The 56344-nt window shown below is 59.0% G+C and carries 56 protein-coding genes and 1 tRNA gene (2 of these 57 cut by a window edge); 26 read left to right on the forward strand and 31 right to left on the reverse strand.

Annotation, left to right across the window (positions count from 1 at the left end):
* The 16 genes from QRN31_RS02975 to QRN31_RS03050 form a co-directional block, all read left to right on the forward strand.
* Positions 1 to 726, forward strand: the 3' portion of a protein-coding gene (locus tag QRN31_RS02975) for an ABC transporter ATP-binding protein (RefSeq protein ID WP_285430106.1). It extends 63 nt beyond the left edge of the window; the window shows 726 of its 789 coding nt (coding positions 64-789); the start codon falls outside the window, past its left edge; it ends in the stop codon at positions 724 to 726.
* 13 nt (positions 727 to 739) lie between these two features.
* Positions 740 to 1465, forward strand: a complete 726-nt coding sequence (locus tag QRN31_RS02980; protein WP_285430107.1) for an urea amidolyase associated protein UAAP1 — start codon at positions 740 to 742, stop codon at positions 1463 to 1465.
* 11 nt (positions 1466 to 1476) lie between these two features.
* Positions 1477 to 2118, forward strand: coding sequence for an urea amidolyase associated protein UAAP2 (locus QRN31_RS02985; protein WP_285430108.1), 642 nt, complete (start codon positions 1477 to 1479; stop codon positions 2116 to 2118).
* Positions 2119 to 2400: 282 nt separating this feature from the next.
* Positions 2401 to 6030, forward strand: coding sequence for an urea carboxylase (gene uca / locus QRN31_RS02990; protein WP_285430109.1), 3630 nt, complete (start codon positions 2401 to 2403; stop codon positions 6028 to 6030).
* 24 nt (positions 6031 to 6054) lie between these two features.
* A complete protein-coding gene (atzF, locus tag QRN31_RS02995; RefSeq protein WP_285430110.1) occupies positions 6055 to 7827 on the forward strand; it encodes an allophanate hydrolase in 1773 nt (590 codons plus the stop codon).
* A 231-nt stretch (positions 7828 to 8058) separates the two neighbouring features.
* Positions 8059 to 9558 carry a sensor domain-containing diguanylate cyclase gene (locus QRN31_RS03000; protein WP_285430111.1) on the forward strand — a complete coding sequence of 500 codons (1500 nt, stop codon included), beginning with the start codon at positions 8059 to 8061 and terminating at the stop codon, positions 9556 to 9558.
* Entirely contained in the window at positions 9555 to 9749 is a 195-nt protein-coding gene (locus tag QRN31_RS03005) for a cysteine-rich CWC family protein (protein WP_285430112.1), read from the forward strand. Before QRN31_RS03000 ends, QRN31_RS03005 begins: the two co-directional genes overlap by 4 nt.
* A 56-nt stretch (positions 9750 to 9805) precedes the next feature.
* Positions 9806 to 10498: a pseudouridine synthase gene (locus QRN31_RS03010; RefSeq protein WP_285430113.1), complete on the forward strand. Its 693-nt coding sequence runs from the start codon at positions 9806 to 9808 to the stop codon at positions 10496 to 10498.
* 311 nt (positions 10499 to 10809) lie between these two features.
* A complete protein-coding gene (locus QRN31_RS03015) occupies positions 10810 to 11694 on the forward strand; it encodes an alpha/beta fold hydrolase (RefSeq protein ID WP_285430114.1) in 885 nt (294 codons plus the stop codon).
* A gap of 161 nt (positions 11695 to 11855) precedes the next feature.
* Positions 11856 to 11929, forward strand: a tRNA-Gly gene (locus tag QRN31_RS03020).
* A gap of 365 nt (positions 11930 to 12294) precedes the next feature.
* Positions 12295 to 13839: a Fic family protein gene (locus tag QRN31_RS03025; RefSeq protein WP_285430115.1), complete on the forward strand. Its 1545-nt coding sequence runs from the start codon at positions 12295 to 12297 to the stop codon at positions 13837 to 13839.
* A gap of 555 nt (positions 13840 to 14394) precedes the next feature.
* Positions 14395 to 16248, forward strand: coding sequence for a PAAR domain-containing protein (locus QRN31_RS03030; RefSeq protein WP_285430116.1), 1854 nt, complete (start codon positions 14395 to 14397; stop codon positions 16246 to 16248).
* An 11-nt stretch (positions 16249 to 16259) separates the two neighbouring features.
* The gene (locus QRN31_RS03035) at positions 16260 to 16916 is read left to right on the forward strand and encodes a DUF2931 family protein (RefSeq protein WP_285430117.1); all 657 of its coding nucleotides are present in this window, start codon (positions 16260 to 16262) and stop codon (positions 16914 to 16916) included.
* Between the two features lie 374 nt (positions 16917 to 17290).
* Positions 17291 to 17656: a DUF7079 family protein gene (locus tag QRN31_RS03040; RefSeq protein WP_285430118.1), complete on the forward strand. Its 366-nt coding sequence runs from the start codon at positions 17291 to 17293 to the stop codon at positions 17654 to 17656.
* A gap of 452 nt (positions 17657 to 18108) precedes the next feature.
* Positions 18109 to 18372, forward strand: a complete 264-nt coding sequence (locus QRN31_RS03045) for a short-chain dehydrogenase (protein ID WP_222590127.1) — start codon at positions 18109 to 18111, stop codon at positions 18370 to 18372.
* Positions 18373 to 18620: 248 nt separating this feature from the next.
* Positions 18621 to 19175, forward strand: a complete 555-nt coding sequence (locus tag QRN31_RS03050) for a magnesium transporter (protein ID WP_285430119.1) — start codon at positions 18621 to 18623, stop codon at positions 19173 to 19175.
* A gap of 51 nt (positions 19176 to 19226) precedes the next feature.
* Here the strand turns inward: QRN31_RS03050 and QRN31_RS03055 are convergent, their stop codons facing one another.
* The 5 genes from QRN31_RS03055 to QRN31_RS03075 are packed head-to-tail and all read right to left on the reverse strand — an operon-like array spanning position 19227 to position 24261.
* Positions 19227 to 19544 (reverse strand): cytochrome C oxidase subunit IV family protein, encoded by a 318-nt coding sequence (locus QRN31_RS03055; RefSeq protein WP_259151527.1) that lies wholly within the window; start codon positions 19542 to 19544, stop codon positions 19227 to 19229.
* A gap of 13 nt (positions 19545 to 19557) precedes the next feature.
* Entirely contained in the window at positions 19558 to 20268 is a 711-nt protein-coding gene (locus QRN31_RS03060; RefSeq protein WP_285430120.1) for a heme-copper oxidase subunit III family protein, read from the reverse strand.
* Positions 20269 to 20274: 6 nt separating this feature from the next.
* Positions 20275 to 20967 (reverse strand): cytochrome c oxidase subunit 3, encoded by a 693-nt coding sequence (locus tag QRN31_RS03065; RefSeq protein WP_285430121.1) that lies wholly within the window; start codon positions 20965 to 20967, stop codon positions 20275 to 20277.
* Positions 20964 to 22739, reverse strand: coding sequence for a cytochrome c oxidase subunit I (gene ctaD, locus QRN31_RS03070; RefSeq protein ID WP_285430386.1), 1776 nt, complete (start codon positions 22737 to 22739; stop codon positions 20964 to 20966). Before ctaD ends, QRN31_RS03065 begins: the two co-directional genes overlap by 4 nt.
* A gap of 43 nt (positions 22740 to 22782) precedes the next feature.
* Positions 22783 to 24261 carry a cytochrome c oxidase subunit II gene (locus tag QRN31_RS03075; protein ID WP_285430122.1) on the reverse strand — a complete coding sequence of 493 codons (1479 nt, stop codon included), beginning with the start codon at positions 24259 to 24261 and terminating at the stop codon, positions 22783 to 22785.
* 466 nt (positions 24262 to 24727) lie between these two features.
* Here QRN31_RS03075 and QRN31_RS03080 point away from each other — a divergent pair, with 466 nt between their 5' ends.
* Positions 24728 to 25066: a hypothetical protein gene (locus QRN31_RS03080; protein ID WP_222590121.1), complete on the forward strand. Its 339-nt coding sequence runs from the start codon at positions 24728 to 24730 to the stop codon at positions 25064 to 25066.
* Positions 25067 to 25136: 70 nt separating this feature from the next.
* On the opposite strand, the gene tam is transcribed toward QRN31_RS03080, so the two are convergent.
* Entirely contained in the window at positions 25137 to 25907 is a 771-nt protein-coding gene (gene tam / locus QRN31_RS03085; protein ID WP_285430123.1) for a trans-aconitate 2-methyltransferase, read from the reverse strand.
* A gap of 104 nt (positions 25908 to 26011) precedes the next feature.
* Positions 26012 to 26341 carry a YXWGXW repeat-containing protein gene (locus QRN31_RS03090; protein WP_222590119.1) on the reverse strand — a complete coding sequence of 110 codons (330 nt, stop codon included), beginning with the start codon at positions 26339 to 26341 and terminating at the stop codon, positions 26012 to 26014.
* A gap of 445 nt (positions 26342 to 26786) precedes the next feature.
* Here QRN31_RS03090 and QRN31_RS03095 point away from each other — a divergent pair, with 445 nt between their 5' ends.
* The 3 genes from QRN31_RS03095 (at position 26787) to QRN31_RS03105 (ending at position 28493) form a co-directional block, all read left to right on the forward strand.
* Positions 26787 to 27290 (forward strand): inclusion body family protein, encoded by a 504-nt coding sequence (locus tag QRN31_RS03095; protein WP_285430124.1) that lies wholly within the window; start codon positions 26787 to 26789, stop codon positions 27288 to 27290.
* Positions 27291 to 27414: 124 nt separating this feature from the next.
* Positions 27415 to 27954 carry an AidA/PixA family protein gene (locus QRN31_RS03100; RefSeq protein ID WP_285430387.1) on the forward strand — a complete coding sequence of 180 codons (540 nt, stop codon included), beginning with the start codon at positions 27415 to 27417 and terminating at the stop codon, positions 27952 to 27954.
* Positions 27955 to 28082: 128 nt separating this feature from the next.
* On the forward strand, positions 28083 to 28493 hold the full coding sequence (locus QRN31_RS03105) for a low affinity iron permease family protein (protein WP_285430126.1): 411 nt from the start codon (positions 28083 to 28085) through the stop codon (positions 28491 to 28493).
* Positions 28494 to 28563: 70 nt separating this feature from the next.
* Here QRN31_RS03105 and QRN31_RS03110 read toward each other — a convergent pair whose 3' ends face one another.
* The 6 genes from QRN31_RS03110 to QRN31_RS03135 all read right to left on the reverse strand — a co-directional run bounded on the left by QRN31_RS03110 (position 28564) and on the right by QRN31_RS03135 (position 32957).
* A complete protein-coding gene (locus tag QRN31_RS03110; protein WP_285430128.1) occupies positions 28564 to 29067 on the reverse strand; it encodes a DUF4142 domain-containing protein in 504 nt (167 codons plus the stop codon).
* 76 nt (positions 29068 to 29143) lie between these two features.
* A complete protein-coding gene (locus QRN31_RS03115) occupies positions 29144 to 29302 on the reverse strand; it encodes a KGG domain-containing protein (protein ID WP_285430130.1) in 159 nt (52 codons plus the stop codon).
* Between the two features lie 117 nt (positions 29303 to 29419).
* Complete coding sequence (locus tag QRN31_RS03120; RefSeq protein ID WP_285430131.1) at positions 29420 to 30769, reverse strand: sensor domain-containing protein; 1350 nt, start codon at positions 30767 to 30769, stop codon at positions 29420 to 29422.
* Positions 30770 to 30854: 85 nt separating this feature from the next.
* Entirely contained in the window at positions 30855 to 31493 is a 639-nt protein-coding gene (locus QRN31_RS03125) for a LysE family translocator (RefSeq protein WP_285430133.1), read from the reverse strand.
* 44 nt (positions 31494 to 31537) lie between these two features.
* Complete coding sequence (gene fos, locus QRN31_RS03130) at positions 31538 to 31975, reverse strand: fosfomycin resistance glutathione transferase (RefSeq protein ID WP_285430135.1); 438 nt, start codon at positions 31973 to 31975, stop codon at positions 31538 to 31540.
* 61 nt (positions 31976 to 32036) lie between these two features.
* A complete protein-coding gene (locus QRN31_RS03135) occupies positions 32037 to 32957 on the reverse strand; it encodes a LysR substrate-binding domain-containing protein (protein WP_285430136.1) in 921 nt (306 codons plus the stop codon).
* A gap of 77 nt (positions 32958 to 33034) precedes the next feature.
* Between QRN31_RS03135 and QRN31_RS03140 the strand changes: the two genes are divergently transcribed.
* Positions 33035 to 33523, forward strand: a complete 489-nt coding sequence (locus tag QRN31_RS03140) for a DMT family transporter (RefSeq protein WP_285430137.1) — start codon at positions 33035 to 33037, stop codon at positions 33521 to 33523.
* A 120-nt stretch (positions 33524 to 33643) separates the two neighbouring features.
* On the opposite strand, the gene QRN31_RS03145 is transcribed toward QRN31_RS03140, so the two are convergent.
* The 5 genes from QRN31_RS03145 to yiaY form a co-directional block, all read right to left on the reverse strand.
* A complete protein-coding gene (locus QRN31_RS03145) occupies positions 33644 to 34975 on the reverse strand; it encodes an MFS transporter (RefSeq protein WP_285430138.1) in 1332 nt (443 codons plus the stop codon).
* A 185-nt stretch (positions 34976 to 35160) separates the two neighbouring features.
* Positions 35161 to 36087 carry a hydroxymethylglutaryl-CoA lyase gene (locus QRN31_RS03150; RefSeq protein ID WP_285430139.1) on the reverse strand — a complete coding sequence of 309 codons (927 nt, stop codon included), beginning with the start codon at positions 36085 to 36087 and terminating at the stop codon, positions 35161 to 35163.
* Entirely contained in the window at positions 36084 to 37277 is a 1194-nt protein-coding gene (locus tag QRN31_RS03155) for a CaiB/BaiF CoA transferase family protein (protein WP_285430140.1), read from the reverse strand. Before QRN31_RS03155 ends, QRN31_RS03150 begins: the two co-directional genes overlap by 4 nt.
* Positions 37278 to 37514: 237 nt before the next feature.
* On the reverse strand, positions 37515 to 38423 hold the full coding sequence (locus QRN31_RS03160) for a LysR family transcriptional regulator (RefSeq protein WP_285430142.1): 909 nt from the start codon (positions 38421 to 38423) through the stop codon (positions 37515 to 37517).
* A 70-nt stretch (positions 38424 to 38493) separates the two neighbouring features.
* On the reverse strand, positions 38494 to 39642 hold the full coding sequence (yiaY, locus tag QRN31_RS03165; RefSeq protein WP_285430144.1) for an L-threonine dehydrogenase: 1149 nt from the start codon (positions 39640 to 39642) through the stop codon (positions 38494 to 38496).
* 155 nt (positions 39643 to 39797) lie between these two features.
* Here yiaY and QRN31_RS03170 point away from each other — a divergent pair, with 155 nt between their 5' ends.
* The gene (locus QRN31_RS03170) at positions 39798 to 40817 is read left to right on the forward strand and encodes a DUF4917 family protein (RefSeq protein ID WP_285430146.1); all 1020 of its coding nucleotides are present in this window, start codon (positions 39798 to 39800) and stop codon (positions 40815 to 40817) included.
* A 116-nt stretch (positions 40818 to 40933) separates the two neighbouring features.
* Here the strand turns inward: QRN31_RS03170 and QRN31_RS03175 are convergent, their stop codons facing one another.
* The 3 genes from QRN31_RS03175 to QRN31_RS03185 all read right to left on the reverse strand — a co-directional run bounded on the left by QRN31_RS03175 (position 40934) and on the right by QRN31_RS03185 (position 42353).
* Positions 40934 to 41278: a YegP family protein gene (locus QRN31_RS03175; protein ID WP_285430147.1), complete on the reverse strand. Its 345-nt coding sequence runs from the start codon at positions 41276 to 41278 to the stop codon at positions 40934 to 40936.
* Between the two features lie 173 nt (positions 41279 to 41451).
* The gene (locus tag QRN31_RS03180; RefSeq protein WP_285430148.1) at positions 41452 to 41757 is read right to left on the reverse strand and encodes a ribbon-helix-helix domain-containing protein; all 306 of its coding nucleotides are present in this window, start codon (positions 41755 to 41757) and stop codon (positions 41452 to 41454) included.
* Positions 41758 to 41771: 14 nt separating this feature from the next.
* A complete protein-coding gene (locus tag QRN31_RS03185) occupies positions 41772 to 42353 on the reverse strand; it encodes a DJ-1/PfpI family protein (protein WP_208671650.1) in 582 nt (193 codons plus the stop codon).
* Between the two features lie 267 nt (positions 42354 to 42620).
* On the opposite strand from QRN31_RS03185, the gene QRN31_RS03190 reads away from it, so the two are divergent.
* Positions 42621 to 43526, forward strand: coding sequence for a DMT family transporter (locus tag QRN31_RS03190; RefSeq protein WP_285430150.1), 906 nt, complete (start codon positions 42621 to 42623; stop codon positions 43524 to 43526).
* 69 nt (positions 43527 to 43595) lie between these two features.
* Here QRN31_RS03190 and QRN31_RS03195 read toward each other — a convergent pair whose 3' ends face one another.
* From QRN31_RS03195 to QRN31_RS03210, 4 genes are all read right to left on the reverse strand, one after another.
* Positions 43596 to 44810, reverse strand: a complete 1215-nt coding sequence (locus QRN31_RS03195; RefSeq protein ID WP_285430151.1) for a class I SAM-dependent methyltransferase — start codon at positions 44808 to 44810, stop codon at positions 43596 to 43598.
* 213 nt (positions 44811 to 45023) lie between these two features.
* Entirely contained in the window at positions 45024 to 45641 is a 618-nt protein-coding gene (locus QRN31_RS03200) for a TPM domain-containing protein (RefSeq protein WP_285430152.1), read from the reverse strand.
* Between the two features lie 31 nt (positions 45642 to 45672).
* A complete protein-coding gene (locus tag QRN31_RS03205; protein ID WP_285430153.1) occupies positions 45673 to 46428 on the reverse strand; it encodes a TPM domain-containing protein in 756 nt (251 codons plus the stop codon).
* Between the two features lie 40 nt (positions 46429 to 46468).
* Entirely contained in the window at positions 46469 to 47077 is a 609-nt protein-coding gene (locus QRN31_RS03210) for a LemA family protein (protein WP_285430154.1), read from the reverse strand.
* A gap of 238 nt (positions 47078 to 47315) precedes the next feature.
* Here QRN31_RS03210 and bglX point away from each other — a divergent pair, with 238 nt between their 5' ends.
* Positions 47316 to 49607: a beta-glucosidase BglX gene (gene bglX, locus QRN31_RS03215; protein ID WP_285430155.1), complete on the forward strand. Its 2292-nt coding sequence runs from the start codon at positions 47316 to 47318 to the stop codon at positions 49605 to 49607.
* Positions 49608 to 49738: 131 nt separating this feature from the next.
* On the opposite strand, the gene QRN31_RS03220 is transcribed toward bglX, so the two are convergent.
* The 5 genes from QRN31_RS03220 to QRN31_RS03240 all read right to left on the reverse strand — a co-directional run bounded on the left by QRN31_RS03220 (position 49739) and on the right by QRN31_RS03240 (position 54113).
* Entirely contained in the window at positions 49739 to 50896 is a 1158-nt protein-coding gene (locus QRN31_RS03220; protein ID WP_285430156.1) for a phospholipase D-like domain-containing protein, read from the reverse strand.
* Between the two features lies 1 nt (position 50897).
* Positions 50898 to 51488: a YceI family protein gene (locus QRN31_RS03225; protein WP_285430157.1), complete on the reverse strand. Its 591-nt coding sequence runs from the start codon at positions 51486 to 51488 to the stop codon at positions 50898 to 50900.
* Between the two features lie 175 nt (positions 51489 to 51663).
* Positions 51664 to 51987: an amidase gene (locus tag QRN31_RS03230; RefSeq protein WP_285430158.1), complete on the reverse strand. Its 324-nt coding sequence runs from the start codon at positions 51985 to 51987 to the stop codon at positions 51664 to 51666.
* The gene (locus QRN31_RS03235; RefSeq protein WP_285430159.1) at positions 51984 to 53078 is read right to left on the reverse strand and encodes a serine hydrolase domain-containing protein; all 1095 of its coding nucleotides are present in this window, start codon (positions 53076 to 53078) and stop codon (positions 51984 to 51986) included. The genes QRN31_RS03230 and QRN31_RS03235 overlap by 4 nt, the downstream gene beginning before the upstream one ends.
* 156 nt (positions 53079 to 53234) lie before the next feature.
* Positions 53235 to 54113: an acyl-CoA dehydrogenase family protein gene (locus QRN31_RS03240; RefSeq protein ID WP_285430161.1), complete on the reverse strand. Its 879-nt coding sequence runs from the start codon at positions 54111 to 54113 to the stop codon at positions 53235 to 53237.
* A 154-nt stretch (positions 54114 to 54267) separates the two neighbouring features.
* Here QRN31_RS03240 and olsB point away from each other — a divergent pair, with 154 nt between their 5' ends.
* Together olsB and QRN31_RS03250 are read left to right on the forward strand one after the other, a co-directional pair.
* Positions 54268 to 55023, forward strand: a complete 756-nt coding sequence (olsB, locus tag QRN31_RS03245) for an L-ornithine N(alpha)-acyltransferase (RefSeq protein ID WP_285430162.1) — start codon at positions 54268 to 54270, stop codon at positions 55021 to 55023.
* Positions 55023 to 55814 (forward strand): lysophospholipid acyltransferase family protein, encoded by a 792-nt coding sequence (locus QRN31_RS03250; protein ID WP_285430164.1) that lies wholly within the window; start codon positions 55023 to 55025, stop codon positions 55812 to 55814. Before olsB ends, QRN31_RS03250 begins: the two co-directional genes overlap by 1 nt.
* A gap of 109 nt (positions 55815 to 55923) precedes the next feature.
* Here the strand turns inward: QRN31_RS03250 and QRN31_RS03255 are convergent, their stop codons facing one another.
* Positions 55924 to 56344, reverse strand: the 3' portion of a protein-coding gene (locus tag QRN31_RS03255) for an acyl carrier protein phosphodiesterase (protein WP_285430165.1). The gene runs 158 nt beyond the window's last position; the window shows 421 of its 579 coding nt (coding positions 159-579); its start codon lies off the right edge, out of view; its stop codon occupies positions 55924 to 55926.

Consider the following 56344-nt stretch of genomic DNA (forward strand, 5'->3'; position numbering starts at 1 on the left):
CTGAACCTGACCGTCAACGAGGGTGAATTCTGCACGTTGGTCGGCGCGTCGGGTTGCGGCAAGTCGACCTTCCTGCGGCTGTTGCTCGGCCAGGAACGCGCCAGTCGCGGTGAGATTCTACTGGACGGCCACGCCTTGGCCGGCGAGCCGGATTCGAGCCGTGGCGTGGTGTTCCAGCGCTACTCGGTGTTCCCGCATTTGACGGTGCTCGACAACGTCGCCCTCGGCCTAGAACTGCCGCGCTCGCCGCTGCTCGGGCGCTTGTTCGGCAGCGCCAAACGCGAAGCGCGGGAGCAGGCCTCGGTGCTGCTGCACAAAGTCGGCCTCGGCCATTCGCTGGATAAATACCCCGCGCAGCTCTCCGGCGGTATGCAGCAACGATTGGCCATCGCTCAGGCGCTGATCATGAAACCCCGGGTGTTGCTGCTCGACGAACCGTTTGGCGCCCTCGATCCGGGCATCCGCAAAGACATGCACGGCCTGCTGCTGGAGCTGTGGCGCGAGACGCAACTGACCGTGTTCATGGTCACCCACGACCTGTCCGAAGGTTTCAGCCTCGGCACGCGCTTGCTGGTGTTCGACAAGGTCCGCGTCGACCCGCACGCCCCCGGCGCCTATGGCGCGCGCATCACCTACGACATCCCTTTGAACAGCGACCGCCGCGTCAACCGCGCCGCCGTCGACGCCCTGCCGCAAGCCCTGGCAGGCACGCTTCGCATCGCTTAAGAGGCATTTTGAAATGACTGATTCGACTCAACTGTTCCCACCCTTTGCCGAAGAAATGCTCCCCGGCGGCGGCCATCGTTCCTTCGTGTTGAAGCGCGGCCAATTGCTGCGCCTGACCGACCTGCGCGGCGGCGCCAATGTCAGCCTGACATTGCTCAACGCCTGTGAGAAAACCGAACGCCTGAACCTGCCCGACAGCCTCAAATGCCAACACACCGCCAAACTCACTAGCGGCCATTGCCTGTACTCGGACATGGGCCGCGTACTGGCTGCCATCACCGCCGATACCTGCGGCTGGAGCGACAGCCTCGGCGGTGTGCTCTGCGCCGAAGAAGTCGCTGAAAAGTATGGCGCCGGCCGCTACCAGGAACTGCGCAATGGCTTCTTCCGCAACGGCACCGACAACCTGTTGGTGGAACTGGGCAAGTGGGGCCTGGGCCTGTCCGACCTGCTGATGACCCTCAACTTGTTCAGCCGCGTCAACGTCGATGAAGCCGGGCGTTTCCATTTCGTCGAAGGCAACTCCAAGGCCGGCGACTACATCGAGTTGTACGCGCCAATGGACACGCTGGTGGTGCTCACCGCGCTGCAACACCCGATGGACCCGTCGCCGGAGTACGCACCGAAACCATTGAAGCTGAGCTGGATGAACGCCGACGCCAGCGTCGCCGAACACTGCCGCACCTCGCGCCCGGAAAACGAGCGCGGCTTCATCAATACCGACCGTCTGTTCGCCTGAGGATCGCTGCCATGTCACTTGCCATCGCTACCACGCACAAGCATCCAGAAACGGCGGTCTACCGCGCCACCATCCCCGCCGGCGAACCCTGGCTCATGGAAGTCAAGGCTGGCCAGACGCTGCGCATCCTCGATCTGGAAGGCAACCAGGCCGTCGACACTTTGTTCTACAGCGTCGCCAACCCGAAGGAACGCTACGACGTGCAGCGGACCTTGCGCCGGCAGAACAGCGTCTATTTGAGCACCGGCAGCGTGCTGTATTCCAACCTCGGCAAACCGATGCTGACCATCGTCGCCGACACCTGCGGACGTCACGACACCCTCGGCGGTGCCTGCGCGCAGGAGAGCAACACCGTGCGTTACGCACTGGAAAAACGCTACATGCACAGCTGCCGCGACAACTACTTGCGTGCCTGTGTCCACGACGGACGACTGGGCAAGGGCGACATCGGACCGAACATCAATTTCTTCATGAACGTGCCGGTCACCGCTGACGGCGGGCTGACGTTTGAAGACGGCATTTCGGCGCAGGGCAAATACGTCGACCTGCGGGCCGAGATGGACGTGATCGTGCTGATCTCCAACTGCCCGCAGTTGAACAACCCGTGCAACGCCTACAACCCGACCCCTGCGGAGTTGTTGGTATGGAATTGAAACTCGTACGTTTGCGCCGCTGGTTATTTGCCCTGTGCCAGGCGCGTTCGGGCCAGTGCCTCAAGAAGTAAAACACCCTGAATCCAATGTGGGAGCGAGCTTGCTCGCGATAGCGTCAGCACATTCACTATCTATGTCGACTGACACACCGCTATCGCGAGCAAGCTCGCTCCCACAGGGGTTTGATGGTGTCTTCAAGAATGCTGATTTTTCCGTCGGGGACGACCCCGGCGCTCATCGAAAAACTGCGGGACGGCCCGCATCCCCTTCAGGGGTTATGCCATGTTCGAAAAAGTCCTGATTGCCAACCGTGGCGCCATCGCCTGCCGCATCCTGCGCACGCTGCGTGAATTGCAGGTCAAAGGCGTCGCCGTTTACTCCGAAGCCGATGCCGCCAGTTTGCACATCCTGCAAGCCGACGAAGCCCACAGCCTCGGTGAAGGCGCCGCCGCCGGCACCTACCTGGCGGTCGATAAAATTCTTGCCATCGCCACCTCTACCGGCGCCACCGCGATCCACCCCGGCTACGGCTTCCTCTCGGAAAACGCCGCGTTCGCCGAAGCCTGCGAAGCCGCTGGCGTCGCGTTTATTGGCCCGACCCCGGAGCAGCTGCGGGTGTTCGGCCTCAAGCACACCGCCCGCGCCCTGGCCAAACAACACGGCGTGCCGATGCTCGAAGGCACCGAGCTGCTCGACAGCCTCGACGCGGCCTTGATCGCCGGTGAACAGGTCGGCTACCCGGTGATGCTCAAGAGCACCGCCGGCGGTGGCGGCATCGGCATGCGCGTGTGCCGCAGCGCGGCCGAGCTGAGCGAATCCTTTGAGGCGGTGAAGCGCCTCGGCCAGAACAATTTCAGCGACGCCGGTGTGTTCATCGAGAAATACATCCAGCGCGCCCGGCACCTGGAAGTCCAGGTGTTCGGCGACGGTCGCGGCGAAGTAATTGCCCTCGGCGTGCGCGATTGTTCGGTGCAACGGCGCAACCAGAAAGTCCTCGAAGAAACCCCGGCGCCGAACCTGCCAGAGGGGATGGCCGATGAGTTGTGTGCGGCGGCGATCAAGCTGGCAAAAGCAGTCAACTACCGCAGCGCCGGCACCGTGGAATTTGTCTTCGACAGCGAAGACCAGCGCTTCTATTTCCTGGAAGTGAACACCCGCCTGCAAGTGGAACACGGCGTCACCGAGCAAGTGTGGAACGTCGACCTGGTGCGCTGGATGGTGCAACTGGCGGCGGAGGACTTACCGCCATTGAGCGAGTTGAGCCGGGGCTTGAAGGCCGACGGTCATGCGATTCAGGCACGGCTCTACGCCGAAGACCCGGGCCGCGATTTTCAGCCGAGCCCGGGATTGCTGACCGCTGTGAATTTCCCGGCCGCCGATGGCAAACAGCTGCGCATCGACACGTGGGTCGAGGCCGGTTGCGAGATTCCACCGTACTTCGATCCGATGATCGCCAAGGTCATCAGCTGGGCGCCGACCCGTGAAGAAGCCCGCGCCGATTTGCATCAGGCGTTGGGTGACAGCCAGCTCTATGGCGTGGAAACCAATCGCGATTACCTGCGGCAGATTCTGCGGGATGTGCCGTTCGCCAGCGGTCAGCCGTGGACCCGTTGCCTCGAAGGCCTGGTGTATCAGGCCAACACCTTTGAGGTGCTTAGCGCCGGCACCCAGACCAGCGTCCAGGACTATCCCGGCCGTCTCGGCTACTGGGCCGTGGGCGTGCCGCCGTCAGGGCCGATGGACAGTCGCGCGCTGCGTCTGGGCAACCTTTTGTTGGGCAACGACGAAGGCGCCGCCGCGCTCGAAATCACCATGAGCGGGCCGCTGCTGCGCTTCAATTGCGATGCGGTGGTGGCGGTGACCGGAGCGGTGATTCCACTGACGTTGAACGGTGAAGCTGTCGAGATGAACACGGCGCTGCTGATTCCGGCCGGTGCCACGTTAAGCCTCGGCACGATTGCCGGTGCCGGCGCACGCAGCTACTTGTGCCTGCGCGGCGGCCTGCAAGTGCCGGATTATCTGGGGAGCAAAAGCACGTTCACGCTGGGACAGTTTGGCGGGCACGGCGGTCGTGCGCTGCGCGCGGGTGACGTGTTGCACGTGCCTGCGTTGATCGACCGAGGTGTCGGTCAGCAACTGCAACACGTCACCGAATTACCTGCCGTGCGGCAGATCCGGGTGATCTACGGTCCGCATGGCGCGCCGGAATACTTCACCGAAAACTACATCGGCACGTTTTTCGCGACCCAGTGGGAAGTGCATTTCAATTCCAGCCGTACCGGTGTGCGCTTGATCGGGCCAAAACCTGAATGGGTGCGTGCCGACGGTGGCGAAGCCGGGCTGCATCCGTCGAACATCCATGACAATCCGTATGCCATTGGCGCCGTGGACTTCACCGGGGACATGCCCGTGATCCTGGGGCCGGATGGCCCGAGCCTCGGCGGGTTTGTGTGCCCGGTGACGGTGATCGAGGCGGACCTTTGGCAGCTGGGTCAACTCAAGGCTGGGGACAAAGTGCAATTTCTCCCGGTCGATCTAAAGACCGCCCGCAACCTCGCCTTGAAATGGAATACCCCTTGTGGGAGCTGGCCTGCCAGCGATGGGGACCGACCAGACACCGCATCAGCTTCATCGCTGGCAGGCCAGCTCCCACAGGGGATTGTGTCGCCTGTGGTGTTGGATTTGGGTCAGGGGGATACGCGGCTGGTTGCCAGGTTGTCGGGTGATACTCACCTGCTGTTGGAAATTGGCGCACCAGAACTGGACCTGGTCCTGCGCTTCCGCGCCCACGCCCTGATGCAAGCGCTGGAAAGCAAACACCTGCACGGCGTCATCGACCTCACGCCCGGCATTCGCTCGCTGCAAGTGCACTACCAACCCGAGCAACTGCCGCTGGCCGATCTGCTCGGCATCGTCGCCGGAGAATGGGACGCCGTGTGCGCCGCCAAAGACCTGCAAGTGCCGTCGCGCATCGTGCATTTGCCGCTGTCCTGGGATGATCCGGCCTGTCAGTTAGCCATCGAAAAATACATGACCACCGTGCGCAAGGACGCACCGTGGTGCCCGAGCAACCTGGAATTCATCCGCCGCATCAACGACCTGCCGAACCTCGACGAAGTGCAGCGCACGGTGTTCGACGCCAGCTATCTGGTGATGGGCCTGGGCGACGTTTACCTCGGCGCGCCGGTCGCCACCCCACTCGATCCACGCCATCGGCTGGTCACCACCAAGTACAACCCGGCTCGCACCTGGACCGCCGAAAACTCGGTGGGCATCGGCGGCGCCTACATGTGCGTCTACGGCATGGAAGGCCCCGGTGGTTATCAGTTCGTCGGTCGCACGTTGCAGATGTGGAACCGCTACCGCGAAGTCGCGGCGTTCGATGGCAAACCGTGGCTGCTACGCTTTTTTGACCAGATCCGTTTCTACCCGGTCAGTGCCGATGAGCTGCTGCGCATCCGTCGCGATTTCCCCCTTGGGCGCTTCGATCTGAACATCGAGCACAGCCAGTTGAACCTGGCGGACTACCAGGCCTTCCTGGCGAAAGAAGCCGAGACCATCGCCACCTTCCGCGATCAGCAACAAGGCGCGTTCAACGCCGAACGCGAACGCTGGATCGCCAGCGGCCAGGCGCATTTCGACAGTGAAGAACTGATCGCGCAAGTGACCGAAGACGCGCCGCTGGCCAGCGGTGAAATGAGCGTCGACAGCCACATCGCCGGCAATCTCTGGCAGGTGCAGGTAGAGAACGGCAGCCGCGTGGAAGCCGGCGATGTGCTGGTGATTCTGGAGTCGATGAAGATGGAAATTCCGCTGCTCGCGCCCCTCGCCGGCGTAGTGCGCGAGATTCGTGTGCAACCGGGTTCGGCGGTGCGTGCCGGACAGCGCGTCGTGGTGCTGGAACTCGACTGAAGCCATTTTAAAAAGGATCAAGCCATGAACATCAATCTGCAACTGGACGCCCTGCGCAGCGCTTACCGCGAAGGCAGCACCACGCCTCGGCAACTGCTGCTGAGCCTGCGAGACAAAGCCGCGGCGCTGAACCCGGACTATCACCTGTTCATCCACTTGCTCAGTGTTGAAGAACTGGAACCGTACCTCGCGGCCCTCGACGGCCGCGAACTCGACAGTCTGCCGCTGTACGGCGTGCCGTTCGCGATCAAGGACAACATCGACCTGGCGGGCATTCCCACCACCGCAGCGTGCCCTGAATTTACTTACGTGCCAGAACGCTCAGCGACCATCGTCGAGCAACTGCTGGCACTGGGCGCGATCCCTTTGGGCAAGACCAATCTTGACCAGTTCGCCACCGGGCTGAACGGCAGCCGCTCGCCGTATGGCGCGTGCCGCAACAGTGTGTTGCCGGAGTATCCGTCGGGCGGTTCGAGTGCCGGCTCGTCGCTGGCGGTCGCGCTGGGCGTGGCGAGTTTTTCGCTGGGCACGGACACGGCAGGGTCCGGGCGAGTCCCGGCGGCGCTGAACAATCTGGTCGGCCTTAAAGCGACCAAAGGGTTGATCTCAACGGCGGGCGTGGTGCCGGCCTGTCGCACCCTCGATTGCGTGACGACGTTTACCGCGACGGCGCGGGAAGCCAGCCAGTTGCTCGCGCTCACCGCGCACCTCGATCCGCGTGATGAATACAGCCGCCGCAATCCGCTGTGGAATGACGGCTCGGCGTTCGGCGCACCGCCCCCCTTCCGCTTCGGCGTGCCCCGTGCGCAGGACCTGGAATTTTTCGGCTGCCCTGAAGGGCCACTGCTGTTCGGTGATGCCATCGATCAGCTCAAGGCGTTGGGCGGTGACGCGGTGGAGCTCGATCTGTCGCCGTTCCTTGAGGCTGCGCGCCTGCTCTATGAAGGTCCATGGGTGGCCGAGCGTTACAGCGTGGCTGGCGAGTTGATGGAGCAAAATCCACAAGCTGTGTTGCCCGTGATCCGCGCCGTGCTGGCCAAGGCACCGGCGGTGACGGGCGTGCAGACCTTCCGCGCCCAGTATCGGCTGCAAGCCTTGAAAGCCCTGTGCGACAAGGCCCTGGAAGGACTCGATTGCGTCGTCACGCCGACCATCGGCCGCCCGGTTACGCTGGCGGAACTGGACGCCGAACCGGTTCTGCGCAATTCGGAACTGGGTTACTACACCAACTTCATGAACCTGCTCGATTACGCCGCCATTGCGGTGCCGAGCGGCTTCATGGGCAATGGCTTGCCGTGGGGCGTGACGCTGTTTGGCCGGGCGTTCACCGATCAGTATCTGTTGAGCGTGGCAGATGCGTTCCAGCGGGGTTCGGCCGAGCCTGCACCGACGACGGTCGCCCGCAATGACCGCGCACGTCTGGTGGTGTGCGGCGCGCATCTGGACGGGCTGGCGTTGAACTGGCAACTGAAGCGGCGCGGGGCTCGGTTGATCGAGACCACGTTCAGCTCACCGGACTATCAACTGTATGCATTGGCCGGTGGGCCGCCGTTTCGTCCGGGGATGGTTCGGGTGAAAGAGGGCGGCGTGGCCATTGCGGTGGAAGTTTGGGAGTTGCCGAGCAGTGAACTGGGCTCGTTCCTGACCGGGATTCCGGCGCCACTGGGATTGGGCAAGGTACAACTGGCGGATAGGCGCTGGGAGAGCGGGTTTATCTGTGAGGCGTATGGGTTGGAGGGGGCCGCCAATATCAGTCATCTCGGCGGATGGCGTGCGTATCTGCGATCCCTTTCATAGCGCGAAAGAACGACCAGACACCTGTGGGAGCGAGCTTGCTCGCGATAGCGGATTGTCAGGCAACATTTATTTTGCCTGTAAGACCGCCATCGCGAGCAAGCTCGCTCCCACAGGGTACGGGTGCCTCTTGCATGGCGTGCGTGGACAATCATTCGCGCTGAACATGGAGCAGTTATTTTCCGGCAGTGCCATTAGAATGCCAGCCACCGGGTCACTGCCAACGGAATCGTCATGCCGCTTCGCTCGCCGCTGTACTCACAACGCTCGTTGGTCCTCACGCTCATCGCGTTGCTGGGCGCAGGTTTCCTGGCCACGTCCTTCCTGAGCTACTACGCCTCGCGAGCGTCGATCCGCGACAGCATCGTCAACACCGAACTGCCGCTGACGTCCGACACGGTCTACTCGGAAATCCAGAAAGACCTCGTCAGACCGATCCTGATTTCCTCGATGATGTCCCGCGACACCTTCATGCGTGACTGGGTGGTAAACGGCGAGCAAGACCCCGATAAAATGACCCGTTATCTCAACGAGGTCATGACGCACTACGGCGCCTACACCGCCTTTTTCGTTTCCAACACCAGCCTCACTTACTACCACGCCAAAGGCGTACTCAAGCAGGTCAAATCCACTGAACCCCGCGACGCGTGGTATTTCCGCGTACGCGACATGGCCGATCCCTATGAGATCAATGTCGACCCGGACCTCGCCAACAAGGACAACCTGACCTTCTTCATCAACTACAAGGTCTACGACTACAACAACCGTTTCATTGGCGCGGCGGGCGTCGGCCTGACAGTCGATGCGGTCATCAAGCTGATCGACAAATACCAGCAGCGTTACCAGCGCAGTGTGTACTTCGTCGACAACTTCGGACGCCTGGTGCTCACCGGCGCCGGGGGCGGCCCACAAGGCGCGCATATCGGCCAGAAACTCGACGAACTGGACAGCATGAAGGGGCTGGTCAGTCAGCTACCCAAACCCCACAGCGGCAGCTATGAATACTCCGTCCACGGCCAGGGCCATTTCCTCAATGTGCGGTTCATTCCGGAGTTGAACTGGTACCTGTTTGTCGATAAACGCGAAGACGGCGCGCTCGACGAAATCCGTCAGTCTCTCTACCTCAACCTGCTGATCTGCCTGCTCGTCACGCTGATCGTGCTGGCCCTGCTCAACCGGGTGATCAAGCGCTACCAGGGCAAGATCCAGGCGCAAGCGACACTCGACAGCCTGACTGAATTGCCGAACCGGCGCGGCTTCGACCTTCTGGCCGCGCAAGCCATGCACGAAGCCCAACGCGAGCCCAAGCCGCTGACCGCGTTATTGCTGGATCTGGATCACTTCAAGACCTTGAACGACACCTACGGTCACCTGGCCGGCGATCAGGTGCTGATCGGCTTCGCCCGGGACCTGGAGAGTTGCCTGCGCCACTCCGACATTGTCTGCCGCTGGGGTGGCGAAGAGTTCATCGTGCTGCTCAAGGACACCGACGGTGAGACGGGTCTGATGATCGCCGAGAAAATTCGCCAGCACGTCGAACAGCAGCGTTATGCCTACGACGCAAAGGAACTGCAGCTGACAGTCAGCATCGGCCTCACCACCTTGCAAGTCGATGAAACCTTGCACACCCTGCTCTCTCGGGCCGATCATGCGATGTACCGGGCCAAGCAAGCCGGCCGCAACCGAACGTGCGTGGAAATGCCTCACTCCAGTTATGAATACAGTCCTACATGAATAATCCTGACCTGTGCCCGGCCTGCGGCGCCTCCAACGCCTGCACCCTGGCTGACCCGCGAACCGTCGATCAAACGTGCTGGTGCTTTGGCGTCAGCATCGACCCGGCAGTGCTTGAAGCGCTGCCAGTCGAACTGCGCAATAAATCCTGCCTGTGCCCACGCTGTGCCGAGGTCGAGGCGCAGTTGTAAGCAGCCGCTCGGCTGATCACGTAAGATACGCGCCCTTTTACCACTGATCCTTCGTCATGCGCGTTGACCGTTTTCTCAGCAATCTGCCGCGTTTCAACCGTCAACAGGTTCGCCTGTTGCTGGTGGAAAAGCGCGTGCGGATCGACGGAAAAGTCGTCAGCGACCCGCACGCTCAGGTGCTGGAGTTCAGCCGCGTCGAGGTCGATGGGGATGTGCTGCAAGTCGGCAAGCCCGCACGCTATTTCATGCTGCACAAACCACCCGGCTGCGTCAGCGCCACCCGCGACCCGCAACACCCGACGGTCCTCGACCTGATCCAGGAGCCGGACAAGGAAGACCTGCACATCGCCGGTCGCCTGGATTTCAACACCACCGGGCTGATGCTGATCACCAATGACGGCAGCTGGTCGCGACGCCTGACCCAGCCGCAGACCAAACTGCCCAAGGTTTATTACGTCGAGACCGAGCAAGCGATCGGCCCGGAATATGCGTTGAAATTCGCTGAGGGGCTGTACTTCGCCTTCGAGGATCTGACCACGCAACCGGCCGGGCTGGACGTGCTCGGCCCCACGTCCGCTCGACTGAGCATCGTCGAAGGTCGTTACCACCAGGTGAAGCGGATGTTCGGCCACTTCGACAACAAAGTGCTGCGCCTGCACCGTGAAAGCATGGGCCCGCTGGTGCTCGATAACGCGCTAAAACCGGGCGAGTACCGCGCCTTGCGCACCGAAGAGATCCAATTGATCTAAGCAGCCTACCGCTCAGCAGAAGTTGTCGAACAATTTACGAAAGGCACTTGCGTGATGCCGTCTCCCCTGCTTGAATCAGGTCGTCAGCCGAAATGTGACTGACGAGTCACAACATACTTCTAAGAAACTTTTTGCCGGTTAGAGAACCCTCAGGTTCCGCCTCAGACCGGCAGACTGCCCGCCAATAATAATACCCGTCGACCTGCAGTACGGATCGACATGGGCCTCCAAATTCCAGGCGTATGCCTACCTGTCACAAAGCTCGTGCAATCTCATTTGCGCGCATACCCGCTTGCCAGGAGTCTTATGACATGAGGCCAGAAATCGCTGTGCTGGATATACAGGGTCAGTATCGGGTTTACACGGAGTTCTATCGCGCAGACGCCGCAGAGAAGACCATTATCTTGGTCAACGGCTCGATGGCCACGACTGCGTCGTTTGCACAAACCGTGAAAAACCTTCACCCGCAGTTCAATGTGGTCTGCTACGACCAGCCCTACGCGGGCAAGTCAAAAGCCCACAACCTGCATGAAAAATTGCTGACCAAGGAAGTCGAAGGGCAGATCCTTCTGGAGCTGATCGACCACTTCGCCGCCGAACACGTGCTGTCGTTTTCCTGGGGCGGCGCCGCGACCCTGGTCGCCCTCGCCCACCAGCCACGACGCATCGAAAAAGCCGTGATCAGCTCGTTCTCTCCGGAGATCAACGCGCACATGCTCGACTACCTCGAGCGTGGCATCGACTACCTCGGCAGCCGGGACGGCGACCGGGTCGGCAACCTGGTGAACAGCACCATCGGCAAACACCTGCCGACGCTGTTCAAGCGTTTCAACTATCGCCACGTCAGCAGCCTGGCCGAACATGAATACGGGCAGATGCACTTCCACATCAGCGACCTGTTGCAAAGCGATCGCCAGTGCTTTCTCAAGGCTGCCGAGAAAATCAACGTGCCCGTGCTGTTCATGAACGGCGAATGGGACGAATACACCGCCGCCGATGGCGCCCGGTTATTCGCCAACCACGTGCAACACGCCACCTTCAGCACCTTGCAGGCCACCGGGCACTTTCTCGACATGGAACACAAAGCCGCTTGCCGAGACAGCCGCGAAGCATTGCTGGGCTTCCTGAAACCGGCGCAGCACGCCAGCCGACCGCGTTACCACTACGTCCAGGACCAACATGCATTGGCCATCTGAAACAGCGTCATCGCGAGCAAGCTTCGCCCCACAGTGTTGAACGCATTCCTGTAGGCACGAGGCTTGCCCGCGATAGACCGTTTCACCTGCACCCAACGCATCGCGCGCAAAGAAAAACTTCATTTCCACGCGCACATCTGGTACAAAGTCAGCCGCTCTGAGCGGGTGTCGTATAATGGCATTACTCCAGCTTCCCAAGCTGATAACGAGGGTTCGATTCCCTTCACCCGCTCCAATCGAATTTAGGTCTCGCGTTGTTTTTTGACGGGGGATGCAGGTAAAGAAAAAACCGGCCTTGATGGCCGGTTTTTTTATGTCTGGGGTTTGGTGGGATTGGGCTCCTAGGTAATGCCGTCATTCTATTGATAGATAAACCATCCCCATTTTGTCCGTCCCTCACCTATTTCCCGCTGTTCGATGGTTGAATCCTCCTTGGCAATGGCAACTATCCTAGAATCTGTTAGCGTTTTTCTTCTAAATCACCGTTTCAGTATCAAATTTCAACCAGCATTAGCATTTTGACGCCTACGAAAATTATCGTTTTCGCATAAGATCGACGTTCTGGTAGCGTTTTTCTCGTCCCAATAAAGGATTTCGTCAATGCAAGTCGGTTTCAAAACCCTCGCGACCCGCTACGACATTGCATTGGCACAACCTCTACGGGTCGAGTCGATGATTGGCACTGTTCGTGTCAGCCGTGAAAGTGGCGCGAACGTGGAGAACCGGTATCCACCAAGGTACCGGCCCGCAGACGATTTCTCAGGACATTTCGAATTCGGCCTCAAGCATGAAGAAATTCATCTTGAGTTCTTCGCTCGTCTGTTTGCGGCGACAGGCCCGCAGCCTGTCGAAGACTGGTGTCGACGGGAGCCTTTCGGCCAATACGCCCGTCGCACAGGGTTCCTCTACGAATGGCTGACAGGGGAACGTCTGGATGTGCCTGACGTGACCAATGGCGCCTATGTCGATGCACTTTCGCCCGAAAAATACCTGACTCGTTGCGAGTCACTGCGAACGCGACGCTGGCGAATCAATAACAACCTGCCGGGGACGGCTGAGTTCTGCCCTTTGGTTCGTCGTACTCCGTCAGTGCAGGAAGCTTTACAGTTCGATTTACGCGCAGCTTTGGATGAGTTGGATCAGGCCTTCGGTGCCGACATCCTGATGCGTACGGCGAGTTGGCTGACATTCAAGGAATCGCGCGCAAGTTTTCTCATCGAAAAGGAAGCCGATCAGACCGATCGCATACAGCGGTTCGCTCATGTTATTGCCCAACACTGCGGGCATATCGAAAACCCGTTGAGCAACGCCAGCCTGCACGCTCTGCAAGCCGACATTCTGGGGCGTGACGCCATCGGACTGGGTCTACGTCGCTCTCCCGTGTTTGTGGGCCAAGCCACAATGCGCGAGGACATCGTGCATTACATTGCCCCCCACTCCGCAGATCTTGCGCAACTATTGGCAGGGCTCAACGAGTTTGAGGTCGCAACGCGTGGCGCGGAGTCACTGGCACGAGCCGCTGTGTTGGCATTTGGCTTCGTGTACATCCATCCCATGCGCGATGGCAACGGCCGAATTCATCGCTTCCTGATCAACGACACTTTGATTCGGGATAAAGCAGTGCCCGACGGCGTGATCCTGCCAGTGTCAGCCACCATCACCAGTTCGATCGACTTCCGGGCTGGCTACGATCGAACGCTCGAAGTCTTCTCACGACCGTTCATGCGACGTTACGCGACGGCCTACCGCTTCGGCGAACTCGTGACCTACGAAGACGGCACTCTCAGTAACTTCACCTTCGATGAATACGAGGACGCGTGCTTTGCCTGGCGGTATCCCGACCTGACCGAGCACGTCCTGTACACCGCCCGCGTCGTCAAGCACACGATCCAAAAGGAAATGGCAGATGAGGCCAAAGTACTGGTGATCTTTCAACGAGCTCAGGAGCAACTGAAAGAGGTGCTGGAGATGCCAGACCAGGACGCGAACCGCATCATCCGCTCCCTCAAGGAGAATGGCTGGACGGTGTCCGGCAAGTTGAAGAAAGGGTATCCGCAGCTTGAGGATGAAGGCATGGCGGAACGTGTCGTGGAGGCGGTGCGTTCTGCGTTTGAGGATCGGGAGATGGGGGCCGGCGGGGAGTGATTTTCGGCGGATTAGATAAGGCCTTGGGGTGGGTCAGAGAAATGGCGTTTATGACTCTTTTTTTGCCGAGGACATGAGTCGAATCCTGATCGAGGTAGCTATTCGTTGATAAATATATCCGTCACCGTTTTTCCGTTGAAAATCCACCGAAACCCACGTTTCAAAGTTTTCGCCCAATGAAACAAAGCATTTGAGCGTTCCCCCTTCTCTGACCGCATCCTGCGCCGCTGCGCAACCACGCTGTATTTCCTTTCAAAACTTTGCACTCTGTGAAATTTCCGATCGACTGCAGAACACCACGCCCCGCCTGAACTGCAGCTTCGTTTGCACTACATTGGGACTCGCACAAAAAAAAGACACAAAGCCCATCGCCGGAAGGGGGATACGTGCTTTTTCCGATGTTTTTTTGTGCACTGGGGAATTTTTCAGAGTCAGGCGTTCCAACACTTGGACACGAGCTATTTACATAGTCGAGTTTGGGAAAGGTCTGATTGTTTTCTGTTTATGAACGTGGGCAAGGTACTGCCTGTATGAAATCTGATATGGAAGTCAAAAATGAGTGGGAAGCCTGCTGCACGCAAGTCCGATACCGTGAGTTGTCCCCGCTGTGGCGGAACAGCCATCGATTCCGGATCACCAAATGTATTTTTCGATGGTTTACTCGCTGCACGGGTAACTGACTGCACCACCTGCGGCAGTATCTTGACCATGGCCGCCATGTCCTCGGTACAGATCAATGGCCAGGCCGCGCTGGTCACCGGCTCGCAAGGAACACATGGCGACACCATTACGGGCGGGTCATCGAGCATCATCATCGGCAACAGCTTCACTCCTGCGCCTGTTTCGCCGGTTGCTCCGATGTCTGCGCATCTGGTTGAGCCTTCCAACTACCAATCTCCGGTCACTGCATCTGCTCCTAGCTCATCGCCGATCGTATCTGCTGATGACTCGGTTTTAGAGGAGGAAGAAGAGGAAGAAGAGCTCGATAAAGAGAAACCGGTGGGTATCACCTTACGCATTGGCGTGTTCTTCGATGGCACATTAAACAATGCGAATAACAGCATGATGGGGCAGTTGTGTGGCGCAACCCACGCCATCAAGTCTGAGGATCTGGACGCCAGTTGCAGACCGTATATGGCTGATCCGGAAAGCAGCTACGCGAACGACACGTCGAACATAAAAAAACTCAGCGAGTTGTATTTTTCCTCCCGCGAAGTTTTGGATGAGGGGAAATTACATCTGAAATTTGAAACGGTGTATGTGGATGGGATAGGCACATCGTCCGGTCAACCCGATAGTATGCTTGGAGCCTCGATGGGGCGCGGCGAAATGGGCGTCACTGGGAAAGTAGATGAGGCATTTAAAAAAATCGGGCGAGCTATCTATGACTTTTCTCAAACCTACCCCGATTCAAAGATCATTCATTTAACGTTCGATACATTTGGCTTCAGCCGAGGTGCAGCGGCTGCGCGACATTTCTCCAATGAAGTCGCGCTGGGGCAGAGTGGTCCGCTGGGCAACATCTCCAAAATATTTCGCGGGGCTTTCCACCAAGCCTATAGCGTCGAATATCAGCACGATGTCCAAATGGGTTTTATCGGTTTGTTTGATACCGTGCCATCAGTAGGCGGCTTGGCCAACCTCGGCTATATACGCAGCCAAACACAACCAGGCCTCAAGCTGTACCTACCTCGCCGCTTGTTTCCGAATGTCGTCCAATTGGCTGCCCGTGATGAAATCCGCGCAAACTTCGCCTTGAACCGAGTAAAACCCGATCATTTGGAAATCACATTACCTGGTGTGCACTCGGACCTTGGCGGCGGCTACTTTCCTCAATCCGAGGAGAACCTGCTAATCAGTCCCATGCAGGTGCTGGTTGTCACCGGTACGACAGACGTGAAGTACACCTCGATCTACCGCGACGCGCAACGGGTGAAGGCCCAGTGGGAAGCTAAAGGTTGGCCGTCGGAAATGCTGGAGATCGTGACACCTTACGTTCGGGGTTTACCTCCGTCTCAGCAAAATAGCTTTAACCCTGACAAGCTGGTCTATGCGGCATTACAGCTCAAACGACCTGTACGAGGTGAGTTGTCGCGGGTTTACCTACGGGTCATGTACGCGCTAGCCAAAGAACGGGGTGTGAGGTTTAAGCAGCTAGATGAACAGTACCCGTCCTACACCATCCCGGCGGAGCTACAGGCTCTAAGTGAGCGTTTTGTCGCCGGCGATTACAGTACAACGCCCGCCGAAGAGCAACTGCTCAGGTTGAAGTACATTCACACTTCGGCCAGCTGGAACCCACCGACAATCCTGCAAGGTTCGACACCTCGAACTAGCGCAGAGTTACTCTACTTTAATGCCCCCACAACAGATGGGATCCGCGTACAACATCCCCACGTACCTGACTAGGAGTCACGAATATGCGAACACTATGGATCTTGTTGGGGGTTCTACTGGTGAGCGGCTGCCAAGCCTCAGGCCAGTCCAGGGGACGCTCAGACCCCGATGCCGGGCCGTGGGCGTTGGGTTTTGTCACGCCTTATGCCATGGACGCCTGGGTTGAGGAGGCAGCCACAATTGACACCCGTGGGACTCTTTACCGCCAAATCGGCAGTGGCGTGGCATCTGGCGGGCGGAAAAACGGCCTGCCAGGAGCCAACGGTTGGCTGGTAACCGGTGGCGGAACCGAAAGGGATGTAAGGGACGCCAAGCTTCCGGTTCGCATCTATGTTCGCTGGCAGTCACTGGCCGAGCCGCAAACGTATCAGGGTTGGTTTGAAATTCCGGAAGATGCGAGGCAGGTCATGCGTAATGCGTTGACCAAGGAGTGCACAAGCGTTCCTGAAGCGGCTTTTTTAGACCCGCTCGCGTCTGTACAGATAGGAATTGCCCCGGGCGGCGTGGTGCAAGTGTGGGCATTGGACGAGTGCCGACGAGCAATCAAGGTTGCACACTACCAAGCCGAGATTGAAACCAAGGGGCCTGGTTTAGGACTCTCCCATGGAAGCTATTTCCCTTTGGAAGAGGACTCTAAACGCTATATCGAAAAGTACGGTATCCCCTACGGAAGCTGGTGAATCACCGGATGTTCAGCCCGCCCATTAGCAGGCTTTTTTCTATCCAATGTTTTTACATCAGACCGTAGGCTCAATGCAGATCAACTGAAGCGGCCCCAATATCAAAGTTGTTCAGCGCTCGGTCGTATGCTCGGAGAAAGGCGTAGCCACCCACCAGTGCCGCTGTGGCCAGCGCCGATCCTTGCCCACCCAAAATATTCCGTCCGCTTTCGCGCCATATTGGCTTTTTATTAGCGTTTTCATTGCTCTGTTAAGGAATTCGTCAATGCCAAGTCGGTTTCAAGGCCCTCGCCGGTCACTACGAGATCGCACTTGCACATTGCCGGTGGTGTCGCGGCTGACACCTTCGACGCAGAGCTAGAGGAGCTGGCCCATTGGGACATATTCTGACTCCTGCGGAACGGGCGATCATTCAGATCGCGCTTGCAGAGGCCTTTGTAGACAGCGATGTCGACTACGCCTCTATCGCAGAACGAATCCGGGGCTATGACCCAAAGGTTGTTGAAGAGATCTTGTATTCAGAGGTCGCGCCAGTGTGCTTCAGCAACCTTGAAACGCCCGTCCCTCCTGTTTGGACTGGTTTTCAGGATGAATGGTTACTGGATGAAATAGACAAAGAACTCAAAGCGCGAAACAACAGCTGGCTTCGACGTAGTTTCGATCGCTTAAAAGTTACATGGCTACGCTACAGCTACGGTTACATCTGGAAAGAGCTCATGAAATTTCATCACGCTCAGTAAATGAAGCCGTTCAAACAGGCGCAATTGAGCTTTTGAGATAGAAGTCGCCCCCCTTCTTGCATTCCCGTAGACCTGCCATTACCTGTCGAGAACCCACTCGCTAGTGGCACAAAAGTGGCCAATTTTCGAAAAGGCAAGGTCCTACACTACGGTGGGAATTGTCCGTAGACTTGCGCATTGCTGCACTGTTGTCACGAGGCCTATAGTCCGTTCCGCGCCCAAATGGCGTATTGGGTTTGGCGACTCGATGACAACGATTCAGAAGCACTCCGAGCTTTTTCGGAGCTTTTTCTGACTGCACTTTGCTGCGCTTTTTTTGGTAGCTGTGCGTGGGAGACCTTCGGGTCTGCCGGTTTTACCGTTGTCCGGTTCGCCAACCTGCGTACAGCTGCCACCCCATTGTTTGGCGACGATTGAGTGGTAGGTCTTCCACCTACTAACGGTAATTACTCATGAACGAATACATGGCTTTAACCAGCAACGCCGACGACCTTCCCTCGCTCTACGTCAACACCACCCAACCGCTGCATTCGCTGCTCAGCACCGCCAGCTACAGAATCCGGGCTGTCACGCAGCTTCTTGAAAACCTCGCGATGCGAGGCGACATCACGTCTGACTCGGTGATCCTCAGCGACTTTGCGTTGCTCTGCTGCGTGCCCTTGCGCGACGGTTGCGATGTGCTGGATGTCATTGCTCGACGCATGGATGCGGAATAGTTGAATGGGGCGCCTTTCGGGGCGTCCTTTGCGTTTATAGCGCCAGCAACGGGTCTGGATTGGGCTGCTGTGAACCCGGACCACCTCCCCCCCCGCCCCCATGTCTGCACACTATGCGGTGCTATACTTTTTTAGGCCTGAATCAAGCATGCAACGTTGCCCACGGGTACTGATACCGACTGCAAATCTCGGCAGACAGCTTCAAGACAGAGGGGGGTCTTGGGCAAGCACGGGATAGGAGGTGTGGCATGAACCGTCACTATTACATCAGCAACAACCTCGACGATCTTGAAGCCGTTGAAAACGAACTGGAAGCCAGCGGCATCAACTCCGAACAAATCCATGTGCTCAGCGAACACATCGCCGAAGTCGAACAACATCACCTTCACGAGATCAACTCGTTAATGGAGCAGGATGTCGTCCATTCCGGGGAAATTGGTGCGTTGGTTGGAATACCGCTCGCGGCACTGGTTCTTGGCGCTGCCTATTGGCTGGGCTGGACCGAATCCGCTGCCGGCTGGATGCCTTTTGTATTTCTTGCCCTTGTTGTACTCGGTTTTTGCATCTGGGAAGGCGGCTTCTTTGGCATACAAGTGCCGAACGCTCACTTCCGCAGTTTTAAACAGGTCGTGGCCGAGGGAAAACATATCTTCTTCGTGGATGTCGAGCCGAATCAAGAGCCGGTATTGGACGGGGTTATAGGACATCATCCACTGCTGGAGATCGCCGGTACGGGAACGGCAGCCCCTCACTGGACAGTCGCCTGGCTGCATCGGTGGCATCAGTTCAAGCGAACGATATAGCGGCATTCGTTATCAGTCAGTCCCTGGAGGCTAAAGGCGTCCGGGCGTTTTTTAATGTCCGAAGAAAATCACCCGGCTTAGAAATACATAATCCGCCTCGGTGGCCATCAGTCCGACAAGCACCAGCAAACACAACGGTGGCACCAGGATCGCGTAGACCATGGCCAATCGTTCCCAGGCCATGTGCATGAAGATGGAAACAATCAAACCGGCCTTTAACAACATGAACGTGATGATCAGGAACCAGCGAAGGTAGCCGTGGAAGTGAAAGTAATCGACAAGATACGACAGGGTGCTGAGGACAAATAACAGCCCCCAGATTTTAAGGTACAAGCTGATTGGATGTTGTTGACCTTGAGCATGCGCCATCACCAGTGCTCCTCTACCATAAATAGAAGAAAGCAAAAATAAACACCCAGACCAAGTCCACGAAGTGCCAGTAAAGTCCGGCTATCTCGACGTTCTGATAGTTGCCGGATTGCTCGTAATCGCCGCGCAATACTTTCCTCGCCACAATGCTGAGGTAGAGGGCGCCGATTGACACATGCAACCCGTGAAACCCGGTAATCATGAAAAAGCAGGCACCAAATTGCGCAGCGCCCATGGGGTTCCCCCAGGGACGTACCCCTTCTCCGATGAGCTTGGTCCATTCAAATGCCTGCATGCTGACGAAGGTCACGCCCAGGGCGGCGGTCGCCAGCATCAGCGCTGTGGTTTTCGCCCGATCACGGCGATAGGCATAGTTGACGGCCATGGCCATGGTGCCGCTGCTGCTGATCAGCACGAACGTCATGATGGCGATCAGAATCAGCGGGATTTCTCGACCGCCGATGGTCAATGCGAACACTTCACTGGGGTTTGGCCACGGCGTGGTGATGGTCATGCGTACCGACATGTAGCCGGTTAAAAAACAGGTGAAGATAAACGTGTCGCTGAGCAGAAATATCCACATCATCGCCTTGCCCCAAGGCACCTGCTTGAACGCCTCCTTATCCGAGGCCCAGTCGCTGGCGATGCCTTGCCATCCGGGTGCCAGTGGCGATCCGAGGGGATTGGCTGAACTTGACTCGATGGGAGCTGGGTGCGATGCCATGGCTGATCACCTCAAGCCGCAGAATCTGGCGAGGGCTTCGTAGGTTTGCGGCGTGCTGGTCAGCAGGGCGAATAGCACGAACCAAATCGCCAATAAGTAATGCCAATAAATGGCACAGAGTTCCACGCTGGTACTGAGTTGCGGCAACGGCACGCGAGACAGGAGTTTACCGACGGTTCTGCCCCAGGCAATCAACCCGCCCAGCAGGTGCAGCCCGTGCACACCGGTCAACAGGTAGAAGAAACTATTGGCCGGGTTGCCGGCGACAAAATAGCCCCAGGCGACAAACTGCTGCCAGACCCGCAACTGCCCCGTCAAAAAGACAATTGCAAATACGCCTCCCAACAAAAAAGCCATGACAGTCGAGTTCAAGCGGCCTCGACGAGCAGCCATGCGCGCCCACTGCAATGCGATGCAACTCAACACCAGAAATGCCGAGTTCACCCACAGCTGCCATGGGTTGGCCAGCGGCGCCAGGGGATCTGTCAGGGGTAACCAGTCAGTCATCTGTGAGCGGGCGATAAAGGCGAGCAAGAACAGAAAAAACAATGAGCTCACCACCGCGAGAAACAAGCGCAGACCTGTTTTGGCGATCTGTTCTCGATCGGCACCCTCACCCGCCTCAGCACCCTGCGGATCGCTATTCCAACTGCCGCCGGGGTCAGCGTCATCGGCGTTTTTTAATAGCAGCCTGCTCATGTTTTAACGTCCGCTATCCGGGTTCCAGCATCCCGTTGCCGCATCTGCTCCAGCTCCTCGTCGGAGACTGTTTGCGGAACGAAATCCTGCTCGATACCCGGCACGCTGTAGTCATAGGCCCAGCGATGCACGACCGGCAGTTTCGCGCCCCAATTGCCGTGTACAGGCGGGGTATTTGGTGTTTGCCATTCCAGACTGGCCGCGCCCCAAGGATTACTGCCTGCGGGTTTGCCTTTAAAGACACTCCAGGCCAGGTTGAACACAAACAGCAACTGGGAAACGCCAACGGTCAACGCGACCACCGTTATAAAGGCATTCAACTCGTGCGCCGATTGTGGGATGAACGCGTAGTTGTCATACGCGTAGTAACGGCGTGGCATGCCCTGGAAACCCAGGTAGTGCATGGGAAAGAAAATGGCGTAAGTGCCCAGGAAGGTAATCCAGAAATGCAACTTGCCCAGGGTGTCATTCAACATGCGCCCGGTGACTTTCGGGAACCAGTGATAAATCCCGCCGAATACCACGAGGACCGGTGCGACACCCATCACCATATGAAAATGGGCCACCACGAAATACGTGTCCGAGAGCGGAATATCCACGATCACATTACCGAGAAATAACCCGGTCAGGCCTCCGACCAGAAAGGTCACGATAAAGGCCAGGGCAAACAGCATCGGCACGGTCAGATGAATGTCGCCGTGCCACAGTGTCAGCACCCAGTTATAAACTTTCAGTGCCGTCGGCACCGCGATAATCAATGTGGTGACGGCGAAGAAAAAGCCAAAGTAAGGGTTCATTCCGCTGACATACATATGGTGCGCCCACACCACAAAACTGAGCACGCCAATCGCAATAATGGCCCACACCATCATCCGATAACCGAAGATATTCTTGCGCGCATGGGTGCTGATCAAATCGGAGACCAGGCCGAACGCCGGAAGCGCAACGATGTAGACCTCCGGGTGGCCGAAGAACCAGAACAGATGCTGGAACAAGATGGGGCTACCACCTTGATGATTGAGCTGCTGCCCCAAGGAGACGATCGCCGGCATAAAAAAGCTGGTGCCCAACAGTTTGTCGAACAGCATCATGATTGCACTGACGAACAACGCCGGAAACGCCAGCAAGGCCATGATCGAGGCCATGAAGATGCCCCAGACAGAGAGCGGCATACGGAACAATGTCATGCCGTGCGTGCGCGCCTGCAGCACGGTGGTGACGTAGTTCAACCCGCCCATGGTGGCCGCGACGATAAAAATCGCCAATGAGACGAGCATCAGGACGATGCCCCACTCGACCCCTGGTGTGCCCTGCGTAATGGACTGTGGCGGATAGAGCGTCCAGCCCGAACCCGTGGGGCCGCCCGGGACAAAGAAACCGGCGAGCAATACCACTACCGCCAGCAAGTAGAACCAGTAACTCAGCATGTTGACGTAGGGGAAGACCATGTCGCGGGCGCCCACCATCAACGGGATCAGATAGTTACCGAAGCCCCCCAGGAACAACGCCGTCAGCAAATAAATGACCATGATCATGCCGTGCATGGTCATCGCCTGATAATAAGTACTGGCATCCATGAACGCCAAACTGCCGGGGAAACCTATCTGTATGCGCATCAAGCCGGACAACACCAGGGCGATAAGCCCCACGAACAGCGCCGTCAGCGAATATTGAATGGCAATGACCTTGTGGTCCTGACTCCAGATATATTTGGTCAGGAAACTTTTAGGCTCGTGCAGTGCTTCTGTTTCGGCTTGCTCCGCATAGGCCATCACATCATCCTCCTGCCGAAGTTTCAGTGAGTGTCTGGCTGCTTTACGGCGACTTCCCTGGCTCAGCCTTGCTCGCATCAGCGTCAGCGTTCGCTTTGGATTTGATGAAAGCGATCAGGGCGCTCAGCTCCTTGTCGCTTGGCGTAAAGGGCGGCATGACGGCGGCATAGCCCTTGACGATTTTGGCACTTGGATTGAGAACCGATTCTTTCAAGTAGTTCTCGTCGACCTTGATGCTCGTACCGTCAGAAAGGGTTTCTGTCTTGCCATACAAACCCTGCCAACTGGGGCCAATGCCCTTGCTGCCATCGACGCTGTGACAGGCCAGACAACCGAGCGATTGCGCCAGCCGCTGGCCCTGTGCCGCGAGGTCCTCACCTGTGCCCGATGCTTCGCCGGAAGAAGGTTCTTCGGCGGGCTGCCCGGCACCCAGCGATTTGATCAGGGCAATGACAGCACCCAGTTCATCGTCATTGAGAGTATAGGCCACCATCACTGGCGGGTAGCCCTGCACCAGGCGGGCCTTTGGATCGAGGATCGACTCTTTCAGGTAGGCTTCATCGACCTGCACACGGGTGCCATCGGCGAGTTGTTCAGTGCGACCGTACAGGCCCTTCCATCCCGGGCCGAGGCTGGCACTGCCATCCTGGCTATGGCAGGCACGGCAGCCATAGTGCTCGACTAGTTGGCGGCCTTTTTCCAGCAGACTGTCTCTACTGGGCTTGGCCGCGGTCGCCAATGTCTGGGCAAACGTCGGCTGGCTGCTCAGCCATTGGTCAAAAGTGGCCTGGTCCTCCACGATCACATTGCCGCGCATATTGTAATGGCCGATACCACAGTACTCGGCGCACAGGATTTCATACTTCCCGATGACCGTCGGCGTAAACCAGAAGTACGACACCATCCCCGGCACCATGTCCATCTTGCTGCGCATTTGCGGTATGTAAAAATCGTGCAGAACATCTTTCGAACGCAATAAAACCTTTACCGGTTGATTGATAGGAAGACGAACTTCACTACTTCTGACGATTACATCGTCCTGGCCGACAGGATCCTTGGGATCAAGACCAAGTGGATTGGCCGAATCAACAAACTTGACGTCCGACTTCCCCAACTTTCCATCCTGACCCGCGAAGCGAAAAAACCATTGCCACTGCTGGGCGACAACCTCAAGTTCATAAGCATTTTTTGGCACACGGATAAAATCGTTATAAACAACCAGACCTGGCGCCAACATTCCCGCAATGCCGATGGACGTCACGACAATCAGCCAGAATTCCAACCGTTTGCTTTCGGGCTGGTAAGCAGCCCTGGAACCTTTTTTATGACGAAAACGTATGATAGCTATCGCCATGAAGACGACGATAGCAATGAAAAATATCCCGCTAATGACCAGGGTGATGAACAGTGTGGTGTCTATGGATGCCCAGTTGGATGCTGGCGGCGCCGCGTGCCAAGGCGCTAACAGGTGGAATAGCACGGAGGCAATAACGATTAGTACAAGAACAATTGCTATTGCCATTTTGCCTTTGTCCTATTCCTGTCACTCATTGCCATGCCTGAGCATCGCCACAGGATCTGACACCAAAACAGGCCAGAAAACGACCACTTCTCTTAGTGGCAAAGTCCGCAGGAAGTATAGTTCACGGGCAGAACCAGCGCTTTTCACGAAGCCCTGCCAAAGGTTTGAATATTCCAACTTCCTCATCAACTTGCGCACTTAAAATCCAATCGCTATATATAACTGTAACTCCTGAGTAACACATCTAACTGGGGACTAACTGGTTATCCGGCCAGGTCACTAACGACCGAATATGCACACAGTCCGCTTGGGCAAACGATGCCCGGCGGCCAGCTATAATTACAGTCTGATAACGGAGGGCAAAGATCAGCTAAAGCGCCCGCAAAGATCCTTGCCTATGCAGTGCGGTCAGACAAGTGACGGCGGAGCGTTATACAGCCCAGCCGTCCACAACGGAGATTTCGTCATGAGTGCCTTGACGATCGAAGGCCGGTGCAAACTCAACGGTGCTGAAAAGTCGGAACCAATAGGTGAAATTCATTTTTACGTCGATGGCCCCCTCCGTCTGAGACTGGAGGAAGCTGAAGAACGTCTGCAGAAGACCCATGAACCTGAGGCCATGGTCGACGTCGACATGGACACATTGGATTTGATCTTGCCCGAGGGATACGGCCCGTTGTCCGACTGCCAGATGCGCGTCTATATACACTTCGAGCGCGGTCAGTTTCATTTGGTGGGGCATCGAGCAAGTGACGGCAGCTTGATCTACAGCAATGCGGTTTTGATTGATCAACAGATTGATTAGCTACAACGGGAAACTCGCCCACTCGTGCGCAAAAAGGGACAGACGAAACACAGCCTGTCCCCTAAACGCATCAACGCGTGGCAACGATAAACAAACGAGGGAACGGTAGCAGCACTGAACCATCGGCCAAGGCCGGATAAGCCCGCTCGATCGCCGTTTGGTACTGCTTGAGGTAGTGGGCTTTTTCCGCCTCATCGAGTGGATCAAGAAATGGCCGCAATCCGCTGCCCTTGAACCACTCGACCACCCCCGACGCGCCACCCGCGAGCGGGTGATGGTAGGTGGTACGCCACACATCGACTCGCGCACAGTGCGGTCGCAGCATCGAGTAGTAATCGCTGGCGCTCGCCATTTCCGTGCGTTGCCCGGCGGCGTCCGCCAACTTGCTGACCCAAGGGCCATCGGCAGCGACTTCGCGCATCAAACGGTGTGACGGTTCGTTGAGATTGTCGGGCATCTGAATCGCCAGGCTACCGCCCTGGGTCAGTCGGGAGGCCAGCGCAGGCAGTAGCGTGGCGTGATCCGGCAGCCACTGCAGCACCGCGTTGGCGAAAATCACATCGAACGGACCCGGTTCGTTCCAGGTATCGATATCAGCGGCGTCGAAGTGCACTTGAGGCAAGCGCTGGCGGGCGGCTTCGATCATATCGGCCGAACTGTCCAGGCCGCGCACCGTGGCATTGGCGAAGCGCTCGACCAGCAATTGAGTCGAATTGCCGGGGCCGCACCCTATGTCGATGGCCAAGCGCGCGTCCACGGGCGGGATCGCCGCGAGCAAGTCACGGGCCGGGCGTGTGCGTTCATCTTCAAAAGCGACGTATTGTCTGGCGGACCAACTCATTGCGTTCTCCTGTCGGTGTGTAGATGTGGCCGGAAGCGCACAACCGGATCGCTACGATACTCCGGTCCTTGCGCTCCGCCCTATCCAACCTATGGCGCAAGCAATCAGTTTACCCAACCTCCGCGTTGCCAATACCAGCCATCATTACGCCGCTCCCAGTGCGGATGCACATAACGATAGCCCGGTCGTTCCGCAACCCAGTGACCATGAACCGCGGCGTAGCGCCCACCGTCCCAACGCCAGTAACCCCGGGACCAAACGTACCCCGGACGCGCCATCGGCTCGACCTCGATCACGCGCTCAGGCGGTGCCTGCGGCGCAATGACTTCGACGTACTCACGCGGCACTGGACGCCGCTCATGAACCACCCGTTCCTGCACACAGCCGGAAGCTGTGAACATCACCGCCATTAACGCCATGTAACGTAACCACATGCTGCCTCCTCAGGCTTGACCGCCACATCGAGTGAACCAGCAAAAAATTGCCCCCTTTTTCCTGCCCTGCTCCTGCCTGGCTCACTGCTTTTGTAACAGGTCATATCTGTCTATTGCCTGAACTGGCCTCACTTGGCGCAGGCGGCACAAGGGAGTTTTGAATAAGCGTTTCCTTATCGCCAAATCATCGCAAGCCATCACTTTTTTGACCGTTCGTCGAGCGACAAGGCCAGCAATTTTGACAGCCTGTATTTCGCACCTATAGTCCTAATCGCGGCCCGTCGGAAGGAACCCGACCCGTTAGTTTTCACGCAAGGAGCCAGGCCAGCTCATGCCCGTGACAGGTGGGTTCCGCCCGTAGTGTTTGCGCAACGGCCGCAAGGCAAGCAAACGTTGTTGTGCCTGGAAAGAAGCCAGGCATTCACTATGAACAAGGAGCTTTACTATGTCTCGAGTCACGGATGTACTGGTTTCAATCGACACCGAAACCATTCTGAAAAACTACCCGAACATCAGCAAAAACCCTGCTTCGCCAACCCTCATCGATGTCAATCATGTGTACATGGTGACCAATCGGGACAACGTCATCAATGGCCAGGCCGGTGGCGAACTCAATTTGAAGGCCCAGGTGGGCGACCTGATTCGCTGGCGTGAAACCAGCCTGTCGCAGAGCTTCGAGACGGCCGTCATTTTCTACAAATTCATCGGTAACGTCGGCAACGAATTGATCTCTACCCCCACGCCGCGCAAGGCTACCGCCTGTGTTGCAGTCCCCAACACCAGCAATCCGTCGGTGCCGAGCTGCCAGAAAGTCGATAACCATTACTGGTCCTCGGAAACCCTCTCGTGCGGCAGCGTGACCTACCACTTCCACTTCCTGATTGTGGATCGCGATTGCAAGATCGTCGGCTGCTGTTCGTGGGACCCGTTCATTACCATCCATAATTGACCTGAGGCTGGCCCCTTGGCGACAAGGGGCTTGTCCAATACGTTGCCGCTTCGACAGGAACAGGATGTCTTGCATGAACCGAAGCGGTTGCCGTTTTACGCCAACATCATGAAAGGAATCCATGATGACTTCCGAACCGATCAAATCCCCCGTATCCAGCCTCGCGCCAGCCAACAATGTGCTGCTGATCGTCGATGCCGAATCACTGCTGTCACGCTACCCGCAACCGAGCCTTGAATCGCAAAACCCGACCGTGATCGAGGATGGTTTCATCTTCGCCATCAGCGGCACGCAAACAACAAAAGATGCAATAAGTGACAGCAACTTGAATCTCTTCGCCATAAACGGAAAGAACTTCCATCTGCGCGGCAGAACCGTCAGCTTGCTCGCCGAGCACAGCGTAGTGTTTTACGAAATGTCGGTAGGCGATGCCAACGTACTGTCGGCCCCTGAACTGGTGGTCCACGGCAAGCTGACCGTGCCCGCACCCGACCCGGCAAACCCGACTCAACCGGGCAGCCACACAGCGGATGATCATTATTGGCATTTCACGCAATTGGCCTCAGGGGTTGAGGCGTGCGTACTGAATTTCATGCTTATCGATAAAAACTGCGAGGCGTTGGGGTATTTCAGTTGGGCGGTTGAGGTGACGCTGATGGACTGAGCGATGGCTGCCTGTGTTCGGTAGGCGCGACAGAAATTGCTTCCCGGCCGAATGTCGAAATGTCAGTAGAATTTTCAATACGCCGTCGCTGTCTGAAAACCAGGCGCATCCCTTTAAGGAACACGGCAATGAAATTCGCAAAAATCTCGCAAAGACTCGCCTTGTGGGCCGGCAGTCCCAAGACCTTTTTGGGCGCGCTGATTCTGATCGCTCTGTGGGGGTTGAGTGGCCCGATTTTTCACTTCAATGACACCTGGCAGCTGATCATCAACACCTCGACCACGATTATCACGTTCCTGATGGTGTTCCTGATCCAGAACACGCAGAACCGCGATACCGACATCCTGCACTTGAAAATCGATGAGTTACTGCGGGTGAACAAAGAGGCGCAGAACGCGATGCTGGGGTTGGAATCACTGGACCTCAAGCAACTGGAGGCGCTGCGCAGGCACTATCGCGCCATGGGCGAAAAGGATGTGCACGGCCTGGCGGGGTTGGCGACATCGAGCAAGCAAAAGCCCGATTTGAATAAATGCTGAGTGCAAACGAAAACGGCGCGTGATGTGAATCACGCGCCGTTTTCTTTAACCTCTGATAACCAAACGCTGGTCAGCGACCCGCTTGCAGTGCCTTGGCCATTTGCAGATGTTTTTGCAGTATGGGCAGGGTTTCTTCAGCGAAGGCTTTGATCGCCGGCACATCGGTGGTCTGTGCCTCCTGCTGAAGTTGGTTGATGGCTTCCTGAGTGGTTTTCACCTGACTGGCGGCATAGGCCTGGTCGAAACTCTCGCCGTCCGGCACTTGCGGCATCAGGCCCTTGGCTTTGTCGACCACGTCCTCCCGAGGGGCCACCGGCAGGTCCAGTTGCTTGGCAATTTTCGCCAGATGCTGGTTGGCGGTGGTGCGATCGTTGATGACGACGATGGTGTAATCCTTGACCTCTTTGGATTCGGTTTTCTGGTGCGCCAGACGACTGGCTTCGATGTCGGCCATGCCTTTGGCCGATGCATCATTGATGAATTCAGCGGGCGACTGGGCGAACGCACAGTGGGTGAACAGGCCCAGCAACGTGGCAAAACCGGCAGTGCATAATCGGGTGGCCATCCGGCTCATGGTCGCGCCCTCCTTCTATAAAAATTAAAACGGGAGCTTTCGCCCCCGCCTCTCAATCAAAACTACTTTTCACCGACTACTTCGACTTCTGATCACTTTTGCGGCCCATTTCGGGTTTCGCAGAGTCTTTGTCGACCGTCGTGGTGGTAGTTTTCCCACCTTTGCGACCGGCTTCAGACGCCTTGGTTCGATCGTTGCCGAAGTTTCCCGAGTTCGAGTTTCTTGAATTAGGCATGATTCTCTACCTCTTGGTGATGATCGCGGCGAGCAGGAGCCCGCATAGAATCTGAATGGCGATCACCGCAAAGGTTTAGGGAAATTGAAATTCGCGCGACGAATGGCGGGGGATTTTTCAGACGCCGAGACGCTGGTGGTGCTGGCGCTTGGCCGTGTACATGGCCTCATCGGCATGCCGGAACAGCTGCTTCTCCTCGGTGCCATGTTCGGGGTAATGCGCAACGCCGATGCTCGGCTGGATGTTGACGTTGTGCCCGTCCAGGCGCAGTGGCTGAGCCAATACCTGACGGATTTTTCCTGCCACGTTGTCGGCATCTTCGGACGCATGGATGCTGTGCAACAACACCACAAACTCATCCCCACCGATGCGCGCCACCGTGTCGGTTTCCCGCACGCAGCCCTTGAGCCGGTTGGCGACTGCTTGCAACAGCATGTCGCCGACCGCATGGCCGTGGGTGTCGTTGACTTCCTTGAAACGGTCGAGGTCGACATACAGCAACGCCATCCGCCCGCAATCGGCCCGGGCCAGCATCAGCGAGGCTTTGAGTCGCTCGCGCAGCAACTCCCGGTTGGGCAGTTGCGTCAATGGGTCGTACTGCGCCATGCGCTGCAGTCGGGCGTGCAATTGTTTGCGCTCAATCGCGGTCGCGACTTGGGCGCAAACGAATTGCAGCAGTTCCTTGTCTTGCTCGGTGTAGCGCTCGCCGCCCGGTATGCTTTTGACGATCAGCGCGCCGATGGTGCCGTTTTGCGAGTTCAACGGCACACCCAGCCAGCACGGCGATTCCTTGCCTGCGACCAGCCATTCAAATCCTTCAAGCGGACTGTCCTGGTCCGGGGTCAGCAGAATCGGCTGGCCACTGCGAATCACTTCATCGCACAAACGCCCGGTCATGGTCCCGGGTTGTTCGGGTTGCAGTTCATGGTCGTCGACGTGATAGGGGAAATTGAGCTGCGCGCAATGTTCGTCATACAACGCGACGGAGAAATTCAAAGCAGGCAGCCATTCGCCGATGATCAAGTGGACCCGTTTGAACAGCGCCAGCAAATCTTCCGCTGCGTGGGCCGCTTCGGAGATCGCGTACAACGCCGCTTGCCGGGACTCGGCCTGCTTGCGCTCGGTGATGTCCCGAGCCACGGCGATGCGCAACTGGTCGACTTCAGACCAGCGCGCCGACCACAGGATATGCACCACACCACCGTCTTTGCGCAGGTAGCGGTTTTCGAAGTTGAGCTTGGGCTCGCCGCCCATGATTTCGCGCGCAGCGTCGAGGGTGCGCTGCCGATCGGCGGGATGCACCATGTCAATCATCTGCTGGCCGATCAGCTCGTCTGGGGTGTAGCCAAAAATACGCTCGCAGGCCGCGCTGACAAATACGAAGCGACCTTGTTTATCCACCGCACAGACGGCATCCAGCAAGAGATCGATGTAGCTCGCCAACGGCGCGGAATTTCTGGTTGCCATGGTGCGATGTGCGAGTCCTGACAATGCAGCAAAAAAGAACCATCCCTGACTAATCAGTAAAACCGGCGCATCCGGGCAGCCAGTCTCAAGCCTTGTTCGACACCAATCCCGGCAGCGCATGAGCGAGGGCATTGATGGCAAAACCGATAAACATCACCCCGCACAACCGAGTGATAGCCAATTCATGGCGTTGATACAAGGTGCGAACCTGTCGCGCACCGACGATGCCAATGAGGATAGCGTAGGCCATCAGGCCACCGACGAAGCTCAGAACGATCAACCAGGGCAACATTGACCAATGCAGCAACTCCGCACGGCTGGACAACAGCGCGGTAAAGGTCGCCACCGCCACGGGATAAGCCTTGGGATTGGTCAGCCCGAACAGGATACCGTGCCAAAAAGGCTGGCGAGCCGGGCCTTGAGGGGCCTCGCTATGGCTGCGCTTGGCCCGTACGGCGCGCAAGCCGAGCCAGAACAGGTACAGACCACTGAGCAGCCCCAGCACATCGAACGCGGTGCTGCCGATTTCTCGCGCCCCCACAATCGCTATCAGCGCGGTGCTGCACCAGACCACGTCCCCCAATAAATGCCCGCACAAAAAACCCGCCCCCGCTCGCCTGCCATGCGCGGCACCGATCCCAAACACCGCCAACACACCCGGTCCCGGCGTTATGCCGTAGATAAAGCCCGAGGCAAGAACGGCCATGAGCAGCGATGGGGTCATCGGAAATCCTTTTGAACTATTTGGTGAATGGGCGCAAGTCTATATCAGGTCACTGAAATATCGGCTGACTGATCGTCGAAGAACTTCATTCCCGCGTAAGGCCGCTCACGGCAGGCGGCCAGCCGTGACGCCAGGTCGCCGACATGGGCTTCAAGCTTATGGCCGTCCGGATCGAGGAAATAGAAGGAGGCGCCCTCGCTACGGTTGTCACGCCATTCCTGCACATGAGCGGATCGCAGACGTTCGACGAACACCGGGAAATCAGCGGCATCAATATTGAACGCGTAGTGGGTGTAGTCGGCGGCGGGTTCGGATTGACGCAAAGGATCGAGGGAAAGGCACAGCCACAGGCCGGGCAGCGAGAGGTAGGCGCCATTGTCCCACGTGGCTTCTAGGCGGATTTGTAGCAGATGTTGATAGAACGCCACGCTGCGGTTCAGGTCGGTGACGGCGAGGGTCAGGTGGTTGAGGCCGGTGAGCATGAGGATCGATTATCCGGGCAGTTCAAAGACAAGATCAAAAGATCGCAGCCTTCGGCAGCGCCTACAAGTCGTTCCCGGTCGACACGCCCTGTTCAATCCGCCCGTTCAACCAATTCAACGCCTGATCCCCACCCCGCCGCTTGTGCCAAGCCAATACAAACGTGAATGACGGAATATGAAATGGCGGCGCAACAACAGCCAATACCTGTTCATCGATATCGCGCAAGCCACGCGAGGCCACGGTCAGGATCAGGTCCGTGCCGCTGATGAACTGCGGCGCGACACTCCAGTGTGGCAGGCTGATCGCGACGCGACGGCGTTCGCGCAATGTGGTCAGGGCCCGTTCGATTTCCGGGGTGCCGCTGCCGCGCATTTCCAGCAGGACATGCGGGCGGGCCAGGTAAGTCGGCAGGTCGAGGATGCCCTCGACGGGCAAGCTGTTTCGGTCGACCAGGCAGGCGTAGTGCTCTTCGAACAACGGCGTGCAGCGTATTTCATTCGGTAGCTCAGGAAAAACTCCGGCCGCAACGTCGATGTCGCCGTTAAGGATGCCGTCGAGCATGCCTTCGCGGCTGGCGTGGCTGATTTGCAGGTCGATGCCCGGTGCTTCCCGGCGCAAGGTACGAATCAAACCCGGGAGGACAATGGCGGCGCCATAGTCGGACATCGCCAGGCGAAACGTGCGCTTGGCGGTGGTCGGGTCGAAGGCGTTGGGCGCCAGCAGCGATTGCACCTGGGCCAGGGCTTCGGCCAAGGGCGCGATCAATTCCTGGGCACGTGCAGTGGGTACGAGCGTGGCGCCTGCGCGCACCAATAACGGATCGCCGAGCAAATCGCGCAGTCGCGCCAAGGCATGGCTGACCGCCGGCTGACTCAAGTGCAAACGCTGCGCCGCACGGGTGACGTGTTGTTCGCTGAGCAAGGCGTCGAGGATCACCAGCAAATTGAGGTCGATACGCCGAAGATCATTCATCTGGTGCATGTTCTGCATAGCAATATGGAATTTAAATCTGCTCGACGAATACTCTAGAGTCCAGCAAAACCTGTTGGAGAATGATCATGAGTACATTGCATTGGGCCGGCCTGTTGCTGCTGGCCGTGGTTGCCGGGGCGGTGGTGCCGTTTCAGAGCGCGATCAATGCCAATCTGGGGCGAGGACTGGGCCATCCGTTGTGGGCGACGCTTGCGTCGTTGCTGGTGAGTATTGTTGTGTTGTTGCCGATCCTGTTGGCCCTGCGTTTGCCGTTGCCGCCTCTGCAGTTTGTTAGCAAGGCGCCACTGTGGATGTGGGCCGGTGGGGCGTTTGGGGTGTGTTTTATTTCGTTGGCGCTGGTGTTGCTGCCCAAGCTCGGAGCGTCAGGTTTTTTAGCCTTGGCGCTGGCGGGGCAAGTGGTGGCGTCTCTGGCGCTGGATCACTATGGGCTGTTTGGGTTGGTGGAGCGGCAGATGACCATGTCGCGGGCGTTCGGGGCCTTGTTGCTGATGGCAGGAGTGGCGTTGATTCAGTTCAGTGCTGTGCCGGCTAAGGGTTTGGTGACGCCAGGTTGAGGTTGACTGTCACGCCGCCATCGCGAGCAGGCTCGCTCCCACAGTTGATCGGCGGCGTGGCGCAGATCGAGTGTGGGAGCGAGCCTGCTCGCGATGGCGGCCTGAACAGCACCGCTGGTTTCAGAACTTGTCGAGCGTGCGCAGCTTCTGCGGCAACCCCCACAACAGCAACGCAACCGCGATCAATGCGCAGACACCAATGACGTACAACGCCGGCGTGGTGCTGCCCGTCAGGTCCTTTATCCGCCCGACCATGACCGGGCTGACGATGCCGCCGAACTGCCCGAGTGTGTTGATCACCGCAATCCCGCCAGCGGCCCCGGCACCCGCACCGGCCAGCAGTTTGGGTGGCAGAGTCCAGAAGCTTGGGATGGATGCGATGATCCCTGCACCGAGCAAGCCCAGCGCGACAATCAGGAAAGTCGTGTGGTTGGCGAAGATCCCCGCACAGAAGAACCCGACCGCCCCCACCGCGACCAGCCCGGCGACAAATTTGCGGCGTTCACCGGTCGAGTCGGACAACCGCCCGATCACCACCATGCTGATGGCACCACAAATGTAGGGGATGGCCGTCAGCAAGCCGATCATCACCGGGCTCTCGGTGCCAGCGCTGCGGATCAGTTGCGGTGCCCAGAAATTCAAGCCGTAGGACGCCACCTGAATCAGAAAGTAGATCAGCCCCAGCGTCAGGAACCCGGGAATCCGCAGTGCGGCGAGCAACGAACCGCCGCTCTTGTGCGGTTCATGGTGTGCGATGCGGCTGGTCAGCAACGTCTTCTCCGACGGCGTCAGCCAATGGGCGTCTTCGATGCGATCCTTGAGCAAGGTCAGCACCAACAGGCCGAGGCCGATGCACGGCACGCCACCGAGCAGAAACAGCCAATGCCAGCCGCGCATGTCGAGGAAGCCGTCGAGGTGCTGCAGCACCAGCCCTGAGAACGGTGCGCCGACCAGTCCGGCAAATGCCGACGACAGAAACAGCATCGAGGTGATGCGTCCACGATAGTGCTGCGGGAACCACAGCGTCAGGTAATACAGGACGCCGGGGGCGAAACCGGCTTCCATAGCGCCGATAACGAAGCGCAAGGCGTAGAACTGCCATTCGCTGTTGACGAAGACCATGGCCGCCGTCGCGAGGCCCCAGGACATCATGATCCGGGCGATCCAGCGCCGGGCGCCGACCTTGTACAGCATCATGTTGCTCGGCACTTCGAAGATCACGTAACCGACCACGAACAGCCCGGCGCCGAGGCCATAGGCGGTGTCGCTCAGGCTCAGGTCGGTTTGCAACTGGAACTTGGCGAAGCTGATGTTGATGCGGTCGAAAAAAGCGAACAGGTAGCAGACCATGATCAGCGGCATCAGGCGCCAGGCGACTTTGCTGACCAAGGCTTTTTCTTCGTCGTGGCTAACGGACGGGCTCGCGCCCGCCTCCAGTACATTGAGGCTCATGATGGATCTCCAGGCGGACTTCCCGTGGGTGTCCGATTGTTTTTGTTGTCTGGTTGAATGGAACGATATGGATGCTTTTACTGTGGGAGTGAGCCTGCTCGCGATAACGGTGGGTCAGTCGACATCATTTCGGATGTGAATCAGTCATCGCGAGCAGGCTCACTCCCACAAGGGATGCGGTGTGATCAGGATGGCGTTGGATGCAAATCGCAATTGCGTCCGGCCTTGGCCAGCTGACCGGGCACTTCATGGCCCAGCAACGCCGGCAACCCTCGGGACAGTTTCAGCAACAGCGGCAAGTCGATGCCGGTGTGAATGCCGATTTCATCGCACAGGTTGACCAGATCTTCAGTGCAGATATTGCCCGAGGCACCCGGCGCGAACGGACAACCGCCGAGTCCACCAAGGGCCGCATCGAAGCGCCGCGCGCCAGCCTCGTAGGCCGCCAGCACGTTGCACAACCCAAGCCCGCGAGTGTTGTGGAAATGCAGGGTCAGATCCGCCGGTGAAACCCGCTGCAACACCCGCCGCACCAGACGATCAACCTGGCGCGGATTGGCCATGCCGGTGGTGTCGGCCAGGGTGATGCCCTGAATCCCGAGTTCCTGATAGGCCTCGACGATTTGCAAGACGCGATCCTCGTCGATCTTGCCTTCGAACGGGCAACCGAAAGTGGTGGCGATGCTGCCGTTGAGCCGCACTTGCGTGCCGCCCACGTAGTTCACGATTTCGCCGAACGCGGCCAGCGAGTCTTCGCAACGCATGCGCATATTGGCCAGGTTGTGCGTCTGGCTGGCGGACATCACCAGGTTCAGCTCATCGGCGCTACACGCCAGCGCCCGTTGTGCGCCCTTGAGGTTGGGGATCAACGCCACGTAGATCACGCCCGGTTGCCGGGCAATGCCCTTGAACACCAGCTCGCCATCGCGCAACGCTGGAATGGCTTTGGGCGAAACGAACGAACCGGCTTCGATGCGAGTGAAACCTGCCTGTGACAGGTGATCGATCAAGGCAATCTTGTCGACGGTTTCGACCCAGGTCGGCTCGATCTGCAAGCCGTCGCGGGGGGAGACTTCCTGAACGATCAGGGTCTGGGAAAAATCAGTGATCATTGCACCACCCCTGCAGTTTTCAGGCGTTCGATGTCGGATGCCGTCAGGCCTAATTCCGCGAGAATACCGTCGGTGTGTTGGCCCAGACTTGGCCCGGACCAGTTCACGCCGCCTGGGGTTTCAGACATTTTCGGCACGATGCCAGGCATTTTCACCGTGGCGCCGCCGGGCAAATCGGCGCTGAGCAGCATGTCCCGCGCCTGATAGTGCGGATCGGCAACAATATCGGCCACCGAGTAGATGCGTCCGGCCGGCACTTCGGCGGCTTCCAGCGCCGCCAACACCTCATCAATCGGCAGGCTGCTGGTCCAGTGCGTGATCGCCGCATCGAGCACATTGCTTTTCAATGCACGACCGTCGTTATGGGCGAATTCCGGTGCGTCGGCCAGATCACGGCGACCGACCACTGCCATCAGGCGCTTGTAAATCGGGTCGCTGTTACCGGCGATCACCACGTAGGCGCCATCGGCCGTCAGGTAAGTATTGGACGGCGCGATGCCTGGCAAGGCGCCGCCGCTGCGCTCACGAACGTGGCCGAGCATGTCGTATTCCGGCACCAGGCTTTCCATCACGTTGAACACGCTTTCGGCCAGGGACACATCGACCACTTGCCCACCGCCCTGCCCGGTCTTGACCCGCAGCAACGACATCAACGCACCGATCACCGCGTGCAACGACGCCAGGGAATCGCCGAGGCTGACGCCGACCCGCGCCGGTGGAGAACCGGGAGTGCCGGTGGTGTAGCGAATCCCGCCCATGGCCTCGCCGATGGCGCCGAACCCCGGGCGGTCGCGGTACGGGCCGGTCTGGCCGTAACCGGAGATGCGCACCAGCGTCAGGTTGGGATTGAGGGCGTGCAACACGTCCCAGCCCAGACCGAGTTTCTCCAGGGCGCCGGGGCGCAGGTTTTCGATCAACACGTCGGCGCTGGTCGCCAGTTGCTTGACCAGTTCAATGCCTTCGGGGGATTTCAGGTTCAGCGCCAGGGACTTCTTGTTTCGCGATTGCAGGTACCACCACAGCGACGTGCCTTCGTGCAGCTTGCGCCATTTGCGCAGCGGGTCGCCCTGGCCCATGGCTTCGATCTTGATCACTTCGGCGCCGAACTCGGCGAGCATGCGCGCGGCGAACGGCGCGGCAATCAGCGTGCCGATCTCGATCACTTTGATTGCACTTAACGGGGCAGTCATCGCGGGTACCTCATGTTGTTCTTGGAATATGAGCCAAGGCTAGAGGACGCGCGGGCGATGAATCCAACCCTCAATCGGCAACCTTCGTTCGCGAAACGCGAACGCTCTGACATTTGCGCGACCTTAAGGTCAGTCATCGCGAACAGGCTCGCTCCCACAAGGAATTTATGAACGTCACAAATCCACTGTGGGAGCGAGCCTGCTCGCGAAGAGGCCGGCCCAGTCAACAGAGAACCGTCAGACCGGCCCGCGCAAATGCTCAAACAACATCCGGCTCACCGGCGACAACGCCGCTTCATCACGCACGACCAGGATGAGCGCCCGATCCGACCAGTCATCCGTCAGCGGCACCGCATGCAAACCCAGCGCCCGGCCAAACAGTTCATAGGCTTTTTGCGGCAGGATGCCGATACCCATGTTGGCCTGGACCATGCGACACATCGCATCGAACCCCGGCACATGAATCCTCAGGCGCAGCACCTTGCCTGCCTTGCGTGCGGCGGCGTGGGTGCGCATGTTGATCGAACTGGCGGCGTGCAGACCGACGTAATCGCTGTCCAGCGTGTCGGTGAAGGCCAGGCTGGAACGACTGGCCAACGGATGATCGGACGGCATCAGCACCACCAATTTGTCCTGGCGATAAAGGACGCTGTGCAGGCCCTTGACGTCGCTGTCACTGGAGCAGATCCCAAGATCAGCCACGCCATCAAGTACCCCTTGAATCACACCGCTGCTGGGGCGTTCTTCGAGGTCGGTCTTGACCTGGGAATGACGCGCGGAAAAATCGCGCAGGTCTTCGGGCAGAAACTGAATGATCGCCGACAGGTTGGCGAGCATCCGCACATAACCACGAATACCGTGGCTGTGCTCGCCCAGTTCCAGGCCCATTTTCTCGACGTTGAACAACATCTGCCGGGCATGATGCAGCAGGGTTTCACCGGCCGCGGTCAGGGTCATGCCTTTGGCCTGGCGCACGAACAGACTGATCCCGAACGCTTCCTCCAACTCCATCAGCCGCTTGCTGGCCGCCGACACCGCAATCGCTTCGCGCGTCGCGGCACGGGTCAACGTGCCTTCCTCATGGACGGCGACGAACAGCTGGAGAGTGATCAGGTCGAGGCGGCGGATCAGGCTTTTTTGCAGCATCAGGGACTCGGCAATGTCGGCTCGGGCGAGGTCGCAGCATAGCGTCCTTTACGCCCGAACCGTGCCGCCGTTAAAACGCGCTGCGGAAAATCTCCTCGATCTGGCGCTGATCCGCCGCTCGAGGATTGGTCAGGCCGCAGGCGTCTTTTAGTGCATTGGTGGCGAGCATCGGGATGTCGTTGAGCTTGGCGCCAAGTTCACGCAAACCGGCGGGAATGTCCACGTCCCCGGCCAGGCTGCGGATGGCCGAGATGGCCGCTTGAGCGCCTTCTTCCGGGCTGAGACCACGGACATCGGCCCCCATTGCGTGAGCAACGTCGGTCAGACGCGGCGCGCAGACCAGCGCGTTGAAACTTTGTACATGGGGCAACAGCACCGCGTTGCACACACCGTGCGGCAAGTCGTAGAACCCGCCCAACTGGTGAGCCATCGCGTGGACATAACCCAAGGAGGCGTTGTTGAACGCCATGCCGGCAAGGAACTGCGCGTAGGCCATGTTTTCCCGCGCATTCATATCGCTGCCATCGCGGACGGCCAGGCGCAGGTTGTAGCTGATCAAGGTGATGGCTTTCAGTGCGCAGGCATCGGTGATCGGGTTTGCAGCCGTGGAGACGTACGCTTCGATGGCGTGGGTCAAGGCGTCCATACCGGTGGCGGCCGTCAGGCCTTTGGGCATGGCGACCATCAGTGCCGGATCGTTGACCGACAGCAGCGGCGTGACGTTACGGTCGACGATGGCCATTTTCACGTGACGCGACTCGTCGGTGATGATGCAAAAACGGGTCATTTCACTGGCGGTGCCGGCGGTGGTGTTGATGGCAATCAACGGCAGTTGCGGCTTTTGAGATTGATCGACGCCTTCGTAATCACGGATCTGCCCGCCATTGGTCGCACACAACGCGATGCCTTTGGCGCAGTCATGCGGCGAACCACCACCGAGCGAGACCACAAAGTCGCAGCGACTTTCCTTGAGCAGGCCCAGGCCGCGTTCGACGTTGGCAATACTCGGGTTCGGTTTGGCACCATCGAAAATCACCGAATCGATGTCCAAAATCGCCAGTTTTTCGGCAATCATTTTTGCCACGCCGGCCTTGGCCAGCCCGGCGTCAGTGACGATCAGGGCCTTGCGAAAGCCGTACTTGCCGATGGCGACCATGGCTTCGTCCAGGCAACCAGTGCCCATGATGTTCACGGCGGGGGTGAAAAACGTACTGCTCATGAGCGACTCTCCAGGCTGGGCCGAATCGGTGGCGCCGATCCAGCGGATGCCCACAGGATCGGCCCATCGCTCACGCAGTAACTTGATCTGGCTCAAGGGTTGGTCGTGATAAAGTCGCCGCCCATCTGACCTTTTGCCTTGAGACTTTGACCGCAATGACCGATTTCCAGGATGTTGATGCCCAACTTGAAGACTGGAACGCCTTGCGCACCACCGCCTCGATCAGCGGCTTGCTGGTGGGCAACGGCGCCAGCCGCGCGGTGTGGGACGACTTCGGCTACGACTCGCTGTTCGAAAACGCCCGCACCGTCGAAGAAAAACCCCTGAGTCAGTCCGAGCTAAGCGTGTTCGACGCCCTGCAGACGCGCAGTTTCGAACAGGTGCTGAGCGCGCTGAAAACCACCAGCCGGGTCAATAAGGCGCTGGCCGTCAGCTCCGCCGCACCGCGCAATCGCTACTACGCGATCAAGGAAGCGCTGATCAACACCGTTCACGCGGTGCACATCCCGTGGCGGTTGGTGGTGCCTTCGACGCTGGCGGCGATCAGTCTGGAACTGGGCACCTACCGGACGGTGTTCACCACCAACTACGACCTGCTCAACTACTGGGCGATCCAGCATCAGCCTGGGGCGATCACTGATTTGTTCCAGGGCGCCGAACCGGGTTTTGATTTGAGCGCCAAAGCCACCGACCAGACCCGCTTGCTGTACCTGCACGGTGGCCTGCACCTGGTGCGCAATCAGGACGGCACGGCACGCAAATTGATGTCGACCGAAGGCACGTTGCTCGGCAGTTTTGCGATCAACAACACGATCAAGACCCTGGACGATGTGCCGTTGTTCGTGAATGAAGGGCCTGCGCAGGACAAGCTAAAGACCATTCGCAGCTCGGACTATTTGTCGTTTTGCTACGACCAGTTACTGGGCCATGGTGAGGGGTTGTGTCTGTTTGGTCATGCGTTGGGTGAGCAGGACAGTCATATCATCCATGCGCTGCGCCAAGCGAAACCCAAGGTCGTTGCGATCTCGATTTACCCGCGCAGCAAGGCGTTCATCCAGCATCAGAAGCGCCATTACGCGAAGGTGTTTGAGGGGACCGGAAGTGAGTTGCGCTTTTTTGATTCGAAGACCCATGCGCTCGGCAGCCCGAAGCTTACGGTTCCCGTCGAGGTCTGAAGATCGTTCCCACGCTCTGCGTGGGAATGCCTCTGGGGACGCTCCGCGTCCAGTGACGCGGAGCGTCACGGGCTGCATTCCCACGCAGAGCGTGGGAACGATCTCAAGCGGGGGATTCAGAGTACCGGCAAGGTTTTGTCCTTGATCACGGTGGTCGGCCCGTTGGCCTTGACGCTGGCGATGCCTTTATCCAGCGCGGCGGCTGATGAGTAAGCCTCGCTGCTGCCGATGATCTCGTGGTTGGAAGCCCGCAGATTGAAGTAAGGATGGCCATCCTTGGTGGCTTTCTTTTCGTAGCGCGCATCCAGTGGGCTGTTGGCCTGAACCGAGGCAATCCCTTTGTCGGCGGCGCTGCGGGTGGTGTACAGCTCGCTGGTCAGAATGGTTTCGGCGTTGGCCGCTTTCAGCACAAACCTGAACTGACCATTGCTGCTTTTGCTCACTTCGTACCATCCGGACATGCTCGTTCTCCTTGGCGATTGAGAGGCTTTGCGCTTCAGAGTAAAGACCACGCCGCTACATCTGTCGCCTGTACCGGCCGCATCGCGAGCAAGCTCGCTCCCACAGGTGAGCGCGTTCTACTGTGGGAGCGAGCTTGCTCGCGATGAGGCCAGTAAGGACAGGGTAAACAGCCCTACTTCACGCCCGCGCGCACCACCGACAACTCCGGCGCCTGCACCCGCCGCTGACTCAGATACCGAGTGCAGCTCACCCGCAAAAACGAGGCAAAATTGACCACCTCGCCGCGGTAGTCCATCACCTCTTCATACAGCTTGGCGATCAACTGGTTGGTGGTCATGCCGTCAACCTCGGCGATTTCGCTGAGGATGTCCCAGAACTGATTTTCCAGGCGCAGGGTGGTGACCACCCCGCAGATGCGCAGCGAGCGGGAGCGCGATTCGTAGAGAATCGGATCGGCTTTGACGTAGAGCTCGCACATGCAAATGTCCCTCGTTACAGCGTGATTTTGGTGCCCAGCAACCCGAGGAAACCAGCGAGCCAGCTCGGATGTGCCGGCCAGGCAGGAGCAGTGGCCAGATTGCCTTGAACGTGACCTTCCGTCACCGGGATATCGATGAACGTGCCGCCGGCCAGGCGGACTTCCGGAGCACAGGCTGGATAGGCGCTGCATTCACGACCTTCTAGAACACCGGCCGCCGCCAGCAGTTGCGCACCGTGGCACACGGCGGCGATCGGTTTGCCGGCCTTGTCGAATGCGCGAACCAGCTCCAGGACTTTTTCGTTCAGGCGCAGGTATTCCGGCGCCCGACCGCCGGGGATCAGCAGCGCGTCGTAATCGGCTTCGGCGACCTTGGCGAAATCGAAGTTCAGGGCGAACAGGTGGCCGGGTTTTTCGCTGTAGGTCTGGTCGCCTTCGAAGTCATGGATGGCCGTGCGCACGGTCTGGCCGGCGGATTTGTCCGGGCAAACGGCGTGCACCGTGTGGCCGACCATCAACAGCGCCTGGAAAGGCACCATCACTTCGTAGTCTTCGACGTAATCGCCGACCAGCATCAGGATTTTCTTGGCAGCCATGGGGAGAACTCCTCTGGGGAAATGCTTAGGAGTATTCAAGGTAGTCCTTATCCGGGAGGTCGGGTAATAACCAGCTACTACCGAGTTATCGTTCATCGCGAGCAGGCTCACTCCTACAGGGGAACGCATTTCAATGTGGGAGCGGGCTTGCCCGCGATGACGGCTTCAAACTGTACGGATAACTCTGCGCCTAGCTGTAACAGCGCTACGCCCCTGGTTTATGGCTATATGGAGGCTCTTCCCGTCACCAATATTCTGGTCCCAATCATGTCCTCGCGCGAAAACACCGGCATGGCCCTCGGGCTGCTCGGCGTTGTGATCTTCAGCCTCACCCTGCCCTTCACACGGATCGTCGTGCAGGAACTCCATCCGCTGCTCAATGGCCTGGGCCGGGCGCTGTTCGCGGCGGTGCCGGCGGCGATGTTGCTGCTGTGGCGCCGGGAAAAATGGCCGACCTGGAAACAGGTCAAAGGCCTGACGCTGGTGATCGCTGGCGTCATTCTCGGCTTCCCGGTGTTGTCAGCCTGGGCGATGCAAACCTTGCCGGCCTCCCACGGTGCACTGGTCAACGGTTTGCAGCCGTTGTGCGTAGCGCTGTACGCCGCGTGGTTGTCCCACGAACGACCGTCGAAAGCTTTCTGGGCGTGCGCCGCGCTGGGCAGCGCGTTGGTGCTCGGTTATGCGTTGATCAGCGGGGCCGGCAGTATTCAGGCCGGTGATTTACTGATGCTCGGGGCGATTGCCGTGGGCGGCCTGGGTTACGCCGAGGGTGGCCGGTTGGCCAAGGAAATGGGCGGCTGGCAGGTGATCTGCTGGGCGCTGGTGTTGTCGACGCCGTTGTTGATCGGGCCGGTGGTGTATTTGGCGCTGCAACATCAAGGCGCGATTTCGGCCAAGACCTGGTGGGCGTTCGGTTACGTCTCGCTGTTTTCGCAGTTCATCGGGTTCTTTGCCTGGTACGCCGGGCTGGCGATGGGCGGCATCGCCAGGGTCAGTCAGATCCAGTTGCTGCAGATTTTCTTCACCATCGCGTTTTCGGCGTTGTTCTTCGGTGAACACATTGAGCCGATCACCTGGCTGTTTGCCGCCGGGGTGATCGTCACGGTGATGCTGGGGCGCAAGACCGCAGTGAAGCCCCATGTGGGAGCGAGCTTGCTCGCGAAGGGGCCCTAACATTCAACATTTATGCTGAATGTAGAGCCGCCATCGCTAGCAAGCTAGCTCCCACAGGATCGCAGGGGATCAGAGGTAGCCGTCAGCCCGCAGCAAGGTTTCCAGGCAATGCTCGCTGATGTGGTAGAAATCCTTCAGGTCCTGAATCTTCACCAACAGCTGGGCCGGGTCCACCGGCTCGGCGCGTTTGACCGCGAGGATCATCTTGTTCTTGTTGGTGTGGTCCAGTGAAATGAACTCGAACACCTTGGTTTCGTAACCACAGGCTTCCAGGAACAGCGCGCGCAAACTGTCGGTGACCATTTCAGCCTGCTGGCCCAGATGCAGACCGTATTGAAGCATCGGCTTGAGCAGCGCCGGGCTCTGGATTTGCAGGCGGATCTGTTTGTGGCAGCACGGCGAGCACATGATGATCGAAGCGCCGGAGCGGATGCCGGTGTGAATCGCATAGTCGGTGGCGATGTCGCAGGCGTGCAGCGCGATCATCACGTCCAGCTCGCTCGGCGCCACGCTGCGCACGTCGCCGCACTTGAACACCAGCCCCGGGTGCTCAAGCTTTACCGCGGCGGCGTTGCACAGGTTGACCATTTCCTCGCGCAACTCGACGCCGGTCACCACGGCTTCGGCATTCAAGGTGTTGCGCAGGTAGTCGTGAATCGCGAACGTCAGGTAACCCTTGCCCGAACCGAAATCCGCCACCTGCACCGGCTTGTCCAGCGCCAGCGGTGAAGTGGTCAGCGCATGGCTGAAGACTTCGATGAACTTGTTGATCTGCTTCCACTTGCGCGACATCGCCGGGATCAGCTCGTGCTTGCTGTTCGTCACGCCCAGGTCGGCGAGGAACGGACGATTCAGGTCCAGAAAGCGGTTTTTCTCGCGGTTGTGCTCGGCGGACGGTACTTCACGCAATTGCTGAGGTTTGCTCTTGAACAGTGAAGACTTGCCCTTTTTGCTGTATTCGAGCTGAGCTTCATCGGTTAACGAGAGTAAATGCGCATTTTTGAACGAGGCCGGCAGCAGCGCGGCAATGGTCGCCACGCCCTCGGCAATCGGCAGGTTCTTGGTGATGTCGCGCGTTTTGTAGCGGTAGACGAAGGACAGGCACGGCTGATCCTTGACGGTGAGCTGCTTGATGATCAACCGCTGCAAATCGGCTTCGGTGCCGACGTACTTGGCCAGGACCAGTTTGATGAAGGCGTTCTGGTCGAGGCTGGTTTGCAACAAGTCGATGAACTGGGCGTGGTGATCCGGCGCGAGGCTGGCGGGAGTGGCGGTGACAGACATGTAAAAACGGCCTCGGACGGTGCGGATCAGGGAATGGCGGGTATTTTAGGGGGGATGGCCGTCCGGGACACGCAGTTATTTACGAACGGCTTCCTGGTTTCGGCGCAGAGCTCTGTGGGAGCGGGCTTGCCCGCGATAACGGTGGGCCAGTCGGCATCCATGCTGAAGTCAGATCGCAATCGCGGGCAAGCCCGCTCCCACATGGGATCAGCGTCAGCCTAAAACCACCAACCGGTTCGGCAATTCATTGCGCACCTGAGTTACGGGCACATGCACTTTCAGCAACTCGCCACAGGCTTCCACACATGTCACAAACCCCTGCAACGTCTGCCCCTGCTTAACCTGCTCGGTAAATGCAGCGACAATCGTGTCCCAGTTCTTGTTGTCCAGTCGCTTGGAAATCCCTTCATCCACCAGGATCTCCACGTAACGCTCGGCCTCGCAAACAAAGATCAGCATCCCCGTGCTGCCGACGGTGTGATGCAGGTTTTGCTCCAGGAACTGTCGGCGCGCCAGGTTGGACGCCCGCCAATGCCGCACTGAACGCGGGACCAGGTGCGTGGTGACGCGAGGAAGGCGAAACACCAGGCACAGCACGATAAAGGCGATCCACTGGACCAGCAGCAAACTGTGCAAGGTCAGCCAGCCGGTGAGGTAATGCACGATGCCCGGCACCATCAGCGCCAGCAGGCTGGCCCACAGCAGCGGGATGTACGCATAGTCATCGGCGCGGGCTGCGAGCACGGTCACCAGTTCCGCGTCGGTGTCGCGCTCGACCCGGGCAATCGCCTCGGCGACTTTGCGTTGTTCGTGTTCAGTCAGTAATGCCATGTTTATGAATGCCCGCTCGCTATTGTTTTTATCACCAGCCGCCCGACGAACCGCCGCCCCCGAAACTGCCCCCGCCGCCGCTGAAGCCCCCGCCTCCACCGCCGCCGCCAAATCCTCCGCCGCCGAAACCGCCTCCCGAACTGCCTCGGCCGCCACCACCACTGGGCAGGATGCCAAGCATCTGGCAAACGAAAATCGTCAGGATAAACAGCATCACCAGAAACACGAATACGCCCGGGTGACGCGACACGAAGTCGCTGCTCTCGTCACCTCGCGGTTCATAGACCGTCGACGGCTCATCCAGTGGATTGCCGCCCAGCACCACCAGCATCGCCGCGACCCCGTCGCTGATGCCCTTGCTGAAGTTGCCGGTCTTGAACGCGGGCGTGATCACCTGATTGATGATCACCGAACTCTGCGCATCGGTCAGCCGGTCTTCCAGGCCATAACCGACTTCGATCCGCAACTTGCGTTCATCGCGCGCAACGATCAGCAATGCGCCGTTGTTCTTGTCCTTCTGGCCGATGCCCCAGGCTCGACCGAGTTGATAACCGAAGTCGGCAATGTCGGTGCCCTGCAGGTTCGGCAACGTGACCACCACCAACTGCTCGCCGGTGGCTTTTTCGTGGGCCTGGAGCTGTTGCGTCAGTTGCTCGCGCACCGCCGGCTCGATCATCTGGGCGTTATCGACCACCCGCCCGGTCAACTCCGGAAACTTCAATTCAGCCTGGGCCGTCAGGGCAAACACCCAGAGCAACAGCACCAGGCCCACTTTCAACACGCGCATTGGCAACCTCATCCGTGGTGACGCTTGGCCCTTTTGCCGATCAGAACTTCACTTCAGGCGCTTTTTCGGCACCGGGGCTGGTGGCTTCGAAGGTTTCGCGGATCGGCAAATCGCTGTACAGCACGGTGTGCCAGAGACGACCCGGAAACGTGCGGATTTCGGTGTTGTACTTCTGCACCGCGAGGATGAAGTCGCGACGCGCCACGGCGATGCGGTTCTCGGTGCCTTCAAGCTGCGACTGCAACGCCAGGAAGTTCTGGTTGGCCTTGAGGTCCGGGTAACGCTCGGACACCACCATCAAACGGCTCAGGGCACCGGTCAGTTGATCCTGCGCCTGCTGGAATTGCTTGAGTTTTTCTGGATTGTCCAGTGTGTTGGCGTCCACCTGGATCGAGGTGGCCTTGGCCCGGGCTTCGATCACCGCAGTCAGGGTCTCTTCCTCGTGCTTGGCGTAGCCCTTGACGGTCTCCACCAGGTTGGGGATCAGGTCGGCGCGGCGCTGATACTGGTTCTGTACCTGGCCCCAGGCTGCCTTGGCCTGTTCATCCAGGGTCGGAATAGTGTTGATGCCGCAACCGGCCAACAGCGTGGTCAGCAACATCAAGACTGCCACCTGCAGGCTCGACCGATAGTGGTGTCGTACATTCATCTGGTTGACGCTCCCTTGCACATTCCGTTGATAAGCAACCTGCAACCCTCTGACCGGACTCTTGGGGCATAATCTGCCGCCGCCACTGGATTGCATCGAGCCAATGGGCTAAAAGATGCCCCAGCGCTAAAAACACGACAGAAGTGTGCTGCATTTACCTGAACAACAATAGTCGCTCCCTAAATTTTGGCTGACCGGCGCGTATTCACTGCCGTTTAGGCCTTTGAGAAAACTATTCATGAAGAAGCTGTGTTTGCTGGGCCTGTTCGTCAGTCTGGCCAGTCATACCGTATTGGCCGCCACGACGCCCACACCTCTGGAGAACAAGGACGCTTTCATCAGCAACCTGATGAAGCAAATGACCCTTGATGAAAAGATCGGCCAGTTGCGCCTGATCAGCATCGGCCCGGAAATGCCTCGGGAGTTGATCCGCAAGGAGATCGCCGCCGGCAACATCGGCGGCACGTTCAACTCGATCACCCGCCCGGAAAACCGTCCGATGCAGGACGCGGCCATGCGCAGCCGATTGAAGATCCCGATGTTCTTCGCCTATGACGTGATCCACGGTCACCGCACCATTTTCCCGATCCCGCTGGCCCTGGCTTCGAGCTGGGACATGGACGCCATTGGCCTGTCCGGGCGCATCGCCGCCAAGGAAGCAGCGGCTGACAGCCTCGACATCACCTTCGCGCCGATGGTCGACATCTCCCGCGATCCGCGATGGGGCCGCACCTCCGAAGGCTTTGGCGAAGACACTTACCTGGTCTCGCGCATTGCCGGCGTCATGGTCCGGGCCTTCCAGGGCACGGGCGCGAACGCGGCCGACAGCATCATGGCCAGCGTCAAGCACTTTGCCTTGTACGGCGCGGTCGAGGGCGGTCGCGACTACAACGTCGTCGACATGAGCCCGGTCAAGATGTACCAGGATTACCTGCCGCCGTACCGCGCCGCCATCGACGCCGGTGCCGGTGGGGTGATGGTTGCGTTGAACTCGATCAACGGCGTGCCGGCCACGGCCAACACCTGGCTGATGAACGACCTGTTGCGCAAGGAATGGGGCTTCAAAGGCCTGGCAGTCAGTGACCACGGGGCGATTTTCGAGCTGATCAAGCATGGCGTGGCCCGCGACGGTCGCGAAGCCGCGAAACTGGCGATCAAGGCCGGCATCGACATGAGCATGAACGACACTCTGTACGGCAAAGAGCTGCCGGGGCTGTTGAAGGCTGGCGAGATCGAACAGAAAGACATCGATAACGCCGTGCGTGAAGTGCTCGCCGCCAAGTACGACATGGGCCTGTTCAAGGACCCGTACCTGCGCATCGGCAAGGCTGAGGATGATCCGGCCGACACCTACGCCGAAAGCCGCCTGCACCGCGCCGAGGCCCGTGACGTTGCGCGCCGCAGCATGGTGTTGCTGAAGAACCAGGGCGAAACCCTGCCGCTGAAGAAAACCGCGAAAATCGCGCTGGTCGGTCCGCTGGCCAAGGCGCCGATCGACATGATGGGCAGCTGGGCCGCCGCCGGTAAACCCGCGCAATCGGTGACGCTGTTTGACGGCATGAACGCCGCTGTGGCCGACAAGGCAACGCTGATTTATGCCCGTGGCGCCAACATCACCAGCGACAAGAAGGTGCTCGATTACCTCAACTTCCTCAACTTCGATGCCCCGGAAGTGGTGGACGATCCGCGCTCGGCACAAGTGTTGATCGACGAAGCGGTGAAAGCCGCCAAGGATGCCGATGTGGTGGTAGCAGCGGTCGGTGAATCCCGTGGCATGTCCCACGAATCGTCGAGCCGCACCGATATCAACATCCCGGCCAACCAGCGCGAGTTGATCAAGGCCTTGAAAGCCACCGGCAAACCGCTGGTGCTGGTGTTGATGAACGGCCGCCCACTGACGATTCTCGAAGAGAAAGACCAGGCTGACGCGATTCTGGAAACCTGGTTCAGCGGCACCGAAGGCGGCAACGCCATTGCTGATGTGTTGTTCGGCGACTACAACCCGTCGGGCAAACTGCCGATCACCTTCCCGCGCTCGGTGGGTCAGATTCCGACCTACTACAACCACCTGAGCATTGGCCGGCCGTTCACGCCGGGCAAACCGGGCAACTACACCTCGCAGTATTTCGATGACATCACCGGCCCACTGTTTCCGTTTGGTTTCGGCTTGAGCTACACCGATTTCAACCTGAGCGAGATGGCCCTTTCGTCGACCACGCTGAACAAGACCGGCAAGCTGGACGCCAGCGTCATGCTGAAAAATACCGGCAAGCGTGATGGCGAAACCGTGGTGCAGCTGTACATCCAGGACGTGACCGGCTCGATGATCCGGCCGCTGAAGGAACTGAAGAACTTCCAGAAAGTAATGTTGAAAGCCGGCGAGCAGAAAGTCGTGCACTTCACCATCACGGAGGACGACCTGAAGTTCTTCAACACCCAGCTCAAGTACGCCGCCGAGCCTGGCAAGTTCAACGTGCAGATCGGCCTGGATTCCGAGAACGTCACGCAGCAGAGCTTCGAATTGCTGTAATCCCCGCGTGCACTGATCGTTCCCACGCTCCGCGTGGGAATGCATCAAGGGACGCTCCGCGTCCAGTGACGCGGAGCGTCACGGGCTGCATTCCCACGCGGAGCGTGGGAACGATCTGACGATCTGGGTGACTATCCCCGTCGATCCAGCAAATTCACCACCAACCGATCCACCCATCCCCAAATCCTTTGCTTCACCCGCCGCCACAGTGGCCGGCGTTGCCATGCCTCCAGGCTGACTTCCTGGCTCTGCATGAAATCCTTCTCGAAACTCGCCACCACCGCCTGCGTCAATGCGGGGTCCAGCGCCTCAAGGTTGGCTTCCAGGTTGAAGCGCAAATTCCAGTGATCGAAATTGCACGAGCCGATGCTCACCCAATCATCGATCAGGACCATTTTCAGGTGCAAGAAACACGGCTGGTACTCGAAAATCTGCACACCTGACTTGAGCAGTCGCGGGTAGTAGCGGTGCCCGGCATAGCGCACCGACGGGTGATCGGTGCGCGGCCCGGTCAGCAGCAGGCGCACATCGACGCCTCGCCCCGCCGCCCGGCGCAATGAGCGACGGACTTTCCACGTTGGCAGGAAATACGGCGTGGCCAGCCAGATCCGCTGCTGCCCGCTGTTCAGCGCACGGACCAGTGATTGCAGAATGTCGCGGTGTTGACGGGCGTCGGCATACGCCACCCGGCCCATGCCCTCACCCGTTGACGGTACACGCGGCAGCCGCGGCAAGCCGAAGTGCGAGGCAGGCTTCCAGGCGCGGCGATGACGGTTGGCAATCCACTGGCGGTCGAACAGCAACTGCCAGTCGATCACCAGCGGACCGGTGATCTCCACCATCACTTCATGCCATTCACTGGTGTCTTCGCCCGGCGTCCAGAACTCATCGGTGACCCCGGTGCCGCCGACCACTGCCAGGCTTTGATCGACCAGCAACAGTTTGCGGTGATCGCGATAGAAATTGCCGACCCAGCGGCGCCAGCTCAGGCGATTGTAGAAACGCAGCTCCACGCCCGCCGCCATCAGGCGCTGACGCAAGGTCAGGGTGAAGGCGAGGCTGCCGTAATCATCGAACAGGCATCGCACCCGAACGCCGCGCTCGGCGGCCTGGGTCAACGCCTGAACCATCGCCTCGGCACAGGCACCCGCCTCCACCAGGTACAGCTCCAGTTCCACCTGCTCCTGGGCACGGGCAATCGCGACCAGCATGCGCGGAAAAAACTGCGGCCCATCGATCAGCAGCTCAAAGTGGTTGCCTTCACGCCACGGGAAAATTGCGCCGGCCATGTCAGCGCGCCGTGAAAATCAGTACCGCACCCACCGGCACCGACAGACTGATGGCCGACAGGCCGGCGAGCTTGCGCAAACTTTCCAGCCCGGGGGCCAGGTCGAAGTCTTCGGCGTTAATCACCAAAGGCTCCAGGGTCACTACCTGAAAGCGCCGGTCATCAAGACGGGTCGCCAGCAGTTCGGCGTTGTAGGGGTGTTGTTTACCATGCAGGTTGACGGTCACCGGCAACCGCAATTCCAGTTGCGCACCCGGGGCGAGGTCGTTGATCGGGCGCAGATCGATCTGCGCGGTAATCAACGCCTCGGGGAAGGTCTTGATCTCGAACAGCTCCTTGCGCATCCGTTCATCACGCAACGGGATGCCGCTGTTCACCGAGTCCATCTCGATTTCCACCTCGGCCACGCCTTTGGAATCGACCTTGCCGTGCAGCACCAGAAAGCGCTGCACTTCGCTGATGTTGGCGTTTTTGGTGCTGATGAACGACAGCCGCGAGGACTCGCCGTCCAGATACCAATCAGCCTGGGCCGACAACGAAGCGCCGGCCAGCAGCGCGAGGGCGAAAGTTTTGCAGAGGGAGCGGTTGAACATAGAGACTCGTGTGCCGATAAACCTGCACGAACCTTAACCGCCCGTGAGCCAATTGCAAGGCTTCGTGCTGCCGAGCACCGCGTCGGCGCTGAGCAATTCGCCGCGCTCGGCATCAGATAACCGCGCGCACATTGCATGAGAACAATCGAATGGGGCTCGACTGTGTGGAACCTGCTCAGGGACTCAGGCGACAGCCCTGGTGTTCGCCGACCCACACCGCGCTATTGCTGCGGCCCATGCCGCTGACCGTCACGCGTTTGCTGGCGGGGTCATCGGTAAAGCCGCTGGTCGGCAACCATTGCTTCACGTAGCCATGGCAATACTCGGCGGCGTTATTCATCACGTACCGGCACGAGCAATATTCCTTCGCGGTGTAAGCGCTAATGATGTCGGGAAACGCCCACAACGCCACTCGCTCGTGCCAGCCCCAGCCGAACACGGCGAGCAGCAGCACCAGCAACAACGCGCTGAGCGGTCGGCGACGAACAACGTTGTTCATGGCTGCACCTTCCCGGCAAAAGCCTTGAGCGCGAGCTTGAGCAATTCGTTGTGTTGGTAACTGTCGTCGCGATCATCGCCGTAGCGCACGATCACCAGATTTTCGCGGGGAATCACGTACATCGCCTGGCCCCAATGGCCCAGTGCGGCGAAGGTATCGTCGGGGGCATCAGGCCAGGGTCTGGGCGCGCCGTCCGCTGCGCGATTGAGCCACCACTGCCCACCGGGCACCGTGTCATCCTGATGGGCACGATAGTGCGCGAACGGTTCGCGGTTGAAAGCGACCCAGTCTTTGGGCAGCAGTTGTCGGTCGCGCCAGCGACCGTCGCGCGCCATCAACCAACCGATTCGCGCCAGGTCGCGGGCGGTGAGGTAGGCGTAGGACGAGGCGACGAAAGTGCCCGTAGCGTCGGTTTCCCAGACGGCCTTGCAGATCCCCAGCGGCTCAAACAGTGCGGTCCACGGATAGTCCGCATAACGTGCCGGGCCGACGATGTTTTTCAGTGCGGCGGCCAGCAGGTTGCTGTCACCGCTGGAGTAACGAAATGTCTGCCCGGGCAGCGCGTATGCCTCGTGGCCAGCGGCAAACGCAGCCATGTCCTGATGACCCCGGGTGTAGAGCATGGCCACCACCGAGGACTTCAACGGGGCGTATTCATAGGCTTCCTGCCAGTCCAGGCCCGACGCCCAATGGAGCAGGTCGGCCATGGTGATTGCCGGATGTTTTTGCAGTGGTGGATAAAATTTCAGCGCTGGGTCCTGGAGCTTGAACAAGCCCTCGCCATAAGCGACACCGAGCACCGTGGCCATCAGGCTTTTGCTGATCGACCAGGTCAGGTGCGGCGTTTGGGCCGTGGTCGGCCCGGCGTAGCGTTCGTAAATCAATTGGCCGTCGCGGATCACCAGCAAGGCATCGGTGCGGATGCCCTTTCGGGTGGCGTCATCGCGAGGTGGGAAGGCGTAGGTTTCCAGGGATTGAAGTGCCGGTCCGGAGATTGCCGGAGCGGTCGACCATTGCTCGGCGGGCCAATACTCGGCGTGGGCGGTCACGCTGAGCAGAAGCAGGAAAAACAGGGACAAGCCTTTGGACATGGCTGGGGCTCGGCGGGGTTGTCCTGCTGAGCCTAGCTGAGGTTGATGACAGTTCGAGAATTTGTGTCGCTCTTGCGGCCGCCATCGCGGGCAAGCCCGCTCCCACAGGGGAATGCATTTCAAATGTGGGAGCGAGCTTGCTCGCGATGACGTCCGTCAATTCGCCGCAAGCGCCTTGGCCAACCGCTTCCCGCGCACACCCGCCGCCAGATCCATCACCGCCTGGTCCCGTTGCCACATCGCCGCCCAGTGTGGCGGACCCTCGGCCAGCGCCTGATTGACCTCAGCCTTGAGCCCGTCGAACTGCGCAAACAATCCCCCCAGCAAGATATGCCCCACCGGATTGTTCGGCGCTTGCCGACTGACTTCAGCGCACCCGGCCAGCAGCGCCAGCAAACGCAATTGCAAGGCCTGCGACCAGTCGCTGTCGTGACCGACGCCATACAGCCACGCCGTCATTGCGCTCAGCACATAGATGTCTTCCAGCGTGCGGAACGGTTTGACATAGGCATCCCAGCCATCCCCCGCCAGCAATTCGCACAGTGCGTTGTCCAGAAACAAGCGACCGTGACTGATGTCCGGCATCAACGGGATCGCCGGCAGTTTTTCCACACGCACGCCCGGTTCACCGGGATAGACCACCGCCAGACTCAGGTGCGCAGTTTCACCGGATTCTTCGCTGCGGGCAGCAACCAGCAGCCAGTCCGCCGCATCACCGGCGGTGACGAAATCCTTGCGTCCACTGACGCGCAAACCGCTCAGACGCGTTTGCATGTCAGCGACTCGCAGGCTGCGCTGTTCGGTCGCGCACATCGCACCCAGGCTCTGCGGTGCGCTTGGCCAAAGCATGCGCAACGCCGCCTGATAGCCCACCAGAAACGCCAACCCCGGCGTTGCCATCAATCGCCCGCCCATCGTCGCCAGCTCGAACGGCGTGACCGTGCCCAACTGATGCAACAACGTTGCGAAGCCCTCCGCCAGGTCCGGATTTGCGGGGATTCGGTCGCGGCGCTCGAGCAGGTTTTGCCAGGGCATAAGAGGCTCCTTGGGGACTGTCATACAAGCATCACCAAAGCTTCATGGCGATGACACCGGGGCTACATAGCCTGACTTTGCACAACACGGCTGCATAAAGAAAGTCGATTGGCTCTAACCCAAGACGGGTGACCAGCCCGCACGGAGATTCGCAATGACTCAGATCGCCCGCATCAGCGACACCGGCAATGAACGCCGTCTGCAAGCCGAACGCCTGGTGGGCGCCGAGGCCTTGCAGGAAGCCCAGGCCTTGCGCTTCAACGTGTTCAGCGGCGAATTCAACGCCAAGCTGAAAGGCGCCGAGCTGGGGCTGGACATGGATGATTATGATGTTCACTGCGCCCACATCGGCGTGCGTGACTTGAACACCGGCCGACTGGTGGCGACCACCCGCTTGCTCGACCACACGGCGGCCTGCAGCCTGGGCAAGTTCTACAGCGAAGAAGAATTCAGCCTGCATGGCCTGATTCATCTGAAGGGCCCAATCCTGGAAATCGGCCGCACCTGCGTCGACCCGGCGTATCGCAACGGCGGCACCATCGCCGTGCTCTGGGGTGAACTGGCCGAAGTCCTCAACCAGGGCGGCTACAGCTATCTGATGGGTTGCGCGAGCATCCCGATGCAGGACGGCGGCATCCAGGCCCACGCGATCATGCAGCGCCTGCGCGAACGTTACCTGTGCACCGAACACCTGCGGGCCGAGCCGAAAAAACCACTGCCGGTTCTGGATATTCCTTCCAACGTCATCGCCGAAATGCCGCCGCTGCTCAAGGCTTACATGCGTCTGGGCGCGAAGATCTGCGGCGAGCCGTGCTGGGACGAAGATTTCCAGGTCGCCGACGTGTTCATCCTGCTCAAGCGCGACGAACTCTGCCCGCGGTACGCCAAGCACTTCAAGGCGGCCATGTGATGAGCCGCTTACGGGTGTACGCGCGAATTGCGCGAGTGCTGTTGGTGGTCGCGTTGGGGTTGAGCATGGCCGGTGTTTTCGGCTTGTTCGAGCGGCTGGGGATTGCTCATTCGATGGTGCGTCGCCAGCGCTGGTCGCGATTTTTCATGGCACGCCTGAGCAACGCCCTGCCCTTTCGAGTGACCGTCCACGGTGAGCTGCCGAAGGCGCCGATGCTCTGGGTTAGCAACCACGTGTCCTGGACTGACATTCCGCTGCTGGGCATGCTCACGCCGCTGTCGTTTCTGTCCAAGGCCGAAGTTCGCACCTGGCCGGTCGCCGGCTGGTTGGCAGCCAAGGCGGGAAGTTTGTTCATCCGTCGTGGGTCGGGTGACAGCCAGTTGATTCGCAAGCAGATGACCCGTCATCTGGAGCAAGCACATCCGCTGCTGATGTTCCCGGAAGGCACCACCACCGATGGCCGCTCGCTGCGCACCTTCCACGGTCGCTTGCTGTCAGCGGCAATCGACTCCGAAGTGGCACTGCAGCCCGTGGCCATTCGTTATCTGCGCAACGGTGAGCTCGATTCGCTGGCGCCGTTCATTGGCGATGATGATTTGCTCTCGCACCTGATGCGCCTGTTCGCCAATGATCGGGGTGAGGTGGAAATTCATCTGCTCAAGCCGATCGCCTGCGAAGGCCGCGAGCGTGCGGCGCTGGCGTTCGAGGCGCAACAGGCAGTGCAAAAGGCGTTGTTTGGGGCCATTCCGGAAACCCAACAAGCCCCGATGCGCCCTGCCATCGCAGCTTAAACACACATTCCCCTGTGGGAGCGAGCTTGCTCGCGATGGCAGCTTCACATTCAACAAAAATGTTGAATGACCCACCGCCATCGCGAGCAAGCTCGCTCCCACAAGAGATTCACGATGTTGGATAGTTTCGGGCGAAATCCTGAAGCTGTGGATAGAACAACCGAAAGTCCTCGCTCAACGGCTCATACAGCACTCGCAATTCCTGCATCGCTGCCGCCAGTTCCTCAGGCCTGGTCAGCCGCCGCGAAATCCCGCGCAATACCTGCTCCAGCACCTCGAACTCCCGGTAAGAACCCAACCAGTCATTGGCCATCATGTGCGGTGCGATCCGCGCCAGCCGTTCCGGTAACTGCGGCTCGGCCGACAGCACCCGGTACACACCCGACGTGAATAACTCCAACGGCTGATCGGCATAAAGCGCCCAGTCCCGCGCCAGGCAATGGTCGAAAAACACATCGAGCACGATCCCGGCATAACGCCGGCGCGTAATGGAAAATCGCGACAAGGCGGCGTCCACCAACGGATGGCGG

Source organism: Pseudomonas sp. fls2-241-R2A-110, from assembly GCF_030209165.1.
In the GTDB taxonomy this organism is placed as follows: domain Bacteria; phylum Pseudomonadota; class Gammaproteobacteria; order Pseudomonadales; family Pseudomonadaceae; genus Aquipseudomonas.

Bases quoted from the DNA above. Each gene is read 5' to 3' on its own strand.
- QRN31_RS02985 (WP_285430108.1), top strand. From the start codon at position 1,477: ATGTCACTTGCCATCGCTACCACGCACAAGCATCCAGAAACGGCGGTC.
- QRN31_RS03250 (WP_285430164.1), top strand. From the start codon at position 55,023: ATGAGCCGCTTACGGGTGTACGCGCGAATTGCGCGAGTGCTGTTGGTG.
- QRN31_RS03080 (WP_222590121.1), top strand. From the start codon at position 24,728: ATGAGTGCCTTGACGATCGAAGGCCGGTGCAAACTCAACGGTGCTGAA.
- QRN31_RS03125 (WP_285430133.1), bottom strand. From the start codon at position 31,493: ATGACCCCATCGCTGCTCATGGCCGTTCTTGCCTCGGGCTTTATCTAC.
- QRN31_RS03240 (WP_285430161.1), bottom strand. From the start codon at position 54,113: ATGCCCTGGCAAAACCTGCTCGAGCGCCGCGACCGAATCCCCGCAAAT.
- QRN31_RS03205 (WP_285430153.1), bottom strand. From the start codon at position 46,428: ATGCGCGTGTTGAAAGTGGGCCTGGTGCTGTTGCTCTGGGTGTTTGCC.
- fos (WP_285430135.1), bottom strand. From the start codon at position 31,975: ATGCTCACCGGCCTCAACCACCTGACCCTCGCCGTCACCGACCTGAAC.
- QRN31_RS03030 (WP_285430116.1), top strand. From the start codon at position 14,395: ATGAGTGGGAAGCCTGCTGCACGCAAGTCCGATACCGTGAGTTGTCCC.
- QRN31_RS03075 (WP_285430122.1), bottom strand. From the start codon at position 24,261: ATGGCAATAGCAATTGTTCTTGTACTAATCGTTATTGCCTCCGTGCTA.
- QRN31_RS03000 (WP_285430111.1), top strand. From the start codon at position 8,059: ATGCCGCTTCGCTCGCCGCTGTACTCACAACGCTCGTTGGTCCTCACG.
- QRN31_RS03115 (WP_285430130.1), bottom strand. From the start codon at position 29,302: ATGCCTAATTCAAGAAACTCGAACTCGGGAAACTTCGGCAACGATCGA.
- QRN31_RS03170 (WP_285430146.1), top strand. From the start codon at position 39,798: ATGACCGATTTCCAGGATGTTGATGCCCAACTTGAAGACTGGAACGCC.
- QRN31_RS03120 (WP_285430131.1), bottom strand. From the start codon at position 30,769: ATGGCAACCAGAAATTCCGCGCCGTTGGCGAGCTACATCGATCTCTTG.
- ctaD (WP_285430386.1), bottom strand. From the start codon at position 22,739: ATGGCCTATGCGGAGCAAGCCGAAACAGAAGCACTGCACGAGCCTAAA.
- QRN31_RS03195 (WP_285430151.1), bottom strand. From the start codon at position 44,810: ATGTCTGTCACCGCCACTCCCGCCAGCCTCGCGCCGGATCACCACGCC.
- atzF (WP_285430110.1), top strand. From the start codon at position 6,055: ATGAACATCAATCTGCAACTGGACGCCCTGCGCAGCGCTTACCGCGAA.
- QRN31_RS03065 (WP_285430121.1), bottom strand. From the start codon at position 20,967: ATGAGCAGGCTGCTATTAAAAAACGCCGATGACGCTGACCCCGGCGGC.
- uca (WP_285430109.1), top strand. From the start codon at position 2,401: ATGTTCGAAAAAGTCCTGATTGCCAACCGTGGCGCCATCGCCTGCCGC.
- QRN31_RS03045 (WP_222590127.1), top strand. From the start codon at position 18,109: ATGAACGAATACATGGCTTTAACCAGCAACGCCGACGACCTTCCCTCG.
- QRN31_RS03185 (WP_208671650.1), bottom strand. From the start codon at position 42,353: ATGGCTGCCAAGAAAATCCTGATGCTGGTCGGCGATTACGTCGAAGAC.
- yiaY (WP_285430144.1), bottom strand. From the start codon at position 39,642: ATGAGCAGTACGTTTTTCACCCCCGCCGTGAACATCATGGGCACTGGT.
- QRN31_RS03005 (WP_285430112.1), top strand. From the start codon at position 9,555: ATGAATAATCCTGACCTGTGCCCGGCCTGCGGCGCCTCCAACGCCTGC.
- QRN31_RS03110 (WP_285430128.1), bottom strand. From the start codon at position 29,067: ATGAGCCGGATGGCCACCCGATTATGCACTGCCGGTTTTGCCACGTTG.
- olsB (WP_285430162.1), top strand. From the start codon at position 54,268: ATGACTCAGATCGCCCGCATCAGCGACACCGGCAATGAACGCCGTCTG.
- QRN31_RS02980 (WP_285430107.1), top strand. From the start codon at position 740: ATGACTGATTCGACTCAACTGTTCCCACCCTTTGCCGAAGAAATGCTC.
- QRN31_RS03150 (WP_285430139.1), bottom strand. From the start codon at position 36,087: ATGATCACTGATTTTTCCCAGACCCTGATCGTTCAGGAAGTCTCCCCC.
- QRN31_RS03200 (WP_285430152.1), bottom strand. From the start codon at position 45,641: ATGGCATTACTGACTGAACACGAACAACGCAAAGTCGCCGAGGCGATT.
- QRN31_RS03055 (WP_259151527.1), bottom strand. From the start codon at position 19,544: ATGGCGCATGCTCAAGGTCAACAACATCCAATCAGCTTGTACCTTAAA.
- QRN31_RS03230 (WP_285430158.1), bottom strand. From the start codon at position 51,987: ATGAACAACGTTGTTCGTCGCCGACCGCTCAGCGCGTTGTTGCTGGTG.
- QRN31_RS03100 (WP_285430387.1), top strand. From the start codon at position 27,415: ATGACTTCCGAACCGATCAAATCCCCCGTATCCAGCCTCGCGCCAGCC.
- QRN31_RS03135 (WP_285430136.1), bottom strand. From the start codon at position 32,957: ATGCACCAGATGAATGATCTTCGGCGTATCGACCTCAATTTGCTGGTG.
- QRN31_RS03225 (WP_285430157.1), bottom strand. From the start codon at position 51,488: ATGTTCAACCGCTCCCTCTGCAAAACTTTCGCCCTCGCGCTGCTGGCC.
- QRN31_RS03145 (WP_285430138.1), bottom strand. From the start codon at position 34,975: ATGAGCCTCAATGTACTGGAGGCGGGCGCGAGCCCGTCCGTTAGCCAC.
- QRN31_RS03035 (WP_285430117.1), top strand. From the start codon at position 16,260: ATGCGAACACTATGGATCTTGTTGGGGGTTCTACTGGTGAGCGGCTGC.
- QRN31_RS03050 (WP_285430119.1), top strand. From the start codon at position 18,621: ATGAACCGTCACTATTACATCAGCAACAACCTCGACGATCTTGAAGCC.
- QRN31_RS03190 (WP_285430150.1), top strand. From the start codon at position 42,621: ATGTCCTCGCGCGAAAACACCGGCATGGCCCTCGGGCTGCTCGGCGTT.
- QRN31_RS03090 (WP_222590119.1), bottom strand. From the start codon at position 26,341: ATGTGGTTACGTTACATGGCGTTAATGGCGGTGATGTTCACAGCTTCC.
- QRN31_RS03175 (WP_285430147.1), bottom strand. From the start codon at position 41,278: ATGTCCGGATGGTACGAAGTGAGCAAAAGCAGCAATGGTCAGTTCAGG.
- QRN31_RS03025 (WP_285430115.1), top strand. From the start codon at position 12,295: ATGCAAGTCGGTTTCAAAACCCTCGCGACCCGCTACGACATTGCATTG.
- tam (WP_285430123.1), bottom strand. From the start codon at position 25,907: ATGAGTTGGTCCGCCAGACAATACGTCGCTTTTGAAGATGAACGCACA.
- QRN31_RS03155 (WP_285430140.1), bottom strand. From the start codon at position 37,277: ATGACTGCCCCGTTAAGTGCAATCAAAGTGATCGAGATCGGCACGCTG.
- QRN31_RS03180 (WP_285430148.1), bottom strand. From the start codon at position 41,757: ATGTGCGAGCTCTACGTCAAAGCCGATCCGATTCTCTACGAATCGCGC.
- QRN31_RS03060 (WP_285430120.1), bottom strand. From the start codon at position 20,268: ATGGCATCGCACCCAGCTCCCATCGAGTCAAGTTCAGCCAATCCCCTC.
- QRN31_RS03220 (WP_285430156.1), bottom strand. From the start codon at position 50,896: ATGGCCGGCGCAATTTTCCCGTGGCGTGAAGGCAACCACTTTGAGCTG.
- QRN31_RS03105 (WP_285430126.1), top strand. From the start codon at position 28,083: ATGAAATTCGCAAAAATCTCGCAAAGACTCGCCTTGTGGGCCGGCAGT.
- QRN31_RS03010 (WP_285430113.1), top strand. From the start codon at position 9,806: ATGCGCGTTGACCGTTTTCTCAGCAATCTGCCGCGTTTCAACCGTCAA.
- QRN31_RS03210 (WP_285430154.1), bottom strand. From the start codon at position 47,077: ATGAATGTACGACACCACTATCGGTCGAGCCTGCAGGTGGCAGTCTTG.
- QRN31_RS03235 (WP_285430159.1), bottom strand. From the start codon at position 53,078: ATGTCCAAAGGCTTGTCCCTGTTTTTCCTGCTTCTGCTCAGCGTGACC.
- QRN31_RS03095 (WP_285430124.1), top strand. From the start codon at position 26,787: ATGTCTCGAGTCACGGATGTACTGGTTTCAATCGACACCGAAACCATT.
- bglX (WP_285430155.1), top strand. From the start codon at position 47,316: ATGAAGAAGCTGTGTTTGCTGGGCCTGTTCGTCAGTCTGGCCAGTCAT.
- QRN31_RS03160 (WP_285430142.1), bottom strand. From the start codon at position 38,423: ATGCTGCAAAAAAGCCTGATCCGCCGCCTCGACCTGATCACTCTCCAG.
- QRN31_RS03140 (WP_285430137.1), top strand. From the start codon at position 33,035: ATGAGTACATTGCATTGGGCCGGCCTGTTGCTGCTGGCCGTGGTTGCC.
- QRN31_RS03015 (WP_285430114.1), top strand. From the start codon at position 10,810: ATGAGGCCAGAAATCGCTGTGCTGGATATACAGGGTCAGTATCGGGTT.